The sequence below is a fragment of the Enterococcus sp. LJL128 genome, from assembly GCF_056924295.1.
In genome coordinates, this window is sequence record NZ_JBXPBP010000001.1 from 228,185 (window position 1) to 285,166 (window position 56,982).

General features: G+C 38.5%; 60 protein-coding genes and 1 tRNA gene (2 of these 61 only partly in view). 13 read left to right on the forward strand and 48 right to left on the reverse strand.

The window, feature by feature from the left end; translation table 11 throughout:
- From AC1Z3K_RS01195 to upp, 8 genes are all read right to left on the reverse strand, one after another.
- A protein-coding gene (locus AC1Z3K_RS01195) for an arsenate reductase family protein (protein WP_461731588.1) crosses the window boundary here: on the reverse strand, positions 1-322 show its 5' portion. Its footprint begins 38 nt before the window's first position; only the first 322 of its 360 coding nucleotides appear in the window; it begins with the start codon at positions 320-322; its stop codon lies beyond the left edge, outside the window.
- 26 nt (positions 323-348) lie between these two features.
- Positions 349-1,527, reverse strand: a complete 1,179-nt coding sequence (locus AC1Z3K_RS01200; protein ID WP_426082899.1) for an FtsW/RodA/SpoVE family cell cycle protein — start codon at positions 1,525-1,527, stop codon at positions 349-351.
- 292 nt (positions 1,528-1,819) lie between these two features.
- Positions 1,820-2,164: a hypothetical protein gene (locus tag AC1Z3K_RS01205; RefSeq protein WP_461731589.1), complete on the reverse strand. Its 345-nt coding sequence runs from the start codon at positions 2,162-2,164 to the stop codon at positions 1,820-1,822.
- Between the two features lie 513 nt (positions 2,165-2,677).
- A complete protein-coding gene (locus AC1Z3K_RS01210) occupies positions 2,678-3,262 on the reverse strand; it encodes a hypothetical protein (protein ID WP_461731590.1) in 585 nt (194 codons plus the stop codon).
- 280 nt (positions 3,263-3,542) lie between these two features.
- Positions 3,543-3,779 carry a hypothetical protein gene (locus AC1Z3K_RS01215; protein ID WP_461731591.1) on the reverse strand — a complete coding sequence of 79 codons (237 nt, stop codon included), beginning with the start codon at positions 3,777-3,779 and terminating at the stop codon, positions 3,543-3,545.
- Between the two features lie 54 nt (positions 3,780-3,833).
- A complete protein-coding gene (locus AC1Z3K_RS01220; RefSeq protein ID WP_426082876.1) occupies positions 3,834-4,034 on the reverse strand; it encodes a cold-shock protein in 201 nt (66 codons plus the stop codon).
- A 324-nt stretch (positions 4,035-4,358) separates the two neighbouring features.
- Positions 4,359-4,431, reverse strand: a tRNA-Thr gene (locus AC1Z3K_RS01225).
- 282 nt (positions 4,432-4,713) lie between these two features.
- Positions 4,714-5,343 carry a uracil phosphoribosyltransferase gene (gene upp / locus AC1Z3K_RS01230; protein WP_426082866.1) on the reverse strand — a complete coding sequence of 210 codons (630 nt, stop codon included), beginning with the start codon at positions 5,341-5,343 and terminating at the stop codon, positions 4,714-4,716.
- Positions 5,344-6,372: 1,029 nt separating this feature from the next.
- On the opposite strand from upp, the gene AC1Z3K_RS01235 reads away from it, so the two are divergent.
- Positions 6,373-7,155: a sulfite exporter TauE/SafE family protein gene (locus tag AC1Z3K_RS01235; protein ID WP_461731592.1), complete on the forward strand. Its 783-nt coding sequence runs from the start codon at positions 6,373-6,375 to the stop codon at positions 7,153-7,155.
- Positions 7,156-8,000: 845 nt separating this feature from the next.
- On the opposite strand, the gene glyA is transcribed toward AC1Z3K_RS01235, so the two are convergent.
- The 5 genes from glyA to AC1Z3K_RS01260 all read right to left on the reverse strand — a co-directional run bounded on the left by glyA (position 8,001) and on the right by AC1Z3K_RS01260 (position 13,054).
- Positions 8,001-9,242, reverse strand: a complete 1,242-nt coding sequence (gene glyA / locus AC1Z3K_RS01240) for a serine hydroxymethyltransferase (RefSeq protein ID WP_426082862.1) — start codon at positions 9,240-9,242, stop codon at positions 8,001-8,003.
- 72 nt (positions 9,243-9,314) lie between these two features.
- Positions 9,315-10,337, reverse strand: a complete 1,023-nt coding sequence (locus AC1Z3K_RS01245; RefSeq protein WP_426082861.1) for an L-threonylcarbamoyladenylate synthase — start codon at positions 10,335-10,337, stop codon at positions 9,315-9,317.
- 30 nt (positions 10,338-10,367) lie between these two features.
- Positions 10,368-11,201 (reverse strand): peptide chain release factor N(5)-glutamine methyltransferase, encoded by an 834-nt coding sequence (gene prmC / locus AC1Z3K_RS01250; RefSeq protein ID WP_461731593.1) that lies wholly within the window; start codon positions 11,199-11,201, stop codon positions 10,368-10,370.
- Positions 11,194-12,267: a peptide chain release factor 1 gene (gene prfA / locus AC1Z3K_RS01255; RefSeq protein ID WP_426082858.1), complete on the reverse strand. Its 1,074-nt coding sequence runs from the start codon at positions 12,265-12,267 to the stop codon at positions 11,194-11,196. The genes prmC and prfA overlap by 8 nt, the downstream gene beginning before the upstream one ends.
- Before the next feature lie 205 nt (positions 12,268-12,472).
- Positions 12,473-13,054, reverse strand: a complete 582-nt coding sequence (locus AC1Z3K_RS01260) for a thymidine kinase (RefSeq protein WP_426082856.1) — start codon at positions 13,052-13,054, stop codon at positions 12,473-12,475.
- A gap of 259 nt (positions 13,055-13,313) precedes the next feature.
- On the opposite strand from AC1Z3K_RS01260, the gene AC1Z3K_RS01265 reads away from it, so the two are divergent.
- The 3 genes from AC1Z3K_RS01265 (at position 13,314) to AC1Z3K_RS01275 (ending at position 16,973) form a co-directional block, all read left to right on the forward strand.
- Positions 13,314-14,714 (forward strand): TrkH family potassium uptake protein, encoded by a 1,401-nt coding sequence (locus AC1Z3K_RS01265; RefSeq protein WP_461731594.1) that lies wholly within the window; start codon positions 13,314-13,316, stop codon positions 14,712-14,714.
- A gap of 233 nt (positions 14,715-14,947) precedes the next feature.
- Positions 14,948-16,300, forward strand: coding sequence for a DUF1727 domain-containing protein (locus AC1Z3K_RS01270; RefSeq protein ID WP_426082852.1), 1,353 nt, complete (start codon positions 14,948-14,950; stop codon positions 16,298-16,300).
- Entirely contained in the window at positions 16,293-16,973 is a 681-nt protein-coding gene (locus AC1Z3K_RS01275; RefSeq protein WP_461731595.1) for a type 1 glutamine amidotransferase, read from the forward strand. Before AC1Z3K_RS01270 ends, AC1Z3K_RS01275 begins: the two co-directional genes overlap by 8 nt.
- 493 nt (positions 16,974-17,466) lie before the next feature.
- Here AC1Z3K_RS01275 and manA read toward each other — a convergent pair whose 3' ends face one another.
- The 4 genes from manA to AC1Z3K_RS01295 all read right to left on the reverse strand — a co-directional run bounded on the left by manA (position 17,467) and on the right by AC1Z3K_RS01295 (position 21,255).
- Complete coding sequence (gene manA, locus AC1Z3K_RS01280; protein ID WP_426082849.1) at positions 17,467-18,435, reverse strand: mannose-6-phosphate isomerase, class I; 969 nt, start codon at positions 18,433-18,435, stop codon at positions 17,467-17,469.
- A 59-nt stretch (positions 18,436-18,494) separates the two neighbouring features.
- The gene (locus AC1Z3K_RS01285; protein WP_426082847.1) at positions 18,495-19,514 is read right to left on the reverse strand and encodes a serine hydrolase domain-containing protein; all 1,020 of its coding nucleotides are present in this window, start codon (positions 19,512-19,514) and stop codon (positions 18,495-18,497) included.
- Positions 19,515-19,536: 22 nt separating this feature from the next.
- Positions 19,537-20,286: a CppA N-terminal domain-containing protein gene (locus AC1Z3K_RS01290; protein WP_426082845.1), complete on the reverse strand. Its 750-nt coding sequence runs from the start codon at positions 20,284-20,286 to the stop codon at positions 19,537-19,539.
- A gap of 405 nt (positions 20,287-20,691) precedes the next feature.
- Positions 20,692-21,255 carry a guanylate kinase gene (locus AC1Z3K_RS01295; protein ID WP_426082843.1) on the reverse strand — a complete coding sequence of 188 codons (564 nt, stop codon included), beginning with the start codon at positions 21,253-21,255 and terminating at the stop codon, positions 20,692-20,694.
- Positions 21,256-21,595: 340 nt separating this feature from the next.
- Between AC1Z3K_RS01295 and AC1Z3K_RS01300 the strand changes: the two genes are divergently transcribed.
- A complete protein-coding gene (locus AC1Z3K_RS01300; RefSeq protein WP_426082842.1) occupies positions 21,596-22,216 on the forward strand; it encodes an FMN-dependent NADH-azoreductase in 621 nt (206 codons plus the stop codon).
- 55 nt (positions 22,217-22,271) lie between these two features.
- Here AC1Z3K_RS01300 and AC1Z3K_RS01305 read toward each other — a convergent pair whose 3' ends face one another.
- The 24 genes from AC1Z3K_RS01305 to AC1Z3K_RS01420 form a co-directional block, all read right to left on the reverse strand.
- Positions 22,272-23,450, reverse strand: coding sequence for an AI-2E family transporter (locus AC1Z3K_RS01305; protein ID WP_426082837.1), 1,179 nt, complete (start codon positions 23,448-23,450; stop codon positions 22,272-22,274).
- Between the two features lie 13 nt (positions 23,451-23,463).
- Complete coding sequence (locus AC1Z3K_RS01310) at positions 23,464-23,817, reverse strand: PTS glucitol/sorbitol transporter subunit IIA (protein WP_426082835.1); 354 nt, start codon at positions 23,815-23,817, stop codon at positions 23,464-23,466.
- A 359-nt stretch (positions 23,818-24,176) separates the two neighbouring features.
- Entirely contained in the window at positions 24,177-24,353 is a 177-nt protein-coding gene (locus AC1Z3K_RS01315) for a DNA-directed RNA polymerase subunit beta (RefSeq protein WP_426082833.1), read from the reverse strand.
- A 16-nt stretch (positions 24,354-24,369) separates the two neighbouring features.
- A complete protein-coding gene (gene murA / locus AC1Z3K_RS01320; RefSeq protein WP_426082832.1) occupies positions 24,370-25,668 on the reverse strand; it encodes a UDP-N-acetylglucosamine 1-carboxyvinyltransferase in 1,299 nt (432 codons plus the stop codon).
- 103 nt (positions 25,669-25,771) lie between these two features.
- Positions 25,772-26,008: a DUF1146 family protein gene (locus tag AC1Z3K_RS01325; protein ID WP_426082830.1), complete on the reverse strand. Its 237-nt coding sequence runs from the start codon at positions 26,006-26,008 to the stop codon at positions 25,772-25,774.
- Positions 26,009-26,427: 419 nt separating this feature from the next.
- Positions 26,428-26,850, reverse strand: coding sequence for a F0F1 ATP synthase subunit epsilon (locus AC1Z3K_RS01330; protein WP_426082828.1), 423 nt, complete (start codon positions 26,848-26,850; stop codon positions 26,428-26,430).
- A 12-nt stretch (positions 26,851-26,862) separates the two neighbouring features.
- Positions 26,863-28,269 (reverse strand): F0F1 ATP synthase subunit beta, encoded by a 1,407-nt coding sequence (gene atpD, locus AC1Z3K_RS01335; protein ID WP_461731596.1) that lies wholly within the window; start codon positions 28,267-28,269, stop codon positions 26,863-26,865.
- Positions 28,270-28,333: 64 nt separating this feature from the next.
- A complete protein-coding gene (locus AC1Z3K_RS01340) occupies positions 28,334-29,248 on the reverse strand; it encodes a F0F1 ATP synthase subunit gamma (protein WP_426082824.1) in 915 nt (304 codons plus the stop codon).
- A 14-nt stretch (positions 29,249-29,262) separates the two neighbouring features.
- Entirely contained in the window at positions 29,263-30,822 is a 1,560-nt protein-coding gene (gene atpA, locus AC1Z3K_RS01345; RefSeq protein ID WP_461731597.1) for a F0F1 ATP synthase subunit alpha, read from the reverse strand.
- A gap of 28 nt (positions 30,823-30,850) precedes the next feature.
- Positions 30,851-31,393: an ATP synthase F1 subunit delta gene (gene atpH, locus AC1Z3K_RS01350; protein ID WP_426082840.1), complete on the reverse strand. Its 543-nt coding sequence runs from the start codon at positions 31,391-31,393 to the stop codon at positions 30,851-30,853.
- Positions 31,380-31,907: a F0F1 ATP synthase subunit B gene (gene atpF / locus AC1Z3K_RS01355; RefSeq protein WP_461731598.1), complete on the reverse strand. Its 528-nt coding sequence runs from the start codon at positions 31,905-31,907 to the stop codon at positions 31,380-31,382. The genes atpH and atpF overlap by 14 nt, the downstream gene beginning before the upstream one ends.
- 220 nt (positions 31,908-32,127) lie before the next feature.
- Complete coding sequence (atpE, locus tag AC1Z3K_RS01360) at positions 32,128-32,340, reverse strand: F0F1 ATP synthase subunit C (protein ID WP_426082839.1); 213 nt, start codon at positions 32,338-32,340, stop codon at positions 32,128-32,130.
- 54 nt (positions 32,341-32,394) lie between these two features.
- On the reverse strand, positions 32,395-33,111 hold the full coding sequence (atpB, locus tag AC1Z3K_RS01365; protein WP_426082820.1) for a F0F1 ATP synthase subunit A: 717 nt from the start codon (positions 33,109-33,111) through the stop codon (positions 32,395-32,397).
- Between the two features lie 449 nt (positions 33,112-33,560).
- Complete coding sequence (smpB, locus tag AC1Z3K_RS01370; protein ID WP_426082819.1) at positions 33,561-34,025, reverse strand: SsrA-binding protein SmpB; 465 nt, start codon at positions 34,023-34,025, stop codon at positions 33,561-33,563.
- A gap of 17 nt (positions 34,026-34,042) precedes the next feature.
- The gene (gene rnr / locus AC1Z3K_RS01375; protein WP_461731599.1) at positions 34,043-36,433 is read right to left on the reverse strand and encodes a ribonuclease R; all 2,391 of its coding nucleotides are present in this window, start codon (positions 36,431-36,433) and stop codon (positions 34,043-34,045) included.
- The gene (locus AC1Z3K_RS01380) at positions 36,430-37,197 is read right to left on the reverse strand and encodes an alpha/beta hydrolase (RefSeq protein WP_461731600.1); all 768 of its coding nucleotides are present in this window, start codon (positions 37,195-37,197) and stop codon (positions 36,430-36,432) included. The genes rnr and AC1Z3K_RS01380 overlap by 4 nt, the downstream gene beginning before the upstream one ends.
- Positions 37,198-37,530: 333 nt before the next feature.
- Positions 37,531-37,767, reverse strand: a complete 237-nt coding sequence (secG, locus tag AC1Z3K_RS01385; RefSeq protein ID WP_426082814.1) for a preprotein translocase subunit SecG — start codon at positions 37,765-37,767, stop codon at positions 37,531-37,533.
- A gap of 331 nt (positions 37,768-38,098) precedes the next feature.
- On the reverse strand, positions 38,099-38,374 hold the full coding sequence (locus AC1Z3K_RS01390) for a GNAT family N-acetyltransferase (RefSeq protein ID WP_426082812.1): 276 nt from the start codon (positions 38,372-38,374) through the stop codon (positions 38,099-38,101).
- A gap of 3 nt (positions 38,375-38,377) precedes the next feature.
- On the reverse strand, positions 38,378-38,650 hold the full coding sequence (locus AC1Z3K_RS01395) for a (4Fe-4S)-binding protein (protein ID WP_461731601.1): 273 nt from the start codon (positions 38,648-38,650) through the stop codon (positions 38,378-38,380).
- Positions 38,651-39,245: 595 nt separating this feature from the next.
- The gene (gene nadE, locus AC1Z3K_RS01400) at positions 39,246-40,073 is read right to left on the reverse strand and encodes an ammonia-dependent NAD(+) synthetase (protein WP_426082808.1); all 828 of its coding nucleotides are present in this window, start codon (positions 40,071-40,073) and stop codon (positions 39,246-39,248) included.
- Positions 40,074-40,200: 127 nt separating this feature from the next.
- Positions 40,201-41,679 carry a nicotinate phosphoribosyltransferase gene (locus AC1Z3K_RS01405; RefSeq protein WP_426082806.1) on the reverse strand — a complete coding sequence of 493 codons (1,479 nt, stop codon included), beginning with the start codon at positions 41,677-41,679 and terminating at the stop codon, positions 40,201-40,203.
- Positions 41,680-41,723: 44 nt separating this feature from the next.
- Positions 41,724-42,134: a GtrA family protein gene (locus tag AC1Z3K_RS01410; protein WP_426082804.1), complete on the reverse strand. Its 411-nt coding sequence runs from the start codon at positions 42,132-42,134 to the stop codon at positions 41,724-41,726.
- A 107-nt stretch (positions 42,135-42,241) separates the two neighbouring features.
- On the reverse strand, positions 42,242-42,868 hold the full coding sequence (locus AC1Z3K_RS01415; RefSeq protein WP_461731602.1) for a response regulator: 627 nt from the start codon (positions 42,866-42,868) through the stop codon (positions 42,242-42,244).
- Positions 42,865-43,974 carry a sensor histidine kinase gene (locus AC1Z3K_RS01420; RefSeq protein WP_426082800.1) on the reverse strand — a complete coding sequence of 370 codons (1,110 nt, stop codon included), beginning with the start codon at positions 43,972-43,974 and terminating at the stop codon, positions 42,865-42,867. The genes AC1Z3K_RS01415 and AC1Z3K_RS01420 overlap by 4 nt, the downstream gene beginning before the upstream one ends.
- A 144-nt stretch (positions 43,975-44,118) precedes the next feature.
- On the opposite strand from AC1Z3K_RS01420, the gene AC1Z3K_RS01425 reads away from it, so the two are divergent.
- The 3 genes from AC1Z3K_RS01425 to AC1Z3K_RS01435 are packed head-to-tail and all read left to right on the forward strand — an operon-like array spanning position 44,119 to position 47,394.
- The gene (locus tag AC1Z3K_RS01425; protein ID WP_426082798.1) at positions 44,119-45,054 is read left to right on the forward strand and encodes an ABC transporter ATP-binding protein; all 936 of its coding nucleotides are present in this window, start codon (positions 44,119-44,121) and stop codon (positions 45,052-45,054) included.
- Between the two features lie 14 nt (positions 45,055-45,068).
- Complete coding sequence (locus AC1Z3K_RS01430; RefSeq protein ID WP_461731603.1) at positions 45,069-46,217, forward strand: ABC transporter permease; 1,149 nt, start codon at positions 45,069-45,071, stop codon at positions 46,215-46,217.
- Positions 46,204-47,394 (forward strand): ABC transporter permease, encoded by a 1,191-nt coding sequence (locus AC1Z3K_RS01435; protein ID WP_461731604.1) that lies wholly within the window; start codon positions 46,204-46,206, stop codon positions 47,392-47,394. Before AC1Z3K_RS01430 ends, AC1Z3K_RS01435 begins: the two co-directional genes overlap by 14 nt.
- 376 nt (positions 47,395-47,770) lie before the next feature.
- Here AC1Z3K_RS01435 and AC1Z3K_RS01440 read toward each other — a convergent pair whose 3' ends face one another.
- A complete protein-coding gene (locus tag AC1Z3K_RS01440) occupies positions 47,771-48,124 on the reverse strand; it encodes a DUF1827 family protein (RefSeq protein WP_426082792.1) in 354 nt (117 codons plus the stop codon).
- Positions 48,125-48,370: 246 nt separating this feature from the next.
- Between AC1Z3K_RS01440 and AC1Z3K_RS01445 the strand changes: the two genes are divergently transcribed.
- Positions 48,371-49,129, forward strand: coding sequence for a MerR family transcriptional regulator (locus AC1Z3K_RS01445; protein ID WP_461731605.1), 759 nt, complete (start codon positions 48,371-48,373; stop codon positions 49,127-49,129).
- Positions 49,130-49,163: 34 nt separating this feature from the next.
- Positions 49,164-49,670 carry a ClbS/DfsB family four-helix bundle protein gene (locus tag AC1Z3K_RS01450; protein ID WP_461731606.1) on the forward strand — a complete coding sequence of 169 codons (507 nt, stop codon included), beginning with the start codon at positions 49,164-49,166 and terminating at the stop codon, positions 49,668-49,670.
- A gap of 64 nt (positions 49,671-49,734) precedes the next feature.
- Here the strand turns inward: AC1Z3K_RS01450 and AC1Z3K_RS01455 are convergent, their stop codons facing one another.
- Complete coding sequence (locus AC1Z3K_RS01455; RefSeq protein ID WP_426082787.1) at positions 49,735-50,613, reverse strand: HAD-IIB family hydrolase; 879 nt, start codon at positions 50,611-50,613, stop codon at positions 49,735-49,737.
- Positions 50,614-50,881: 268 nt separating this feature from the next.
- On the opposite strand from AC1Z3K_RS01455, the gene AC1Z3K_RS01460 reads away from it, so the two are divergent.
- Complete coding sequence (locus AC1Z3K_RS01460; protein ID WP_461731607.1) at positions 50,882-51,640, forward strand: TraX family protein; 759 nt, start codon at positions 50,882-50,884, stop codon at positions 51,638-51,640.
- A 132-nt stretch (positions 51,641-51,772) separates the two neighbouring features.
- Here AC1Z3K_RS01460 and AC1Z3K_RS01465 read toward each other — a convergent pair whose 3' ends face one another.
- Positions 51,773-52,594: a VanW family protein gene (locus AC1Z3K_RS01465; protein ID WP_461731608.1), complete on the reverse strand. Its 822-nt coding sequence runs from the start codon at positions 52,592-52,594 to the stop codon at positions 51,773-51,775.
- 222 nt (positions 52,595-52,816) lie between these two features.
- Positions 52,817-53,359, reverse strand: coding sequence for a DUF1697 domain-containing protein (locus AC1Z3K_RS01470; RefSeq protein ID WP_461731609.1), 543 nt, complete (start codon positions 53,357-53,359; stop codon positions 52,817-52,819).
- Positions 53,360-53,572: 213 nt separating this feature from the next.
- On the opposite strand from AC1Z3K_RS01470, the gene AC1Z3K_RS01475 reads away from it, so the two are divergent.
- On the forward strand, positions 53,573-53,767 hold the full coding sequence (locus AC1Z3K_RS01475; protein WP_426082779.1) for a helix-hairpin-helix domain-containing protein: 195 nt from the start codon (positions 53,573-53,575) through the stop codon (positions 53,765-53,767).
- Between the two features lie 103 nt (positions 53,768-53,870).
- Here the strand turns inward: AC1Z3K_RS01475 and AC1Z3K_RS01480 are convergent, their stop codons facing one another.
- Both AC1Z3K_RS01480 and AC1Z3K_RS01485 read right to left on the reverse strand, forming a co-directional pair.
- Positions 53,871-54,335, reverse strand: coding sequence for a GNAT family N-acetyltransferase (locus AC1Z3K_RS01480; protein WP_461731610.1), 465 nt, complete (start codon positions 54,333-54,335; stop codon positions 53,871-53,873).
- Between the two features lie 110 nt (positions 54,336-54,445).
- Complete coding sequence (locus AC1Z3K_RS01485; protein WP_426082777.1) at positions 54,446-54,967, reverse strand: serine O-acetyltransferase; 522 nt, start codon at positions 54,965-54,967, stop codon at positions 54,446-54,448.
- Between the two features lie 333 nt (positions 54,968-55,300).
- On the opposite strand from AC1Z3K_RS01485, the gene AC1Z3K_RS01490 reads away from it, so the two are divergent.
- On the forward strand, positions 55,301-55,645 hold the full coding sequence (locus tag AC1Z3K_RS01490) for a hypothetical protein (protein WP_461731611.1): 345 nt from the start codon (positions 55,301-55,303) through the stop codon (positions 55,643-55,645).
- A gap of 117 nt (positions 55,646-55,762) precedes the next feature.
- Here AC1Z3K_RS01490 and groL read toward each other — a convergent pair whose 3' ends face one another.
- Positions 55,763-56,982, reverse strand: the 3' portion of a protein-coding gene (gene groL, locus AC1Z3K_RS01495) for a chaperonin GroEL (protein WP_426082774.1). The gene runs 409 nt beyond the window's last position; only the last 1,220 of its 1,629 coding nucleotides appear in the window; the start codon falls outside the window, past its right edge; it ends in the stop codon at positions 55,763-55,765.

The window sequence follows — 56,982 nt, forward strand, 5'->3', positions numbered from 1 at the left end:
AGCCGTTTGCAATAAAATGACCATCTTTAACAAAGATTGGACGCTTATTCAGCATGCCGTCTTTAGACAAACGCTCAGCCGCTTCCTCGTTTGAAAAGTCATTAACGATTTCCTTCAGCCCTTGTTCTCTATAATGACCACCGCTTGTATTAAAAAATCTGCGAACCGGCAGCGGACTTTCCTCCATCCAGCCAAGCAGCTGTTCTTTGGTCGGCGGTGTTTCTATCATATCAACGATTTCATAATCCACACCTGACGCATCAAGCCAAGCTTTTGCCTTTTTACAAGTTGAACATTTCGGATACCAGAAAAACGTGTACATACTTTATTCCCCTTCTTTCTAAATAATCATTCACTGACTACTACTTCTTTTTGATACTTCATTGAAAGAATCAGCCCTACACCAATCATATTTCCCAGAATAGAAGAACCTCCCTGACTAATAAACGGCAGCGGAATCCCTGTTAACGGAAGCAGACCAATGTTAGCACCAATATTCTCAAATACGTGGAAAAGCAGCATCATAATAATTCCTGTTGCAATATACGCATAAAATTCATTATTTGTTTCAAAGCAAACACGAATCATTCGATAAATCAATATAAAGTATAACAAAATGATAAAGCATCCGCCAATAAAACCAAAATTCTCACCGATAATCGCAAAAATCATATCCGATTCCCGTACAGGTACATAGACATCACTCACGTTAAATCCTTTTCCCAGCAGACCACCAGAGCCAATTGCCGTGATTGCCTGCGCTGGCTGGTTGGAACGGCTTGGATCATTATGAAATGGATTCAGCCATAAGTCAATCCGTTCAAACTGATACGCCTTGACGCCAAACTTATTTAAAAAATCCCGGCCAGAGTCTGTCGTAATTAGATACAATACCCCAGCGCCAATCAGAATGGCTCCTAAAAAGACGGGAACCACAATTTTCCAGGAAATTCCTGACATTAGAAAGACACCGGCAAAAATAGCCAGGAAGACCAGCATGGTTCCGAAGTCCTTCTGCAGCAAGATCAAAGCAACAACCGGAAGTGTAACCATCGATAATTTGGCAATCAACCAGCCATCCGTTTTTAAGGTTCGTTCCTTAAAACGAGCATTATGCATTGTCACAACGTAGGCCAGCATCAAAACAAAGGCAATTTTCATTAACTCAGAAGGCTGGAAAGTGGTTCCACCGATACTTATCCAGTTTTTTGATCCAGTTTGAACCTCCAAATAAGGATCATAAAACTTAAGCAGCAGCCCCATCATAATCAACCCGATCCCATAAAAGACTGGGGTCAGCTTCCACAGCAGCTTCGAACTAAAATGCATGATAACCACCACGCTAATGATTCCGATTAAATACCAAAGTCCCTGCCGCATCAGCATTGGGAAAATATCCGGTCGGTTTGGGTCATTGTATAACGCTGAATACAATGAAAGCATTCCTATTAATGATAGGAGAAAAACTGGTAAAATTACGCCGTAGTCTATACGATTATCTATATTTAACTGTTTATTTTTGTTCATCTGTCATCCCTTTTCCTTGAATCATACGCTCTTTATTATATCTTCCCTGCCGCATAAAAGAAAGTACGGACTGAAGGATTTGGAAAAAACTTTAATTCCATAATTCTGAGCTTTAGTTTCAATATACTTGCTTGGATTCTTTTAAAGAAAAAAGGTATCTAAACTTAGGCAATAAAAGTACTTTTTTTCTTTAACCTACGAATAGCTTTGCGGATTCTCATGGATTTTCTTTATCTCTAATCAGTAAAACTAATGGTTATTAACAACATTTAAAATATAAATCTTATATTTTTTAAATAATCGTTTTAGCCAGCTCTTGAACTCTTCTTACAATCTGCTCATCATTCATCCAGTCTTCGGTGCGCGTTAAATCATAAATGGCTGTCATTTTCTTTGGCGTCTCGGGATTCTTTTTAAACTGCTCTTCAATCTCCGGCTGATTTTCCGAAGGCAGATTGAATAAATTGACTTCCAGCTTTTCCTGCATTTGAAAGATACGCGTTAATGTAGGATTGAATCTTTTTTCGGCCGCCAGAGATGCATTGCCGCCAACCAATTCCCTCCAGTTCAGTTCACGTTCTATCCTTAACTCGTTTACTCTATCCCAAAAATCCTCAATTGTAGTGATTGTGCTCATTGCATTCCACCTCTCTTTCCATTCTTTTTTCGCTGTTCATTTGTCTTAAAATATAGACAATCAACAGCCTCTCAATGTAAAGCTGATTAGAAAGTGTCTTTCAGCTTGTTTTTTCATATCTGCTATGGTTCTCTATTCCAATCTGCCTAGCCTCATAGTAGCTGATTATTTTCATTCTTAACTTTCATTTCTCTGTTAAAAGTCTCCCATTAATTTCCCAGCTCCTATTTATCATGCGTTTTTCCAATATAAAAAAAACAGAAATCAACAAGAATCCCTGGTTTTATATTTATTAGGTTCTTTCTTATAGGATTTGACAGAAAACCTATACAGCCATCCTAATCATTCAAGCTTTTTCCATTCGCAAAAAAAAGAGCTTGAAACAAAACCAGCAATTTCTTGCCTTTTTGCTCCAAGCTCTACGATTTCATTCAATTCTTTTTTCCTACTGGCACTATTAACGGAAAACTACTTATTGTCGTTATCAAAAAAATCCTTCAAAAATGAAGTCCGCTACTTAACAAAGGTTAGTGACTCCATCAACTGAGTCAGATTCTTTTTATTCTTTTCCTTTTTACTGTTAATCGTCCAGCCAATATTTTGGATATAGTAGGTTTCCCCTTCCAAAACATCATAGATCCAGGCAGTCTTTATTCCATCTGAAGTTAACCCAAACGTATATCTGGTCCCTTTAAAACCATTATACTCAATGTCGCTTTCTTCCACATCATAAGTGTCTTCAAGCATATCTGGTACAATTAAATCCTTATATTCTTCAAAGCCTTCAAAATCATCCTTATGCTCACTTAAAACCATATAATAAATATCTGCGTCGTAGTTTTCAAAACTCAAATCGGCATCATCTGAAAGTTCATCAGGCTCCAATGCTTCCCAGCCATCGCTCAATTTCAACGTAAAGGTTCCATTTTCTGTTCGATAAACAGTCTCTTCCTCTGTTCCTTCAGCTTTGCTTCTTTTTTCTCTTTTTTCGCGCTGGCTCGTCCCTACGCCTGTAGAACTTTTTTCATCATTGTTTCTTGTACAGCCTGTCATTAAGATGCTTAATAGGATAAATCCGCCCACTACAAGTTTTTTCATCAATACTCCCCCTAAATCACATATATCATTGATTATATAGTATCTAAAAACCAACATCAATGGGATTAGTCATTAGGAATTGGGAAAAGTGCAGAAATCTATCATAGAATCTGAGAAACAAGCAAAAAAAAAGAGTTTTGAACATAAAAATAACTGTCCAAACTCTTTCTTTTTAATTATTCTGAACAAACGGCATTCTAGTCTTTGCATACTTTTAAGATTACAACGCAGGGAGAATCCTAGACAAGCTTATAAGAATCCTAACGTTCTGGTTTCAACCTCATCGCTGATACATATCATTGTAATTAACAACCGTTCGATCTTCCGTAGCAGAAGAACCGGATACAGCATCGATTTCTACCACAGCGGCATATTCTAATTTCTTTGCAATAACACCTATACGAATCTCACTTTTGTAAATAAATGATACAGACTGTCCTATATCAAAAAGCTTCTTGATTTCAGAATCCTCTTTTTGCTTTTTTCCATAGGCTTTTTTTTGAGTCGGCTCTGCCATGATTGCCCTCCTTATAAAAAAAGACAGTCTTTTGAAGACTGTCTTTTTGATAGACTAATTTTTTACGATATTTACAGCTTGAGGGCCACGTTGACCATCTTCAATATCAAAAGTAACTGCTTGACCTTCGTCAAGAGATTTGAAACCTTCTCCTTGGATAGCTGAGAAGTGAGCGAAAACGTCTGTTCCGTCTTCTGCTGTAATAAATCCAAAACCTTTGTCTGCGTTAAACCATTTAACTGTTCCTGTATTCATAAATAAAATCCTCCTAGTGCTGTAGCACAATATATTTGCAATATTTTCACGATAAAAATAAGAGGAATTATTCTAAGAATAGATAAGGATAAAGCCTTTTAGTTTAACCAGAAGCATACTACAAGAATCATCTTACCATATCCATTCTTAAAAGTATACCAATTTACCTTGAAATAAGTAAGAATCTTAATTATTTTCCAGTTTTATACTAAAATCGGATATTTCGTTTCATATATTCCAAAATGGTTTTTGTACTTTGTAGAAAATCTGTAAGGCTTCACTTAGACAAGCCAAAACCCTCTGCTAAATAAAGGGGTTCAACTATGCCAGCTGCAGGGATCGAACCTGTGACCTGCGCGTTACGAGTGCGCTGCTCTACCAACTGAGCTAAGCTGGCGTTCAATGACGAAACTATTATAAATCTCTTTTTTTGAATTGTAAAGAGATACTGCCAAGCAAACCATTAATAGTCATCTACTGACATCATTTTCTGTTCCCCACTTAAGCTATGGATTTATACGAACTGTTCCTTCACTTTTTACTGGTCTTGCAAAATCATTCACTGATTCTTTCCCAATAAAAAAGCCTGAGCTATAAAAACTACAGCCCAAACTTTTTTGTACTAAAGTCAAATATAGAAGCCTCACGCTTTTTCTCGTCTTATTTAAGACAGTTCTACTTATTTTGTACCAAACAAACGGTCGCCCGCATCACCTAGTCCTGGAACGATATAGCCATCTTCATTCAGCTTCTCGTCCAATGCAGCAGTATAGATATCAATATCTGGATGTGCGTCCTGCAATGCTTTCACACCTTCTGGCGCTGCAACCAGACAGACAAATTTAATATTACTGCCGCCGCGCTCCTTCAACGAATCAATTGCCATGATAGCTGATCCACCAGTAGCCAGCATAGGGTCTACTACGAATAATTGACGGGCATCAATATCTTCCGGCATTTTCACAAAGTATTCTACCGGCTCCAACGTTTCGTGGTCACGGTATAAGCCGACATGTCCAACCTTAGCTGCTGGAATTAGTTCAAGAATCCCATCAACCATGCCAATCCCTGCTCTTAAAATCGGAACAATCGCTACCTTCTTACCTGATAATGTCTTTTGTGTTGTTTCACCCATTGGTGTTTCAATCACAACATCCTCTAAAGGCATATCTCTGGAAACCTCATAAGCCATCAGCATTGCAATTTCATTAACTACCTCACGAAAAACTTTAGTTCCGCAGTCTTTGTCTCTGATGATTGTTAATTTGTGCTGAATTAATGGATGATCAATTACTTGAAATTTTCCCATGTTCTGTCTCCTAACTATTCATTTTCTTCTACTATTGTAAAACAAAAAAGAGCGGTTGACTAGTCAATCACTCAAGAATTATTTCTTAGCTTTATCTTCTTCTTATTTAGAAAGCTCAATTGACTCTATTCTGTTATTTTAGTAGACACCAGCTAAAATAAACCCTTACTCAACGCCTTTATAAGCGGCATAATTGTTTCAAATTCTTCTGCTGAAATCAAGTTAAAAATCATCTACATATTTCTTCGGATTTTCCCAGCTAAGTGCATAACACAACATGCTTTAAAATCTGTAATTACTAGCGCAGACTCATTATTTTTATCAAATGAACCATCATTCTTTTCAGGCTCAATCTTCTGTCATAAACTGCCATTAATCCGCGCTTTCTAGATTAGTAAAAAAGCAACAAGACTAGTTTACTGAACGAGTTATCTTACAAGTTATGTTGTTATTTATCAAAATGAGGACGTGTCTGAAAAGTAATGTGATATCCGAATGCTCAAGGATAATTGTCACAATCAAGAAAAAAACACTGATTTAGCTCATAAAGGTTTTTTCTGCCGACAAGTCCAGCACACCCTCGAAGCTCTATTCCCCGCTAGTGTTTTTGGACACGCTCTAGTCCTAGTTTGAGCCTTCACTACTTCTTTTAAACAATTCATGTTAAATTTTCATTCACTTAGTGATACATCTGATTGATTTGAATTAGATAAAATTTACTTCCAATCAACACAACGCCCATTTCCACCTCAACTTTGTCCTCATCAACCTTCTAATAAATACTGGGAAGTTTTCATGATATACTGGATAAGTAACTACAAATTTTATTTCCTGTACCTCTAGCATTCTAAGTTGCCTAAAACTAAACTAAATGGATTAGATATGGATTTATTAATCCAGTCAACAGCAGCTAAAGCAATATCTGTTTTCCATGAATAGAAAGTAGTGTTTGATAAGATTTATTAACTTTTTGATTTTAGCTCGTGTTTCTTTGAAAAAGTTCTTATAAAAAAATGAAAGGCTAATTATATGAAAACTTTACTTATCTACTTTATTACGATTGTTCTATCTAATACAGTTGGTGCTATTTCTGGTATGGGCGGCGGTGTAATCATCAAGCCCGTGCTGGATTTTATTGGACTCCATTCGTTAAGCGCGATTGCTTTTTACTCCAGTACCGCTGTTTTTACCATGTCCATTTCTTCAACCTATAAACAGCTTAAGGATGGAATTCAAATTGATTTTAGCCGAGCGCTGGCAATCTCTATGGGTTCCTTATTGGGAGGTGTTCTCGGTGACAGTCTGTTAAATCGGCTGCTCGAGTTTTTCAAATCAGACAATCAAGTTCAAATCATTCAGAATGTCTTAATGATTCTTACATTACTCATTGTTCTTTTTTATAATCAATGGGGGCAAAAAAAACTAGCGCTTTCCAGTAAGTGGCTTTATTTAATCATCGGACTTTTTCTGGGGATTCTTTCTACTTTTTTGGGAATCGGCGGCGGACCAATCAATGTAGCTGCTCTTATTTTCTTTTTTGGCATGGATATCAAAATGGCAACTGTGTATTCCATCGTTACAATTTTCTTTTCTCAAATTGCAAAGCTTTCCAGTGTTGGACTAAGTGTCGGCTTCTATTCCTACGACCTGTCAATTTTATGGGCTGTAATTCCAGCAGCCTTGTTGGGAGGCTGGCTGGGTGGTTTGCTAAGCAGTCGAATGACAGAGGTTCAAGTGAAAAAGCTTTACAGCCTCGTCGTTCTACTAGTCTTGCTCATTAATATTTATAATTTATACGCAGCAATAGGATAACTGCTTTAAAGTTATGAATACACAAGCTCTTTTAACAAACCAAAAACAGCGTTCAAACTTTTGAGCGCTGTTGTTTTCTCTAATGTGCTAATTAGAAATATGTGCTTGTTAAATATTTATTTACATATAAAATCTCAGTGGTGTTGCAAAGAAAAATAAATGGCTCAGCATGATTCAGACCAATAGAATAGGTAGTGAGCCGGAAGCAACTCGGCGAAAAGCCCGGCCGAGTTCCTTCCTAAATGAAGTCAAACAAGCTGTAACTTACTTGAAAAGCAGCTTGTAATTCCTCAGTTGCTTTTGACACTGCCCGTTCTTGGTTCTGAAGCATAACTATCCATAAACAAAAAAGTCCTTTATACTACTCTTGGATGACTTATCCAAGACCAATAAAAAGGATTACCACATGGAAGAGTATAACGCAAAAACATGTTTTCAGAAATGGTTTTCTGCAATAACGTTTGATTCTTTATCTGAGAAAACCAAACGAACCAGCAAAAACTTTGATTAGTATAGTAAAAAGCTTGATTTTAGAGCCATTCTAAAAATTCTCCTTTTCCATTTTCAGCAGGTTAGTGTTTTCAGATTATTCTGACTATATTTCTGCAACACCAGTGATAAAATCTTATTTAAACTGTTTTTTTTACAATGCTAAAAGGAAGCTTTTTACCAATATCCCATGGCTTCACAGGATAGCCTTTGAAGTTCCTTTCTCAAAAAAAACTTGAAACAAAGTCAGATATTTTCTGCTTTTGTTTCAAGTTCTAAGATTTCATTCAATTTTCAGTCCTGACAACATATTTTGATACAGAACTATAACATTTCAAATCAAATAAATCGTTCGTTTATTTTTTATATAACGGATATTTTTCTGTCAGCTCTTTCACAGCGTCCTTGACTTCAGTCATGGCAGCTTCATCTGTATGATTCTTCAAAGCTTTGATAATCAGTTTTGCTACCTCGATAGAATCTTCTTCTTTGAAGCCTCTAGTAGTAATCGCAGGTGTCCCTACTCGGATTCCACTTGTCTTAAACGGGCTAAGCTGTTCAAAAGGAATGGAATTCTTATTCACTGTAATATTCACTGTATCCAAAATTTTCTCTGCTTCTTTACCATTTAGTCCAAAACCAGTGACATCAATCAGCAGCAGATGATTATCCGTCGCACCGCTAATCAAGCGGGCTTCAGGTGACTGGTTGAAAACTTTAGTCATTGCTTTAGCATTTTCAATTACTTGTTCACTATAATATTTAAAATCAGGATCAAGTGCTTCTTTAAATGCCACTGCTTTACCAGCGATTACATGTTCTAACGGACCACCCTGAATACCAGGAAAAATATTGCTGTTGATTTTTTTAGCTAATTCCTCGTCATTTGTCAAAATTAGACCGCCTCTAGGTCCCCGCAGTGTTTTATGGGTTGTAGAGGTTGTAATATCGGCAAAAGGAACTGGATTAGGATGCAGTCCAGCTGCAACCAGTCCGGCAATATGTGCCATATCCACCATTAATTTTGCGCCGATTTCATCAGCGATTTCACGGAATTTTTCAAAATCGATTGTTCTGGAATACGCACTAGCTCCAGCAACAATTAGCTTTGGCTGATGTTCACGTGCCAGAATACGTACAACATTATAATCAATGACTTCCGTCACCGGATCAACACCGTAGCTGACAAAATTATACGTTTTTCCGCTAAAGTTAACCGGTGAGCCATGGGTTAAATGTCCCCCTGCTGATAAATCCATCCCCATGATTGTATCTCCCGGTTCAACCAAAGATAGATAAGCCGCTGTATTTGCCTGTGACCCAGAATGTGCCTGCACATTGGCAAAGGCAGAGCCGAACAGTTTTTTTGCTCGTTCAATCGCCAGCGTTTCAACTACATCAACAAATTCACAGCCGCCATAATAACGTTTTCCCGGATAGCCTTCTGCATATTTGTTGGTTAAAATACTTCCCTGTGCAGCCATAACGCCTTCAGAAACCACATTTTCCGATGCAATTAGCTCCAAATTATTCTCTTGACGTTCTTTCTCTTTTCCAATAGCTTCCCAAACCTCTGGATCATACTCTTGATAATTCATTTTAGACAACACCTCATTCGATTTCTTGTTTCGATTGTATCATACTTAATTCCCCTCTACCTAAAAAAGCCATCAGATTTTGAAAAAATTTTGATCCGCTGCTTTTTTCAGACGATTCATATATGCAGTCCCCAGTCCTATTTCTGGAAAAGCAGGCACAAAAATCAAATCCAGCTCTTTTTCATCTAAGGAACGTAGTCCTGAAAACAAGTATTTCGTTGCCGGCTCTACACCCTCTTCACCAAAAGAATAACCGACTATCTTTTTATCGTTTAGCAATTCAAGTATTTTTTTACTGGCAAAGATACCTAGCTTTTTCTGATTTTTTTCCGCCCAATCTGCGGCTGCCCGCCAGCTTTGCTCATCATTTTGAACAATCCAAACCGGGGTACTAGGAGAGTAATGCTTATACTTCATTCCTGGGGCTTTAGGTGCTTCGTTCTCGGTGAGCAAATGCTTATCCACTGATACCTGCCCCACAACTTGTTCCAGCGCTTCTTTCGTCACAGCACCTGGCCGTAAAATAAGTGGGGTTCCTGAGCTATCCGTTAAGTCTAAAACCGTTGATTCTACACCAATCTGAGTAGGTCCGCCATCCAAAATAGCAGAAATTTTTCCGTTCAAATCGTGATATACGTGTGCAGCTGTTGTCGGACTTGGTTTTCCTGAAGTGTTTGCACTTGGACCAACAATTGGTATGCCTGCAGCTTCAATCAGCTTTAGGGTCAGCGAATGATTAGGCATCCGAAATGCGACGGTGTCTAAGCCTCCTGTGACAGAGGAAGAAAAGCTGCCGGTCTTTAACGGCAAAATCAATGTCAGCGGTCCCGGCCAGAAATGGTGTATCAGCTTTTCAGCTGTTTCCGGCAGCTGATCAATATAGCACAGCAGCATTTCCAATCCGCTTACATGAACAATCAGCGGATTGTCGCTGGGACGTCCTTTCACCTGATACACCTGCTTTACTGAAGCTTCAGAGAGTGCGTTTGCGCCCAAGCCATAAACCGTTTCCGTGGGAAAAGCTACCAGTTCGCCCTGCTTCAGATACACTGCAGCTTCGTCTATATCATTTTTTGTAAAACATCTGGTTTCCATTTTCCATCTTCCTTACTTTTTCAATTGTTTCTATTCAGCAATCACCATCCGGTCATTTCCTGAAAGATCCTTCTCGACACGAACCTGTTTATTTGGAAATTTTTCCTGAATAAGAGCCTTCACTGCCGCCCCTTGCTGAAAACCAATTTCGAAATAAATCTTGCCTGCTGGTTTAAGGCAGTTCGCTGCCTCCTTCACAAGCTGCTTGTATATTGCCAATCCATCATCTTCTGCAAACAAGGCCTGCTTCGGCTCATACTTTTTCACACTTTGATCCATCAGCTGCCATTCTGTTAAACTAATATACGGCGGATTGGAAATAAGAATATCTATCTCCCTATTTAGAACTGGAGCAAGTCCATCCCCTAAAACCAGCTCTATCGAAGCTGCCAGTGCTTCACTATTTTGTGCCGCAACTGCCAGCGCTTCTTTCGAAAGGTCCACCGCAGTAATCTGCCAATCAGGACGTGCCAGCTTCAGGCTGATTGCAATTGCTCCTGTCCCCGTCCCTACATCCACAACGGTTAGCTTATTCTGCAAATTCTCATTGAGACAATATTCCACCAGCTCTTCTGTTTCAGGACGCGGGATAAGCGTATCTTCACTGACCACAAAACGATGCCCATAAAATTCACTATAGCCTAGCAAATACTGGGGCGGATAATCCTGCTGCAGGCTATTCAAATCTGCATGAATCTGTGCTTCTTCCACATCAGGAATCTCATCCTTCATATGAAGCAGCCAATCCGTTTTATTCCAACCTTTTCGTTCAAATAGAAGATAGTATGGAGCATAATCGTCCTTTCCCAGCTCTTTTAAAAAAGAAGAAGCCCGTTTCAGGACTTCAAAATAAGTTTTAGCCATTTTGCATCTCTTCTAATTTAGAAGTTTGATCGTACAAGACCAGCGCATCTACAATCTCATCCAGCTTCCCAGCCAAAATCTGATCCAGCTTCTGAATTGTCAAACCTATCCGGTGATCTGTTACCCGATTCTGCGGGAAATTATAGGTACGAATCCGTTCCGAACGATCCCCTGTTCCCACTGCAGATTTTCTAGTTGCATCATATTCGCTTTGTGCTTCCTGCTGGATGATGTCATAAACTCTGGCACGCAGAACCTTCATTGCCTTATCCCGGTTTTTCAGCTGCGACCGTTCATCCTGCATCGCAACTACTACTCCTGTTGGAATGTGTGTTAAACGAACAGCGGATGCTGTCTTATTGACGTGCTGACCGCCGGCACCGCTGGCATGATAAATATCTGTTCGAATATCTTTATCTGCAATGTCGATCTCTACTTCTTCCGCTTCCGGCATTACGACAACTGTAGCTGTTGAGGTATGGATACGGCCTTGAGATTCTGTTGAAGGCACACGCTGTACACGATGAGCACCACTCTCATATTTCAGTTTTGAAAATACATTTTCGCCGGTAATCATCATAATCACTTCTTTGTAACCGCCGATACCAGTAACATTTGCTTCTAAGACTTCAGCCTTCCAACCCTGACTTTCTGCGTATTTCTGATACATATTGAACAAATCACCAGCAAAAAGCGCTGCTTCATCACCACCGGCAGCTCCTCTAATTTCCATAATAATATTTTTATCATCATTCGGATCTTTAGGTAATAATAAAATTTTGATTCGCTCTTCAAGAACCTCTTTTTCCTTCTTCAGCTCAGAAAGCTCTTCCTTCGCCATTTCAGCCATTTCAGCATCAAGATTTTCGCCAAGCAGTTCTTCGGCTTCCTTAATTCCTTCAACAACTTTTTTATAGCGGCGATAGTTTTCTACTGTTTCCCTGCTTCCTGCTTCTTCCTTTGAAAGCTGCATAAAACGTTTCGTATCCGTAACTACTTCCGGATCGCTCAAGAGCTCCCCTAATTCTTCATAACGATCCTCGATCGCCTGTAACTGATCGTACATGTGCATTTCTCCTTCTCTAGATAATCAGTGCAGCTCAGCTTTTTGCCGCGTTTACTTACACTGAAATAATCATTTTTTCAATTGTTTTTCCACGTTTTCCGATTTTTAACGCTATCGGTCTATTTCATTTGTTTAGATTTGGCTCTTAACTTGCCTATCACTCTGTTTACTAACCTATGAAGCTGCAAATCCATTATATGCTTCGCTATAGATCTTTTCTTTTTTCAGGGTGGAAATAGTGTTTCCGACAAACTGGATAATAGGCTTCATTTCCGCCAATCTGCACCTGATCACCTTCATACACTGGTTTCCCATCTATATAATGTAAGTTCATGATTGCTTTTTTATGACAGAACCAGCAGATTGTTTTTAGCTCCTCGATTTTATCCGCATAAAGAAGCAGATATTTTGAGCCTTCAAACAGCTCATTACGAAAATCATTTTTTAACCCAAACGCCATCACTGGTATTTCCAAATCATCCACGACTTTAGCAAATTCAATCACGTGATGTTTGCTTAAAAATTGAGATTCATCTACCAATACACAGTAAGGTCGAGCATCCAGACTTTTAACCAAATCATAGACATTTGTCTCTTCAAAAATAGGCAGGGCTTTGCGCTTCAACCCAATTCTACTGGAGACATTTCCCACACCATCTCGTGTATCCAAACCACTGGTCATGATAACAACCGGTTTGTCTTGTTCTTCATAATTATGTGCTACTTTTAAAATTTCAATTGTTTTTCCGCTATTCATTGCGCCGTATTTAAAAAATAATTGTGCCATTACTCACTGTCACCTTTCATTTCATTCCTTTCGTATTTTACTATATTTTGAACAAAAAAGCAGTATTTTCGCAAAATTGCCTGTCTTTTTCCAAATAAAATAAGTTTTCCTTTGCCTCCGTTTTCAGACAGCACTTGGCAATGCGCTTTTCTTTTTCCTGCAGATGACAATATAATGTTATGTTCGATTCCGTAATTTTTATGTTCCTTAACCTGCTTTTTCTGCTATACTTTACTTAATTACTTGCAGGAGGCGTATTATGTTCAACAGTCGCTTTCTTTGGCGTTCCCAAAGAAAATTTCGTCATTTCATCAGTGACCATTTCTCATCTATTCAAATTATTGTCAGCTATTACATTTTGATGACAGCTATCTCACTGATTTTATTTTATCTACCATTTTTTAGAATCCCAGGTTCTTCTGCTTCCTTTCTGGATATGCTTTTCATGGCTGTCAGTACAGTGAGTGTTACAGGATTAACCACCTTTGATATTCATACCATTTTTAATGATCGAGGTATTATCTTACTGGAAATTCTTTTTCAGGTAGGTGGTCTTGGTATTATGATGATCTCCACTGCCTTCATTATTTTGTCTAAACGAAGAATTACCTTAAAGCAGCGTCAGCTCATTATGACCGACATGAATCAGCCTAAGCTAAGCGGTATTGTCCGGCTGATTCGGATTACTTTTTCCATATTATTATGGTTCCAGCTGCTGTTTGGTGTGTTCTTTTCCATTTATTTCTATATTTCCGGCTACTACACAAACTGGAAGGATGCAATTTTCTATGGCTTTTATCAGTCAATCTCGGCAGTTACTAACTCTGGCTTTGATATTACTGGTAATTCGATTGTTCCTTTTTCCAATGATTATCTATTTCTGATCATCATTATGTTCTTAATCTTTATCGGGGGAATTGGCTTTCCTGTTTTAATGGAATTTCGCGAGTGGCTGCTCTTTAAGAAAACCAAACGCTGCTTGCCTTTTCGTTTTTCCCTTTTCAGTAAGATAGCTATGCTAGCCTTCATTATCCTGTTCATTGGCGGGACTATTTTGATTTATCTGCTTGAAAGAAATCATTTATTTACAGATATGAGTGAGACTAACCGCTGGATTACGTCTATGTTTTATTCCATGACAACCAGAAATGCCGGACTTCAGATTAATCCGCTTCAGGATTTTCAAATAACTACACTGATTGTCTTTTCTATGCTAATGTTTATTGGCTGCAGCCCAAGTTCTGTCGGCGGCGGTATAAGGACTACAACCGTTGCTATCATTGGTCTGTATCTATACTCATTTATTAAAAGTGAAGACAATGTTAACATCTTCGGTCGGCGAATTGATGATGATGATGTAAAGAAATCAGTTGTTGTTTTTATGCTTTCTCTTCTGATGTGCTTCTTTTCTGTGGTTATTCTTTCTGCAACGGAGGAGCATTCCTTGATTGCGATTATTGTAGAAGTTGCCTCTGCCTTTGGGACAACAGGTTTATCTTTAGGCATTACAGATGATTTAAGCATTACCGGAAAAATCATGATTTCACTCTTAATGTTTATCGGCAGAATTGGCATGCTGTACACATTAATGATTTTCATTCCCAAAGAAACACGAGATCTTGGCTACGAATACCCTTCAGAAAAAATCATTATTGGTTAATCAATTTTGAATTTTAACCATCTTAGTAAAGAAATCCCAAAAAACAGCAGATAGTTGTTTTTTGGGATTTCTTGCGATTCAATGAAGATTGAGAAAAATCAATTAATATTTTTTTTTAATTATGGTATTATAGGTGGAGTTTCAATATATAAATTCCAGTAGTATACATAACGGGTTTTGAACAGGGTTTATATAGCGTGAAAAAATGGAAAAAAGCTATTGGAGGGTACTTTATGGGATTAAGAAGTCAAGTGGCGATTGCTGCCGGCAAAACATCGCAATGGGTATTAAAAACTTTTTTTAAAGGCGGAAGCAGCTATCCGGGACAACTGGCATTAAAAATAGATCCTAATATTTTAGATACATTGGCAAAAGACTACGAAATTGTCGTGGTAACTGGAACCAACGGAAAAACTCTAACAACCGCCTTAACCGTTAATATTTTAAAACAGGAGTTTGATCATGTTTTGACAAACCCTACCGGAGCAAATATGGCTCAGGGAATTGTTTCTACGTTTCTTTCTGCCAATGCTAAAAAAGGACAGAAAAAATTTGCAGTTCTGGAAATTGATGAAGCCAGTCTAAGTAAAGTGACGAAATACATTAAACCAAAATTGTTTTTGTTTACCAACATTTTCCGTGATCAGATGGATCGCTATGGAGAAATCTATACAACTTACCGAATGATTGTTGAAGGAGCAGCAACTTCACCGGAAGCGACGATTCTCTGCAATGGTGATTCACCAATCTTCAATTCAGTGGATACCGTAAATCCAAGAAAATACTACGGCTTTAACCATCTGCCTGATAAAGAACAGCTGGCACATTACAATACCGATGGCGTATTATGTCCTAATTGTCATCACATTTTACACTATAAAATGATTACTTACGCGAATTTAGGCAATTATTACTGTCCAAACTGTGACTTCCATAGACCAGAGTTGGACGTTCAGCTAACCGATATGATACATATGGACAATGTCTCAGCTGAATTTGTTATTGACGGCGGAACCTATGACATAGCTGTCGGCGGCATGTATAACGTGTACAACGCTTTAGCCGCTGCTGCAGTGGCTGAACATTATGGTGTGGATAAAGAAAAAATCAAAGCAGGATTAAGCTACGATGAAAAAGTGTTTGGACGTCAGGAAGTGATTCAAATTGGTGATAAACGCTGTACACTGGTACTTGTTAAAAATCCGGTGGGCTTGAATCAGGTTGTTGATATGATTGGCTTAGCTCCCTATCCCTTCTCCTTGGTTTCTTTGTTAAATGCAAATTACGCAGACGGAATAGATGTCAGCTGGATTTGGGACGGAAATCACGAAGCCTTTGCAGAGATGGATATTCCAGCAGTGATTGCCGGCGGTGACCGTCATACAGATATGGCGCTGCGCTTAAAGGTAGCTGGCATTCCTGAGGAAAAGCTTACTGAGATTCCTGATTTGGAAAAAGTCATTACTGCTATTAAAGAACTGCCGACTGAAAATGTGTATATTTTAGCCACTTACACAGCTGTGCTGCAGCTTAGAAAAGCACTTGCTGTCCAAGGCTATATTCAAGGAGGAATGAACAGTGTCTAAAGAACTTCATGTCTGTCACCTTTACGGTAACCTGCTGAATACGTATGGCGACAATGGCAATATGCTGATGTTGAAATATCTTGCTGAGAAAAACGGCATTGCCTTTACTTCTGAGATAGTCAGTATTTATGAACCGTTTGATCCTGAAAAATATGATTTAGTCTTTTTTGGCGGCGGGCAGGATTTTGAGCAGGTTATTGTTTCGCAGGATATTCAAACAAAAAAAGACACGCTAACCAGCTATATTGAAGATGATGGCGTTATGTTGGCTATCTGCGGCGGCTATCAGCTGCTGGGACATTATTACATTGGCGCAGATGGTGAAAAAATCAAAGGCATCAGTGCTTTGAATCACTACACGCTTAGTCAGGATAACAACCGATATATCGGTGATATCACTATTCATAACGAGGAGTTTAACGAAACTTACTATGGATTTGAAAATCATAATGGGCGGACATTCTTAGGGGAAGGGGAACGCCCTTTAGGAAAGGTTGTTGAAGGCAAAGGAAACAATGCCGAAGATGGTTCCGAAGGAGTTATCTACAAAAATGTCTACGGTTCATATTTTCACGGACCTATCCTTTCCAGAAATGAGAATCTTGGTTTACGTCTCATTAATACTGCCCTTGAAAGAAAGTATGGAAAAGATGCGGGAATACAAACCGCTTAACGAGCAACCGACTTGGCATCGTAGGGATTTACTTTACTCATGAGGCTACTAGTAATCGTAAAAAATAAACGAAACAGCGAGAGGACATAACTATATCCCCTTCGCTGTTTTTATCAATACTTTAATAAACGAATGGAGAATTAACAGCTCTTTGCCGATTCACAGGTTGAACCAATGGTGTAAAAATCTCCATCAAGACTTCCGGGCTGAGCTCGGTTATTTTGCGGGAAAGAGAGCTATAACAAAGGGAGTCACTGCCTATTTTATTGGTCTGAAGCATGATGAACTAGCTTATTTTCGTTGTAACACGAGTGACATAATCTAAAACAAATCGAAGCTGGCGCACTACTTTCTCTCACTTGTCATTTCAGCCTTCCTCTCTACGCTTCTTCCGGCTTACTTATCTTTGTATAATGTGCGATTCTGTCTATTTAAAAAGAGTCCCGCAGTTTTTACTAACTACGGGAACTCTTTATTTTTTTCTAATCAGATTTTATACGCCTGGCTCAGAAGCAATGATTGTCAGCTCGCCTTCAACACGCCATCTTTCGACACCGTCAGGAAGAATGAAGCTGTCTCCCATCTTCAACTCATACGTTGTATTCTGCTCAGGATTAGCCTGTTCAATAACTAATCTGCCCTCACCGTTAATGACAGTTGCCAAAGTATAAGGTGCACCCTTTTTCAGCTTTAGCGATCCTTTAACCAGCCATTCGTAGACGTTAAAGAACTCGGTTTTCAAGTAAGTCACTAAACTTGACTGCCCTTGGTTTTGCTGTTGAATCTGCAGTGCAGGCTCTTTCGCCGGTACAGTGGTCACATCTATTGACTGTTCCAAGTGAAGCTCTCTGGGCTGTCCCTTATCATCTTTTCTGTCATAATCATATACTCTATAAGTTGTATCGCTGCTCTGCTGTGTTTCCAGAATCATAATCCCTTTACCAATTGCATGAATCGTACCGCTTGGTACATAGAAAAAATCACCTTTTTTAACAGGAACCTTCTTTAAGAGGTCATCCCATTTTCCTTCATGAATCATCTCAGCTAATTCTTCTCTGGTCTTTGCATGATGTCCATAAATAATTGAAGCTCCCGGCTCGGCATCAATGATATACCAGCATTCAGTTTTTCCTAGTTCTCCTTCATGTTTTAAACCATACGCATCATCTGGATGAACCTGAACAGATAAATCATCTTCTGCATCCAAAATCTTAATTAGTAGAGGAAAAACATCTCCAGAAGCATTTCCAAAGAGTTCACGATGTTCCTGCCATAGTTCATCCAGTTTTTTACCGGCGAACTCGCCATTGATAACCGTGCCAACGCCATGAGGATGTGCACTGATTGCCCAGTCTTCACCAATTTTGTCGTTAGGTAAATCAAAGCCAAACACTGTATGAAGACGATTGCCGCCCCAAATCTTCTCTTGAAAAACAGGTTTTAGAAATAAAGGTTGATTCATGATCACTTACTCCTCCGCAACTTTTCTAATAGTTAATGTATAGTCATTATCTGCTAATTTTAACTCATTCTCGCTTTTTCTTCCAGATAAATCTGCAGTAGCTCATCTCTTTTTTCAATATAAGCCTGACGGTTGTCTGCAGGATGAACCCGGTTAGATAAAAAAAGAAAAGCCTCTTTGTGCAAAATATCTAATAATAAAAATGTTCCAGTGTAACCTGTATGAAAAAGAAAACGCTCGCCGTTCAATCCTTCTTTCAAATCCCAGCCCAAAGAACGCTCACCTGTAGCTGCAAGTGTATAGTCTTTTAACAATCCTTGAATCGTTTCTTTTTTCAAAAACGTTTTTCCGTTATAGCTACCATCATTTAAGTACATTTCAGCAAAACTCAGCAAATCTGATAAATTTGTAAACAAGCCGGCATTTCCCGCATGCTCTGACAATACAAAGGCTTTGGGATCATGCGTCGCTCCTTGAATTATTCCTCTGACAGGATGATCTTCTGTAGCTACGGTTTTTACAGAAGCCGCAGGAAGAAAACAGCTGCTTGTCATTTGCAGTGGTCTAAGTACTCGCTCCTCAAATAACTCCACGGCAGTTTTTTTTAGTAAATGTTCCAGCATCAAGCCTAGCAGAATAGTTCCTACATCTGTATACTTTACTTCTTTCCCAAGCTTACTCCCAGATTCCACGTTATTGTAGGCCTCGATTAGCTCTTTTTGCGATAATGAATCCCGATTTTTTATGTACGTATGAATATCACTAGTATGTGTAAGCAAGTGTCGAATCGTTATCTTGTCATCCGTAAATACCGGGTAATACATTTTAAGCGGCTGATCCAGTGCAATAAGCTTTTCCTCTAGCAACTGCAAAATAACAGTTGTGGTACAAATCACCTTTGTTAAGGAGGCAACATCAAACAGATGATCTGTTGTTAGCTTTTCTTTTTCAGGAAGGAGCCGTGCAAATCCAAGTGTTTGAGACTCTATACTGCCATTGCGTATAAAGCTGTAGGAAACACCTGGAAATACGCCCTCTTTCAGGAAACTGTTAATACAGTTTTTTGTCTGTTCATACATCATCTTATTCTCCATATCCAGCTTATTCGCGGACAAACCACCATTCGATACCATTTACGTCAAAAACAGTCAGAATCGACCGTTTATTATCCACAAAAAAGTCCTGTTTCATTGTTTTCAAGTGTTCACTAAGCCGCTCAATTTCTTCCGAAGTTTTCAAATCAACGACAAAAAAACTCCAGCCTAAATTGTCATAATCCTTTTCTTCTACCAGCTGAAAAACAACCTTCTGATTGTTAAACGTCAGCAAGTCTTCAGCAAGCTTTTTCATACCGAAGATATTCTCATAAAAGGTTTGACTCTGCTCTTTATTTGCAGTATTCAACGAAATTTTTACAAGTCCACTACCAACAGTTTCACCATTCTGGCCATCGTGCGCTTTGTTTGGATAAAGAAATTCAATTTCATTTTTTTCTGGATCAACCAAACGAACGCCGTTTAACTTTTTATTTTTTGAGAGTTCTTCTGTGGAAATATCCTGGCTGGAAAAATGTTGGAGGGCTGCGGTAAACTCTGATTCAGAACCCATCTGAACAGAATAGTGCACGAGTGAAGCTTCAGCTTTTTCTGAAAGATCCATTGCATCTGTTTCCTCTAAAATCAGTTGCTGTTTTTTATCTTTATTGATATCAAATATTGACAGTCCATTTTCTTCATTTTTCAGGGTAAACCCTAATACATCTTTATAGAAGCTGACCATTTCATGATTACTATTGATTTTGAATGCAATTGTATTCAAAGAGGCGTCCTCTGCTAATTGAAAAGTCCCCATACATTTTCCTCCCTATCACACTAACAATTCACTACTATTGTATCACTTGTCCTGAATTGAGCAACTAATTAAGCCCGACGATTCAGACTTTCCAAGCAACTAGACCAATTATTTGTTTTATGTATTAAATACATGATTTTTTCATAAAAAATATTTTATTTTAAAATAACAAATGATATTTAATGTAAATTATACAAAATAAAACAAAACAAGTATAGTAAGATTTTCCTCACTTGTTTTGCTTTATTTCCTCAGTTTTATTGATTTTATGAAGGAATCAAATTGAAACAGAAGAGGTATACTTTGAGAATCAAACAAGTACTGATAAATATCCGTTCGTCCCTTGTAATGTATAAGCAGAAATTTCTTAATTTGTCCCACACCATAGTCATTCCTTAAAACCCATTATTCAATGATCCGCTTCAGCTCTTCAACCACTTTTTCCAGCGGCTGATTTCCATCAATTACGTGGAGATTTTTATACTGCTGCAGCTGCTCTTTAATCTGCTGATCCTGCTCAAATATTGCCAGTCGTTTCTCTTGAGAAAGCTTGTCGTCTTTACGCAGTTTTAGGCGTTTTTGACTATTTTCCCTGCTGACATCTAAAAAAATTGGAACTACCTGATTGCCAAAACGGGCAGCCAGAGTCCGAAAGCCTTTGATGGTCAAGGCATTGTAGGCACTACGACTACGAGTTTTCCTAACAATCTCTTCTACCCCAATTCCATAATAATGTCCGTCATACTCATCATATTCAATCAGCTTACCTGTATTTATTAGTTCTTCAAACTGCTCCCTATCGACAAAATAATAATCCAGTCCCTCCTGCTCTCCTTTACGCTTTTTTCTAGTGGTATAGGAAACAATTTTACTTTCTTTGGGAAAGGCCAGCTCAGTTATTTTTGTTTTTCCTGATCCGCTTGGACCCATAATGATATACAGAGGATGATTTATTTTTTCCACTTCCATACAGGTCTCTCCTTTCTAATATATAGTTCAGCTAATTCTAGGATTGTCGTTATTCATGCAGCATACTCTTTCTTTTTACTATCATAGCTTGATTTTTCAGCAATATCAAACCTTTCACTTCTTCCAACTGTTTAGAAATCATTACCAAAAATTTTCTTATAAGCAAATATATTGCTTCCCTTACTTTTTATTAGTAAAATGATAATGTTTAATAATGGATTTTGTCTGAATAAATTGAATTTTATTTAAGTTTTCGGATGCATCCTAAAATAATCATAAAACTATTTCTGCTGCACCAAATTATCAGTAGTGGAATCACAATGAAAAGGAGAAAACACACATGTCAAAATTATTAGTTGTTAAGGCACACCCACTTACTAAGGAAGAATCACGCTCAGTGCGGGCTTTGGACTCATTTTTAGAAAGTTATAAATCAGTTAACGCTGATGATCAAATCGAAATTCTGGATGTCTATGCAGACACTGTTCCAGAAATTGATGAAGAGCTATTATCTGGATGGAATGCCTTAAGAGCCGGTTCTGAATTTACTAGCTTGAATGCTTCACAACAGGAGAAAATTTCTCGCTTTAACGATTTAACAGAACAGTTTATCAATTCAGATAAAGTTGTTATTGCTAATGCACTTTGGAACTTGAATGTACCAACCCGTCTAAAAGCATGGATTGATACAATTAACGTTGCAGGCAAAACATTCAAATATACAGAAGAAGGTCCTAAAGGCCTTGCTGAAGGAAAAAGCGTACTTCATATCCAGTCTAACGGCGGTGTATACGGCGGAAACGATTTCTCTTCACAATACGTAAAAGGTATTCTTAACTTTATCGGTATTGAAGATGTTCAACAGCTGTTTATCGAAGGAATCGATTATGCACCAGAACGTTCCGAAGAACTAATGAATGAAGCCTTGAAAAAAGCAGAAGACTTAGGTAAAAGCTTCTAAAAAAGCAATTAAGTGCTGCAGCGGCTGTCGAAATGACAGTCGCTGCAGCACTTTTTTATGTTTCATTATCAACTTTTTCGTCATCTTCATCGTAATATAAAGTAGAAACCTCTTTATACCATTCAAAAATATTTGTAATCACTACTTTTGCAGCGGCGTAGATAGGAATCCCCAGTATTACACCAGCGATTCCAAATAATTTTCCGGAAGTTAACAACACCAGCAAAATCGTCACCGGATGAACATCCAGCTGACTTCCCAGTACTAGAGGTGATACGACACGTCCTTCAATGGTTTGCTCAATAATAAAGACAATCAATACCTGAATTAAGAGGACCGGTCCGCCGACAATTCCTAGAAAAACAGCAGGAACCATTGCCAGAAATGACCCTAGATAAGGAATCAAATTCAAGAAACCGGCGATAATGCCTAAAGTAACAGAATAATCTAGTCCGATAATAGAAAAACCAATAATGAACATTACAGCTACTGCAAAGGCTACAGTCAGCTGTCCTCTGATATAAGAAGACACCTGTGCATTCATTTCAGATAAAACCTGCAATGTTGGCTGACGCATTTTATTCGGTAAAAACTTGATATAGAACGGTGCTAGTCTTTTTCCATCTTTTAACAAGTAGAACAGGATAAACGGCATCGTTATCACAGCTACAACAATCGATGCTACTGCCCCAAAGAAGCTGCCCAGACCTTGAACAGTGGATGTGGATAAGTTCTTAATAATTTCTCCCAAAGAGCTAGTCAAACGCTCGCCCATATCTTCCAGAGGTTCCCGCAGCTGCCCAAACAACGGATCACTGAGAATTTCCTGTGTTTTACTATCTATTGTTTCAACATACTTAGGAAAATTATTGCCAAAGCTAAGTATCTGACTGCGAATCTCAGGCACAATCACAACGATTCCCCAAACGATTAATGCAACTACAATTACAAATAAGCCAATAATACTCCAAGCTCTCGGAACTTTTTTCTTTTCAAGAAAATCTACAATAGGATTCAACAAATAATAGAAGATTCCCGCCATAATAATCGGCAGCCCCACTACACCAATAAACTGCCAGACTGGCGTAAATAAATGAGATACCTTGGTGAAAACAAAAATAATTAATAGAACTAGTAGTACAATCAGTAATGCCGTAACAACCTGATTATTTAAAAACCAGCGCCAAAACCAAGATAAGCGGCTTTCTGATTTTTCTTTTTGATCATTTGACATTCAACCACTCCCTTCAGCTCATGTATTCAATGATGGAACCTACATTGATTTCCGGAAATTTATTTGGCGATAGATAGATGCCGTTTACCACTGCATCTTCCGCAGGAACGCTGTCAAAAATTAGTGTTACGTGTGATATGCTGTTGAGGTTTGCATTGGCAAAAGAGCCCACATGCTCAACAGTATAAACAAGCTCATCAATTTTCAGTTGATTTCCTTTTTTTATTGCCAGCTCCTGCTGTTCTTCAAATTTCTGGATTACAGAATACTCTCTAAGATTCTCTGTAGCTCCTTCTCCGAAAAGAATGATCATTGGTTCCTTCCCATCAAGTGCGTGATCGCCTATCGCAGTTACAATCGATTTCATCAATACTCTCTCCCTTTAGTGTTTATATGTGTAGTTTAATTCTAATGCCTTCTATCATATTCTTCTTCGATTTTCAGAAGATTTAGAAAAAAATTTAGAATCAAATGCTGTGTTATAGGATTTCTTTATAAAAAATAAGGTATTTTTCTATAAGCAATACTCCGAGCATCCTATTACTCACAGCTTAAACTTTAATACTTTATAAGTCGCAGACTATTCTTTAATAGACTCCTTTAATTATAACATAGAAACCATTTTTTCTTTGTGTATTTCCCTTTAAAAAGGGCATCCGTTTCTAAAGCTTCAAACAAATAAAAACTAAAAAGCCGGGAAAGAGTTGCCTCTTTCCCGGCTTTGAATTATTTCAGAAAATCAAAGATATGAGTCCATACTTCCTTATTAAAAACATCTTTCGGATCGCCGCCGCCCACAATACCGTAACCAATCATCGTGCCGGTAACAAATAGAATGACGACAAGTGAAATCACCACTAGTATTTTCAATAAAGTGACTATGATATAACGTGTCGAACTCATAAATAACTACTCCTTTTTAACGAACTACTGATGCTTCTTTGACTTCAGCAGTCTCTCCATTCACTCGTTCCACTTTTGCACCAAGCTTTTGAAGCTTTTTGTGGAATTCATAATATCCTCTGTCTAAATACTCCAGATGAGAAACGCGGGTAATTCCGTCAGCACGTAATCCCAAAAGAATTAACGCTGCCGCCGCTCTCAAATCGGTTGCATTGACGGCAGCTCCTTGAAGCTTTCTACCGCCATTGATGATTGCCACGTTGCCGTCAATCTGTACATCTGCATTCATATGCATCATTTCTTCCAAATGCTGGAAGCGATTTTCAAAGACAGTCTCAGTCACTACGCTCGATCCTTTTGCCAACACCTGCATAGCAGTTACTTGTGCCTGCATATCTGTCGGGAAGCCTGGATGAGGCAATGTTTTGATGTCTGTCGGTTTTATTTCTTTCGGACCGATAACTCGGATGCCGTCTTCTTCTTCACGAACAATTGCACCCATTTCAGTCAATTTAGAAATCAACGGACGATTATGCTCAATAATTGCTTCTTCAATCATAACATTACCTTCAGTCATTGCTGCTGCAACCATGAAAGTACCTGCTTCGATACGGTCCTGAACAACAGAGTGTTCTACGCCGTGCAGCTTGTCTACACCTTCAATACGCATCATTTCAGTTCCGGCGCCATAAACATGTGCGCCCATTTTATTCAATACGTTAGCTAAATCAACGATTTCAGGTTCTCTTGCCACATTTTCAATAACTGTTGTGCCTTTTGCACGGACAGCAGCCATCATAATGTTTTGTGTAGCACCTACACTAGGAAAATCAAGATAAATTGTATTTCCTTTTAATTCATCAGCAAAAGCTTCGATATAGCCATTTTTCTGAACAATCTTAGCACCTAATGCCTGAAATCCTTTTAGATGAAGGTCTATCGGCCGCTTGCCGATTGCACATCCGCCCGGCATAGCTACTTTAGCATGACCATTGCGGGCTAATAATGGCCCCATCACAACAATAGAAGCTCTCATTTGTCCAACAAATTCATAGTCTGCTTCAATTCCCAGCGGTTTTGTCGCATCAATATATACTTCGTTTTGTTCTTGGTTAAAGTTTATGTCTACGTTTAAGTGTTCAATTACCTTATTCATTGTAAAAACATCTGAAAGAATCGGCACATTTTTAATTTTAGTGGTTCCTTCTTCTGCTAAGAGTGTTGCTGCAAGAATAGGCAAAACTGCATTTTTTGCCCCTTCGATTTTTACATTACCTTTTAATTGGTTACCGCCATGAACAACGATCTGTTCCATTTCGTTCCCTCCAAAAATAAGAATAGGTTCTTCCTACCCAAAATCTTCCTCATTATAACACTATTCTTTGCAAATTTGTACATTTTCTTCTTATTTTACTTATTCAAGATAAGAATGACATAAAAATATTACGGCATAACGCGATGAATTCCAGAAAAAAAGAGCTCGCAGTATAGCCTATTACAACTGAAAATAAGATTAATAACACCCTTATCTGCCGGACATGCTGCTGCTTGAAAAACTGATCGATTCTGACCGCCTGCACTGTCCAAAAACTCAGATAGATAAATAGTACATGGGAAATAATTCGAATCAATGCATCTACTCCGTAAAACTCCATGTTTAACTCCTTTTATTATTCCTTCTAAAAATAAACATTCAGAGAGAATAAAAACTTACTTAAAATTCAAATCCTACAAAAATAAAAGCTGTTTAATCTCACTCGCTTATGCTGCATAAATAGTTTGGCAATAAAGCAATTCGCAGGATTTATCTAATAGTTTATCACAAAACAAACAAAATTTATAAAAATAGTGTTTATTTTATAGTTTCGCGTATTTTATTTTAAATCAAAAAACACTCGATTCAGCAATTCTTAAGATTTTTACTATCAATTTTTGCTGAAAACTTAATTTTTCTATGTACAAATAAAAACCGGGTGACTGCCCTCCTTTTCAACAACTTATTAAGCTGTTGAAAAGAGAAGTACATGCAGAGTCTAAATCACTCTTTATCACCCGGTTTACCGCATTTTACTAATTAGTGATGTTTCGACACATTGATGCGGTTGATTGCTCGGTGAAGCGCTACATTCGCACGTTTCAGTTCATCAATGTTGTCTTTTTCTTTTGCTTCCTGAATCATTTTCTCTGCGCGCAGTTTTGCACGTTCGGCTCTGGATACGTCAATGTCCCGTTCTCTTTCTGCACTATCGGCAATAATCGAAACTACGTTATCACGTACCTCCATAATTCCGCCGTTCACCGCAATCCAATCCACATGGGTGTCTGCATCTGTCCGCTTCACCCGAACCTCGTCAATCGCCAGAGGGACGATAATCGGTGCATGCTTCGGCAAGATTCCGATTTCACCGTCTGTTGTTCTGGCAACAACAATCGTTGCACGGTGATCGTAAACCAGACCGTCCGGGGTCATTACATTAACAGTTAATGCCTCTTCCATTATGCAGACCTCCTAGTAGTTCAATGTTTTCGATTTTTCGATGACCTCTTCGATTCGTCCAACACTTCTAAACGCTTCTTCAGGTAAATCATCATATTTTCCTTCAAGAATATCTTTAAAACCTTTTACAGTTTCAGAAACAGGCACATAGGAACCAGGCTGACCAGTAAACTGTTCTGCCACGTGGAAGTTCTGAGAAAGGAAGAACTGAATCCGGCGTGCTCTGCCGACCAGAACCTTCTCTTTGTCGGAAAGCTCATCCATACCGAGTATAGCAATGATGTCCTGCAGTTCACGGTAACGCTGTAGTACGTGCTGTACCTCAGTAGCAACTTCGTAATGCTCTTCTCCAACAATCTCAGGAGCCAAAGCACTTGACGAAGAAGCCAGCGGATCAACCGCGGGATAAATTCCCTGTTCAGTCAAACGACGTTCCAAATTGGTTGTTGCATCCAAATGGGCGAAAGCAGTTGCCGGTGCCGGGTCAGTGTAGTCATCGGCTGGTACATAGATTGCCTGAATAGATGTAATAGACCCTTTCTTAGTGGATGTAATCCGTTCCTGCAGCTGACCCATTTCTGTTGCTAAGGTCGGCTGATAGCCCACGGCAGAAGGCATACGTCCAAGCAAAGCGGATACTTCCGAACCTGCTTGAGTAAAGCGGAAAATATTATCAATAAATAACAGAACGTCCTGTCCTTCAACATCACGGAAATGCTCTGCAATTGTCAATCCTGTTAATGCAACGCGCATACGGGCGCCTGGCGGCTCATTCATCTGACCAAACACCATAGCTGTTTTTTCAATAACACCAGAGTCCTTCATTTCATAATAAAGGTCGTTCCCTTCACGGGTACGTTCTCCAACACCAGTAAATACGGAAATTCCGCCATGCTCCTGAGCGATATTATGAATAAGTTCTTGAATTAAAACCGTTTTACCAACACCAGCACCCCCAAATAGGCCAACTTTTCCGCCTTTTAAGTAAGGAGCAAGTAAATCGATAACCTTAATTCCTGTTTCAAGAATTTCAGTGCTCGTGCTTAACTCATCAAAGGTTGGTGCTTTTTTATGGATACCGCTGCGGGCAGCGTCCTCTGGAAACGGTGCTTCCAAATCAATCGTATCTCCTAAAACGTTGAAAACCCGTCCTAAGGTTTCTTTCCCAACCGGTACGGAAATGGGTTTTCCTGTATCGATAACTTCCATTCCTCTTTGGAGACCATCTGTTGATTCCATTGCGATAGAGCGAATAACTCCATCCCCAAGCTCCAAGGCTACTTCAAGCACAACTTTCTGTTTGTTTTCGCCATTTTTATACACGACTAATGCATTATTTATATCAGGCAGCGGCTGATCTAAAGAAAACTCAACATCAACAACTGGGCCGATTACTTCAATAATTTTACCTGAACTCATGTTTCTTCCTCCAGTCTTACTAAGTTTCACAGTCTATCTTCAATCATTGAATACAAAACTGGATTTATTCTAACGCAGCAGCTCCAGCTACAATCTCTGTGATTTCCTGCGTAATCGCTCCTTGACGGGCACGGTTATAAGAAATCGTTAAATCTCCAATAATGGTCTGAGCGTTGTCGGTCGCAGTCTTCATTGCTGTCATCCCTGCTGCATGTTCAGCAGTTTTCGCATCAATAATCGCTCCGTAAATCAGACTATCCGCATATTGAGGCAGTAAATGATCCAAGATGGCTTCTTTTGAAGGCTCTAAAATATACTCCTGTTCATAAGAAGCATCTTCATCCGGATCCAAATCAGAAATCGGCAGCATTTTTTCTACTCGAAACTGGCTTGTCAATGAATTGATATGGTGGTTGTAACAAACATATAATTCGTCAAAGACTTCACTGTCATACATTGATGTTGCTGCAGAAACGATTTTCCGTACTTCGTCAAAAGAAGGCTGATCAGTCAGACCTCTTAACTCGTAGGCAATATTAAAGCCTCTCGTTTTAAAAAAGTCTGCTCCTACTCCTCCGATTGCAATTAACACATACTCGTCTTGATTGTCATGATCATCCTGCAGCATAGTCATCGTTTGCTTCAAAATGGAGCTGTTGTAGCCGCCAACCAAGCCTTTATCTGAAGTTATCACAATGTATCCTGTTCGCTTCACAGGTCTGCTGGCCAGCATCGCATGAAATTCATTCAACTCAGGATAGCTGGGATCATCACTTAGTTCTTCCAGATCATTCAGCTGAGAGGCAACAAGGTGAGTTACAATCGAACGGATTTTCGCCGCGTATTCCTGAAAATTCTTTGAAGCAGCTTCTGACTTTGTCAGTTTCGCTGCAGATACCATCTGCATTGCTTTCGTAATCTGACTCGTCTTTTTAGTTGAAGCAATCCGCTGCTTTATTTCATTCAATGAAGCACCCATTTCCATTCACCTCTCTAAGCTTTAGACATTTTTTCCTTCAAGTCATCAACAGCAGATTTCTCTGAATTAGCCGATGCATTAAATACTTCTTTAAATTCATCAATTACTGTTTTCAACATTTCTTCATCCGGCAAATCCTTCGTAGTCCGAATCGTTTCAAAAATATCAGCATGCTTGCCTTCAATATAGTCAAACAGTTCTTCTTCAAAATCGAGAATGCGGTCAACACTGATGCTATCCAGCAGTCCTCGAGTCAGTGCAAATAAAATGACTACTTGTTTTTCTACCGGCAGCGGCATGTGCAGTTTTTGTTTTAGTATTTCAACTGTACGTCGTCCGCGGTTTAGTTTTGCCTGTGTGGCTGCATCCAAATCAGAGCCAAACTGAGTAAATGCTTCCAGTTCCCGATAACTTGCCAAGTCCAGACGAAGTGTTCCGGCAACCTTCTTCATAGCTTTAATTTGGGCAGAGCCCCCAACACGTGATACTGACAACCCAGCGTCTACCGCCGGACGGATTCCTGAGTAGAATAAATCATTTTCAAGGAAAATTTGACCATCTGTGATGGAAATCACGTTTGTTGGAATATAAGCAGAAATATCACCAGCTTGTGTTTCAACAAACGGCAAAGCTGTCATTGAACCGCCGCCCATTTCATCACTTAGCTTAGCTGCTCTTTCCAACAGACGAGAATGCAGATAGAAAACATCGCCGGGATATGCTTCCCGACCTGGCGGTCTACGTAAAAGCAATGAAAGTTCCCGGTAAGCTACCGCTTGTTTGGACAAGTCATCGTAAATGATCAGTACATGTTTTCCGTTGTACATAAATTCTTCACCCATTGCCGCTCCAGCATAAGGAGCAATGTAAAGCATTGGCGCTGGTTGAGAAGCACTTGCAGTTACAACGATTGTATAATCCAATGCACCAAATTTACGTAGTGTTTCTACCTGTGTCCGAACAGTTGATTCTTTTTGCCCGATAGCAACATAGATACAGATAACATCTTGACCCTTTTGGTTGATAATTGTGTCGATTGCGATTGATGTTTTACCCGTTTTACGGTCACCAATAATCAATTCACGCTGTCCTCTTCCAATTGGTACTAATGCATCAATCGCTTTCAGACCTGTCTGCATCGGCTCATTTACTGATTTACGCTGCATAACGCCTGGCGCAGCAGCCTCAACGGGACGTTTTTTATCTGTTTTAATTTCACCAAGACCGTCAACGGGTTGTCCCAGCGGGTTTACAACACGGCCGATCAAAGCTTCTCCTACAGGCACTTCCATTATTTTTCCTGTACGCTTGATTTTGTCCCCTTCACGGATGGATTCAAAATCACCTAAAATAATAATACCAACATCGTTTGATTCCAAATTCTGCGCCATTCCGTAAGCGCCGTTGGAGAATTCCAACAGCTCTCCGCTCATTGCATTTTCCAGACCATGGGCGCGGGCGATCCCATCCCCTACATAGGTTACAGTTCCCACTTCCTCAACAGCTAGTTCCTGCTGATAATGCTCGATTTGTTCTTTAATTAAAGCACTGATTTCTTCTGCTTTGATGGACATTTGCGTCACCTCTTTATTCTACTAAAGTCTATCTCAACAATCGTTCTTCTATATTCTTCAACTGTTTTTTGATACTTCCGTCAATCACCTTGTGATTTGCTTCAATTACTGCCCCGCCTAAAATTTTAGGTTCAATCAGGTTAATAAAATTGGCTTTTTCGTATCCCAACAATCCTGCTGCTTTTGCTTCAATCTGCTGATGCTGCTCTTTCGTCAGCGGCACAGCGGTCACAACCGTGCCCAAGACCAAACTTTGCAGATCGTCATATCTTCTTTCATATTCATCAATCATTAACAGCATTTCACTCATCCGGCTGTAGCTATGTACTACATGGAGAAAATTTTCCACCGTACCTGAAAAGCCTTTAATCAATTGATCCATAATTTCATCTTTTTCATATGGCTCCAATCGAGCATCGCTTAGAATATCGCCAATCCCCGGAACCAGATGATAGACCTCCCGCAGCTTTAACAGCTGTTGATAAACATCAGCGGCTTCCTGCTTCTCCAGCGCCAGCTCAAACAAAGCTTTGCCGTAGCGTTTACCAACCATATATTTATCTAGTTTCATCAATTTTACCTAATCCATCAATATAAGAATCAATCAGCGACTCATGCGCCTCTGTTGTTAATTCCTTATTAAGGATTTTCCCTGCAATCTGGATGGACAAGGCTGCCACATCCTCTTTCACTGCTGCCATTGCTTTATCATGTTCCTGAGCGATATCACTGACTGCTTTTTCCTTCAGCCGGGTTACCTCTTCAGTCGTTTCAGCTAAAGCTTTCTTGCGGTTTTCTTCTCCGCTATCTTTGGCATTCTTTATGATTTCCGCTGCTTCTGATTTTGAAGCAAGCAGTTTTTGCTGGCGTTCTTTTTCCATTTGCGCCGCTGATAGACGTGACTGCTCAGCGGAATCTAAATCATTTGCGATTTTATCTTCACGTTGTTTCAGTACATCTGTGATGGCACCCCACGCAAATTTTTTGATTAAGAGCATCAAAATCAAAAAGGCGCCGGTCACTACGATGATTGTTCCCAGTGTTGTACTGGGTGCTGCCTCCCCTAAAACCAGGTTCTTAAGCATGAAGTTTCGCCGTCCTTTCCTGCATTCTCTCTAAAGACAGACACAAAAGCATTCTTTCATTCTTATTTAAGTCGACCTGAGTGAATAACATCCCTCTCAGATACTTTAAAAGTTCATCCAAATCTTATCTGTGTTGTCTTAACTTCGGCTATTTACATAACTATACAGAAGAAAGCAGTGACGATCGGTTTGCCCAACAACGTCCTGCTTCCAAAGTAAATTATCTCAGCACCAACAATAATGCAATAACTACACCTAGAATAGGAACCGCTTCAATCAAGGCTACCCCGATAAACATCGTTGTTCTTAATTGACCAGACATTTCAGGCTGGCGTGTCATTGATTCAATCGTTTTAGAAATAACCTTTCCGTTACCATAAGCTGCTCCAATTGCTGCTCCAAATACTGCGATCGCTGCTGCGATATAATTCAATCCGTCCATTTTTTATTCCTCCTAAGAACTTTGATAATAGATTATTGTTAATTATTATTCTTCCACTTCAACTTTATGAGCCATGTAAACCATAGATAAAGTCACAAAAATGAAAGCTTGAATCCCACCGATAAATAATGAGAAGGCCACCCAGATCATTTCCAGCGGAATCGCCAGTGGAATAACCCATAAACCTACTCCTGAGACAAGACTTGCAATTAGTCCCAACAGAACTTCACCAGCGTAGATATTTCCGTATAAACGCAAAGCCAGTGTAAGCAGATTCGTAAACTCTTCCATAAACTTGATTGGCATCAAAAAGGCCACGGGCTTCAGGAAACTGTTTTTAAAGTACCCTTTAAATCCAAAACGGCTGATACTGAATACATGGGTCAGAACAATCATAATTAATGCCAGCGTCAATGTCACCATTGGATCAGCGGTTGGACTCTTCCAGTAGGAATGTTCGCCAACTGCAATCTTCGTGACTAAGCCAATAGTATTTGCAACTAATATGAATAAGAACAGAGTGAAAGATAATAAATGAAAATTCGTAACTTCTTTACTAGGCATATTGTCAGTAATAATTCCGCGAACAAAATCAATAATCCACTCAATTACATTCTGTTTTCCTTTCGGTTTCATCTGCAAATTTCTTGTGCAAAAATAAACAACGGCAAAAACGATCACACTAGTCAGCAAAACCATCGTACAGATAGTCGCATCAAACCATATCGGACCGATATTGAAGAGCGGTGTTTTCTCTTCCATTTTTTTCACCTCTTTTCTGCTCAACTGCTTGATATTTTCTTAAAGTTATTTTCAACCACAACGTATAATACCACCATCGATACCGAATTTCAAAAGTTTTTCATGAAAATTCGACATTTTTTCTAATGTGACTAAAAAAACATGTCATTTTCCTTTCATAATTCTGCTTAAACAGTGGAAAAAAGCTGCAATTGTTTTTTATCAAAAACGATGGAAGCCATCAGTTTTCTTTCACTCTAACAAATTTTACGCGGAAGATAAAGAAAAGAACTTAAATATGCGAAAAAGAATATATAACAAATTAAAAACCATTTTCAGCATTTCACTTTTCTTTATCCTTATGAAAATTCTATGAAAAACCTATTGGTTGTCCTGATAATTTTTCCAAGCAAAATAATTGCTGCTTGGCTAATTAACAACAAAATTTACAGCTCGTTCTCTTCAGTTGGTTAACGAGACAGATTTTTTAATGTCCGGTTGATTTGACGGTCGACTTCTTTTCGTTTCAAGTCTTCCCGCTTATCATATTGTTTCTTCCCTTTAGCAAGTCCAATCAAAACTTTGGCGAACCCATCCTTAATGTAGACCTTCAACGGAACAAGCGTTACTCCCGTATTCTTCGTCTCACCGACCAGCTTTTTGATTTGTCTTTTGTGCATCAACAGTTTTCTTGTACGCAGCGGATCATGATTAAAAATATTTCCCTGCTCATAAGGACTGATATGAACATTGTACAAAAATATTTCTCCGTTACGAATTCGGGCAAAACCGTCCTTCAAATTGATTCTAGCATTGCGGATTGCTTTGATTTCAGTTCCCTGAAGTACAATCCCTGCTTCAATCGTATCAATAATCGTATAATCATGCCTTGCCTTTTTATTTTGGGCAATTAATTGTCCTTCCCCTTTTGGCATCACAAACTCCTCCGATTTTATTTTTTCTTTTTATGTTTATTTTTTGTCTTTTTCTTTTTAGCAACTTCCTTATAAAAAGGTTTTTTACCGCCTTTTTTCTTAGCTTGCTTTTCCTTATTAGTAGGCTTTGAAGAATTAGACTCTTTCTTTTGTTTATTATTCAGCTTTTGTCGGCCGCTGTCTTTTCTTCTTCGGCTTTTACGGTTGCCGCCTTTCGAACCTTTAATCTCCAAACGTTCAATTTCTTCTGAATCAATTAACTCAAAATCAATTTCTCTCGTTTCAGGGTCGGATTTTTCTACTCGGATACGGACTTTCTGACCGATTTTAAGGGTTAAGCCTGTCCGTTCTCCAACCAGCGCTAAATGATTTTCGATGAAATGAAAATAATCCTGCTTCAAATTGTTAATGTGTACTAAGCCTTCAATTGTATTTGCTAGTTCAACAAAAATACCGAACTTAGTCACTGAGCTGATAACCCCATCATACTCTTCGCCAATCTTATCCGCCATGAATTCAGCTTTCTTCATACTATCAACTTCACGCTCTGCTTCCACTGCCCGTCGTTCCATTTTTGAGCTGTGGTCTGCGATATCCGGCAGCTGTTCACTCCATCTCCCTTGATTTGCTTCAGACAAATCCTCACTGTAGCTTCGTATCAAACGATGTACAATTAAATCGGGATAACGCCGAATCGGGGAAGTGAAATGCGTATAGTATTCTGCCGCCAAACCATAGTGTCCAAAATTATCTTCAGAATAGCGAGCCTGCTGCATGCTTCTAAGCAACATAGTATTAATTACGATTTCCTCTGGTTTTCCTTCTATTTGTTCAAGTACCCGCTGGAGATCCTTTGGTGTAATGTCAGCTTTCGTTCCTTTTACCAAAATACCTAGCATGGCAGCAAAATCAAAGAACCGCTGCATTTTTTCTTCTTTAGGCTGTTCATGGATTCGATAAATAAACGGCAGCTTCTTTTCTGTGTAATGACGGGCTACGGTTTCATTAGCAGCCAGCATAAAGGATTCAATTAGCCGTTCCCCCAAACCACGTTGGCGTAAAATAATATCCTGCGGCTGTCCATCTTCGTTGACCAGCACCTTCGCTTCATGGTCTTCAAATGAAATAGCCCCCCGGCGTTCTCTCATCTTTTCTAAAATGCTATGCAGTTCGGCCATCTCATTAAACATCGGCACTAACGGCTCATAGCGGCGGATGGTTTCTTCATTTTGTTCTTCAAGAATCTCATTAACCGCTGTATAGGTCATTCGCTCCGCCGTCTGAATCACACTCGGAAAAATCTCATGAGAAACAACGAGTCCATCAGAAGATATTTCCATCTGACAGCTTAATGTCAGCCGAGGTACCTTGGGGTTCAGTGAACAGATACCGTTGGATAAGCGCTGCGGCAGCATCGGAATTACCCGGTCTGTCAAATATACGCTGGTTCCCCGCTCATAGGCTTCACTATCCATTGGACTGCCTTCAGTTACATAGTGAGAAACATCCGCAATATGAACCCCTAAAAAATAGTTCCCATTTTTTAGTTTTTGAACAGTAACTGCATCATCCAAATCCTTTGCATCTTCCCCGTCAATTGTCACGATTACCTGATCCCGTAAATCCCTGCGGCCGGTTAAATCCTGTTCGTTTATTGTATCCGGAACCTGATCAGCCTGGGTGATAACATCATCAGAAAATGAAGTCGGTATGCCATGTGCAACAATAATTGACATAATATCCATTCCCGGGTCGTTCTTATGACCAACTACCTTTTTGACAATTCCTTCCAAGCTTTTTGCGTATTCTTTTTCAGGATAGTGCGTTACTTCTGCAATTACAATACTTCCAGCTACTGGACGAATGCCTTCAGCAGCTATGTATACAGTTAATCCAGATATTTTTTTATCCTTCGGTAGAACATAGCCGTACAAATCACTTTCCGCTGTTTCTTCTTCGCTATAAGCAAAAAATTCACCAACAATTTGACTAACTGCCCGTTCTTTAATTTCCAGGACTGCTCCTTCTGCTCCACGTTCTGAAAATGGGTCAGCCGGCTGAATAATATCAATTAGCACTGTGTCACCATCCATCGCATAGTTGGTATGCTCTTTAGCAATATAAATATCCGGCTCCTCTGGATCGATTGTCACAAAGCCAAATCCCCGCTCGTTCCCTCGAAATACACCTTCTACAGAAATCCCTTTTTCAACCAGCTTAATTTTTCCTTTTTTAGTAAATTCAATCAAATTTTCCCGTTCTAAAGCTGCTGCTGTTTGAATCAAGAGCTTAAAATCAGCACTTTTCTGCAGCTGCAATCCTTCAGCCAGTTCCTCCATTGAAAAGCTCTTTTTCTTTTGATCCTTCAAATAAGCAAGAATCGTTTCCTTAATTGTTTGTTTTGTCATTCTTTCTCCTCATCCCAAGATAGGGTCTCTAAATAGTTTGCCACATCCTGTTCTAGTTCTTTATGTTCCGGTCCTACAGTCAAAACATGTCCGCTGTTTGGATACCAGTTAAATGTAATTTTTGTGTCAGTCAAAGCCGCTGCCGTTTGAAATGCACCTTTTGGATCAATCATTTCGTCTTGACCAGCTTGAGCAATAAAAACTGGCGTATCTATTTTATCTAATGCTTTTGCTGTTTTTTCAGCATAATTTTCTATCTGCCGTAGCTGTTCAACGGACTGAGACCGTATATCAGTCATTCTTTTTTCGACGGCTTCTTCTGATTCTCCAGATAGCTTTATCACGTTTTCGGCATAGAGAATAAAGTTTTCTGGTACACGCGTCTTAACAGGAAATATAGGGGAACAAAAACAACCGCCGCCGATGACAGCTTCCTCTTCCTGCATTAAAAGGTTGACCGCAAATAAGCCGCCCATCGATAAGCCCAACACTGCTATCTGACCATACCCTTGATCTTTCAAAAAAGCAACTGCCTGAAGAGCATCCTGCTGCCATTTTTCTATAGATTGATCCAGTATGTCTTCCGGATTTAAAGTTCCATGACCTGAAAACATCGGACTGTATACGGTATAATTTTTATTTTCTAAATAACGGCACAACATCCGAACATCATTGCTGCTGCCGGAATAGGCATGAAATAAAAGAACTGCTTTTGCTCCTTTTTTAATAAAAAGAGGTTTAGGCAGATTTATTTTTTTCTCCATTTGTTTCACCTCAATCTCATTTTATCATATTCTTATCAGAAAGCCTCTTAGAAGCAAAGCGGTTATTTATATAAATTGTAAAAACACAATTTTGCTGACTATAAAAGACCTATACCTACCACTTCATCAAAAGCAGAGAAACTGTAGGTAGCAGTTCGTTTATTCAACAGAATTTGTATATTTGGGCATCAAAAAAAGTCTGAACGAATACTCATGATGAATACGTCCAGACTAAAAAAATCAACTAGCATAATTTACCGATAGTACACAGGTAAAACAAAACCAATAGCTTTTGCTTATATCCTATTATACAAATCAACTATTTCTTTCTGATTACTTAGATGAAAGAAACGATAATACAAATAGTAAAATCATCCATGTAGCACCAATAACAGTTGTTGCACGCTGCATCACAGCTTCAAAGCCACGAGCTTTCTGCTTACCAAAAAGCTTATCCGCTCCGCCGGTAAAAGCACTTGCTGCACTATTTTGTTTGCTTGGCTGCATCAAAATTGAGATTACCATAATCACTGAAAGAACAATGACAACAGTCAAAATAAAATTATACATCTATTCATACTCCTTATTCACAAATTACATCTATTACACTTTAGCATATTTTGAAAATAATTACTAGCTGTAAATTTCTTTTTATCTTTGAAATCAATTCGATTTTTCAACTTTTTTATCCTGCTTTTCTAAAATAAGAAGTTGTGCTTTACATATACTACTTATCACTCGCGGTATTAAATTTAAGAAACTTCGGGGAGATATGAAGAAAGGCCTGGAATAAAAGAAAAAACAAGTCTGATTTCGATAGTTGCATCAAAATCAAGCTTGCTTTCTTTTTTTAGAAGGATTATTACCCCAAAGACTAATTTTAGTTCATTTTCTATAATTTTTATTTTCTTAATACATCTCCGTACTCAGGCTTTGTATCAAATTCTTTTTTAGCAAACGGGCATAGAGGAATAATCTTTTTCCCTTCCCGCCGAGCTTTTTCTACGCCATTCAGTACCAATTTTTCTGCCAAATGCTGTCCTCTATATTCTGGTTCAACAAAGGTATGATCAATAATCATCATTTCAGCTCCAGCGTCAGACCAGGTCATCTCTCCAATTTCCTGATTTTCATCATTATAAAGAGCAAAACGTCCGCTTTCTTCTTTAATTTCCATGATTTATTTTCCGTCCTTTCTGATATACTTTAAGGCACCGCTTGGGCAGGTATTAATTACTTGAATATCATTTTCAACCGAGCCGTTATCGGCAATAATCCAAGGACGTCTACCTACTTCAAACACTTCGGGATTCCCCCGTACACAGTTTCCTATATGAGCACAAATATCTTTACTATAATAAATATCAATGCCTTCGCCCACATATTTTCTGTAGCCGCTTGCTAGGAGCATTTCTTCCGTCACAGGTTTTCCATCAATTTTACTACCGTCCATCTGCTATACCTCCTGATTTGACTGTCGAAGTTCAAGTCTCTAGACAATTCTCCTAAAGTATTTCTACCAAACATACAGCTTGATTTTATCAGTCCTGCTACATCGATAAAAAAGAAGAAACACTTCGACATCTATACTCCGATTCTAACAATTTATTTTAAATAACACAAATAATTGTTCCGGGGAACTATTAGATTCTCATACTAGCTTTTATTCTATCTTAGAGGAGTTTCTACAATAACTGCAGGGCTTAAAGTTCATCAGTTAAACTGTTTCGCTTAAGCAACTATTGAATTTTTTCTATAATAAAAAAAGAGTTTGGGACATAAGTAAATGCCCGAACTCTTCTTTCTCTAAAATCCGAATAAACGGCGTTCCAAAAGTAGCTCTCTCGGAAATAAGCCGAACTATCTCAAAAATATGAAAAGCTCCAGGTAGGTATCAATCAACATCTACTCGGTTCCCTTGTAGTGTTTCTTGACAATTTTCGGATAATTCGTCTTATTGCTGTGAAACACAGCGAGGGATGAGCTGATGTTGAACAGTACCTACTTGGTTCTCGGAGCTAAACACTTTTGTCTCGACCTCTTTCACTCTATTTCCAAAAATCATCAAATACGGTAATCGGCAAATGACGTTTATGCTGTGTTTTTAGATACCAGCCCTCTATTTTTTCAACTGCCTGTTCAGATATTTCTTTTCCTTCCAGATAGTCATCTATCGCATCATAGCTGACCCCTAATGCAGCTTCATCAGCAATCAGCGGTTTATCATCCTCCAAATCAGCAGTAGGAACTTTCAAATAAAGGGTCTCGTCTGCTCCCAATGCTTGAAGCAGTTGTTTGCCTTGACGTTTATTTAAGCGGTATAGAGGTAGTATATCTGCACCTCCATCTCCAAATTTGGTAAAGAAGCCTGTGATGCTTTCTGCTGCATGGTCCGTTCCAATCACCGCACCCTGACGTTCTCCTGCAACTGCATACTGAACAATCATTCGCTGCCGAGCCTTCATGTTGCCTTTATTGAAGTCACTGATTTTTTCTCCTGATGCTTCAAGTGCTGCCACACAAGCGTCAACCGCAGGACGAACATCCACTCTTAACGAAACATCCGGCTGAATAAAGGTTAATGCTTTCTGTGCATCGGCTTCATCTACTTGTGTACCATAAGGCAAACGAACCGCGACAAATTGATAGCGTTCATCCTTAGTCTCACTGCGCATCTCTTCCATAGTCAGTTGAGCCAGTCGTCCTGCCAAGCTTGAATCCTGACCGCCGCTGATGCCCAAAACCAGTGTTTTTAAAAAGGGATGCTTATAAAGATAAGCCTTCATGAAATCAATGCTTCTACGAATTTCTTCCTGCGGGTCAATTCTTGATTTAACACCTAATTCTTTAATAATTTCCTGCTGCAGTGCCTTCATAAAAAATCCCTCCATCATATACTAAATGTAGACAATTTTGCGGTGAACTCCAATTTTTTCAACGATTTTTAGAAATCTCTATCGTTTCTATGAATCCGTTTAATTCCATTTCTCTAACATCACTTGATTACAAACTACTGCCGTCATTAAACTTGCTGACATCTTTTCTGACTTTTTCTAAAAGACGCATTTTATGATTCCAACACTCTGTTGATAAATCAACCGGATATTTTTGCGGATTTAAATCACGCTTATATTCTTCCCATAAAGAATCAAGATTTTCTTTGGCGTAATTTTTGATTTCCTCAAGGGTTGGAAGCTCATAGACCCGTTTACCCTCCACAAAAATTTCTTGTAGGACAGGACGAGCATCAAAATTACGAACCGTTTTATTGATGAAGGTATGAACAGGATGGAACATGAAGATTTCTTCTTCTTTCCTCGGATCTTCCTCCCAAAGTGTCACATAGTCACCTTCTGATTTCTTGTCGGATTTTCTAGTAATCCGCCAAACCTGTTTCTTCCCAGGAGTTGTAACCTTTTCTGCATTACTGGACAGTTTAATTGTATCTTGCATAACGCCGTTTTCATCTTCAATTGAAACTAGTTTAAATACTGCGCCTAATGCCGGCTGATTATAGGCTGTAATCAGTTTTGTACCAACACCCCAAACATCAATTTTGGCTTTCTGCATTTTTAAGCTGAGAATTGTATTTTCATCCAAATCATTGGAAGCATAGACTTTTGCATCAGTATACCCTGCTTCATCCAGCTGTTCTCTAACCTTTTTAGATATATACGCCATATCGCCGCTGTCGATTCTAACACCGAGAAAATTGATTTTATCTCCCATCTCATTTGCTACGCGAATCGCATTCGGTACTCCCGATTTCAATGTATCATACGTATCAACCAGGAATACACAGTCTTTATGCGTCTGCGCGTAAGCCTTAAATGCAGCATAATCATTGCCATAAGACTGAACCAATGAATGCGCATGAGTGCCGCTAACTGGAATACCAAAAATCTTTCCGGCGCGAACGTTGCTTGTCGCTCCTGCTCCGCCAATATAAGCTGCTCTAGTACCCCAAATGGCTGCATCCAGCTCTTGCGCCCGACGTGTACCGAACTCCATCAGCGGATCATCGCCAATCACTGATTTAATTTTGGCTGCTTTAGTAGCAATCAATGTTTGAAAATTCACCATATTTAAAAGTGCCGTTTCAACTAACTGGCATTGTGCCAACGGCCCTTCAATCTGAATTAGCGGCTCGTTATTAAAAACAATTTCCCCTTCAAGAGCAGAACGAACAGTACAGCTGAATTTAAATGTCTTAAGATAGTCCAAAAACGCTTCCGGATAGTGTTCTACATCTCTTAGATAAGTAATATCGGTTTCAGAGAAAGTCAGATTCTCCAAATAATTAACCAGCCTTTCCAAACCAGCAAAAATCGCATAGCCATTACTGAAAGGCATATCTCTGAAATAACATTCAAACACAGCATGCAAATCTGCTCTACCTAGCTCCCAGTAGGTTTTCATCATATTAATTTGATAAAGATCCGTGTGAAGTGTCAAACTGTCGTCTTGATAAATTTTTTCCATTGTGCAACCTCGATCCTTTTGTTTTTATCTCCGCAGACTTTCTGCTACGAAGACTTTTTCTTGAAGATAAAAAATTTGCTGAAAAAATAATTTAAAACTACAACGATTACTTGTGTCACTAGCTTTGCGAATAAATCCGGCGCCTTCAATACCTCCACCAGCAGAATCATAACTGCCATGTCAATAGCAAATGACAGGATTCGGTACCAGTAGAAAAGCAGCATTTCCTTCCAAAAAGACTTCTGTCCTTCTCCTTTGCTCTGAAAAACAAAATACTTATTTGTGTAAAAAGCAAACAAGACAGACAAAAACCAGCTGATGCCGTTACTCACTCTATAGTCCAGCGATAAAACATCTGTACAGATGAAGTATACGCCAATATTTACTAAAGTCGTTGCCACGCCAAAAAACAGATAGGCAATGACTTCTTTATATTTCAGAAAGAGTTCTTTCAATTTTCATCTTTCCTTTCATTTCTCTATTTTATCAAAAAAACAGCAGAAAACCCAACGATTTTGAATGAACTACTGTCAAATCTACTTATTTCCCTATTTTTTATACTTCATTTTAGGTGTTTATAATAAAAAATTGCCAATTGCGTCCGATCCCTCAGCTCCAGCTTCTCCAACAGTGAACTGATGTAGTTCCGCACAGTACCCTCGCTAAGAAACAGTTCCTGAGCAATTTCTTTATTGTTCATGCCTTCAGCAATCAATGCTACTGTCGTCAATTCCCTTTCTGTCAGTTCAAACGGACATACTTTTTCACTTTTCTCAGTTTGAAGCAGATTTGGCAGCTTTCCAATGATTGTGTGACCAAAAACCGACTGACCATTATTCACTGCTTTTATTGAAGGAACAATGGCTTCCATGTCTTGTTTCAGCAAATAGCCTTTCACGCCAATTTTCAATGCTTCAACTATATATTCATCATCCGAAAAAGTTGTCAAAAGTAAAATTTTTGCCTCCGGAGTCTCTGATAAAATCGCCTTTGCTGCATCCAGTCCCGTACTCTCGCCCATCCGAATATCTGTCAGTAAAATATCCGGACTAAATTCTTGGTACAGCTGAACTGCTTCCGACGCCGAATGACCGATGCCGACCACCTCAATCTCCTGACCTACCTCGATAATTGTTTTCAACGAAGTTGTTACTAAGTAATCATCATCTACCACTACCAATCGTATCATATGTTCTCTCCTTTGTTTTTGGGAAATACAGCAATCAAACTAAAGCCTTCATTGGTCTGATGATGATTCAAACGACCGCCAAGCTTCGCCAGCCGTTCCTCCATACTGATTAATCCAATGCCTCGATCTAAGCTTTTCCCTCTTGTCACTTTAGAACCATTATCTGAAATCATTAGTTTGTAAAAACCAGGATGCTGTTTAAATACTATTGTTACTTTATCTGCATTACTATGCTTCATTACGTTAGAAAGTGCTTCCTTAACAATCATAATACATGCAAGCTTGCATTCCTTATCCAAGTATTCTGGAAATTCTCCAGTCAATTCAACCTTACAGAACTGAAAATTATTGATGATTTTCTGCATGGCTATAGATAAACTTAATGATTCATCATGAAGGTTATGGACACTTGACCGAATATTATCCATACCTTCGGCTATTGTTTCTTTTAACTGCTCCAAGGGCTTTTCTAAGCTTTCTGATTGATTGATGGTCTGGACCGCACCAAGCTGCAGTAGACTGCTGGATAGCAAATGCCCCACATTATCATGAATATCTCTGGCAATACGATTTCTTTCATTAGATACTTCTAAAGAAATCACAGCCTCCTGCCGTTCCTGCTGTTTCTCATTCTGCTGCTGTAAGGTATATTGATGTGCAAATAGTTCGTCCTCAATTGAGCGGCTGTGCTCTTTCAGACGCTCAGTTCCCACATAACGATAAGCTAGATAAAATGCCAAGCTGCATAATAGGATGACATAAAACTTTATCGGCAGTTCATACTGCTCATTATATAGTAGAAACACAAATAGCAGACCACTGTTGATTATGAGAACTGAATGATTTTCATCAAAGCCTCCATCATAGAAAAAAAAAGGAACAAAAAAAACATATTCTTTCCACCAGTATGAAACCAGCAGCATAACTAGAACAAAAAGTATCGATAATTTGGGCTCCTGAACCACCCAGATGAATATACTGAAAAGCATCGTCAGCAAAATAAAGATAATCCACTCCGTTTGATATGCCTCATTGAAGAGAAGCAGTGCACTAAGCAAAAGAAGAAGACTCTTTTCCATAAAGTTATTTATTGTAAATCTTTCCATAATTTTCTCCTGTCTCTTTAACCTGATAGTCAGTCTTCACAAGATTGTGACAAATGTCACATCAACTTATGAAGATAGTCACTAACTAATCAATAATCATTCCTGTATAGTTACATTATAAATTGAAAAAGGGAGAATGAGAACATGATTATTGAAATTAACGATTTAATTAAACGATACGGAAAACTGGTAGCATTGAATCACTTTAACCTTCAGGTAAAGGAAGGAGAAATCCTAGGCTTGCTGGGTCCCAACGGAAGCGGTAAATCAACGGCAATCAACTGCATGCTTTCCCTGCTCACCTATGATAAGGGTGAGATAAAAATATTCGGAAAAGAAATGGCACCGGATCAATACGACATCAAAAAAAGAATTGGCGTTGTTCCTCAAGAGGTTGCAGTATTCGAAGAACTTACTGTAGCTGAAAATATTGATTATTACTGCGGCTTATATATTACGAATAAACAGGAACGGAAAAAAAATGTAGAGGATGTTATTCAACTAGTCGGCTTGGAAGATTTTACGAAATTCTTTCCCAAAAAACTAAGCGGCGGCTTAAAACGCCGGTTGAATATTGCCTGCGGAATTGCTCATAAGCCTGAATTGATTTTCCTGGATGAACCTACAGTTGCCGTGGATCCGCAAAGCCGGAATAAGATTCTGGACAGTATCAAAGAATTGAATCGCCAAGGTGCAACTATTATTTACACAACACATTATATGGAGGAAGTAGAACAGCTTTGCGACAATATCGTCATTATTGAAAAAGGACAGGTGATTGCCCAGGGAACAAAAGAACAGCTGAAAGCTATGATTCATATGAACGAAAAAATTATCATTGAAATTCCTGATTTCCCGGAAGCAGTCCAGCAAAGAATCTTGAATTTGCCTAAAGTAACCGACATAAAATACAATGACATGTTCGCAACCATTAATACGGAAGAAATCAAAGCTGTTTTAACGAATATCCTTGCCATCCTTGATGAGGAACAAGTTGCCTTTGGGAACTTCCACACGCAGCAACCAACCTTGAATGATGTCTTTTTGGAAATAACCGGCCGTGAGCTGCGGGATAAATAAAAGGAGGAAAAGCGATGTTTTGGCATTTATATATTTATCGATTAAAAGTAGTTTTAAAAAATAAACCTTTGATGTTTTGGACCTTCGGTTTTCCCATCTGTATGGGTATCTTCTTTACAGCGGCCTTCAGCAATCTTGATGCCAATGTGAACTTTGAGAAAGTACCAGTTGGGATTGTTCAGAAAACAGTTAACGATGAGCATCAGAGTGAGCTATTTCTTCAAACACTGAAAGAAATTGAAAACGATGGAACAAAAATGTTTAAGCCGGTTAACCTCTCTGAGGAAAAGGCTGAGAAACAAATGAATAAAGGGGATATCTATGGCTATTATATTCTGACAGATAAGGACATCACTCTGACATTAAATCAGAAAGGCATTCGACAAAGCTTGCTAAGTGTTTTCCTTGACCAATTTAATCAGGCTAAGAAAACCTTATTGGATATTCAGCAGGAAAATCCCGCTCTTTTAGCAACTAGCTTAGCTAACGATATCGGCAAGCAGCAAAATTACATTGAGTTGTCTAAAAAGTCCACTGGCAACAATAGTACTAAAAGCTTTTTCTTCTTTACACTAGTAGGAATGAGCTGCATGTTCGGCTTTTTCTGGGGAATAGAAAATACTAATGATGAACAAGCCAATCAATCAGCTAACGGGATTCGTCTAAGTATGGCACCTCAAAATAAAATGATTATTGTGCTGGCTAATCTAGCAGCAGCATTCACGGTCTTCATTATTGAACTGTATTTGATTCTTGCTATCTATCATTTTGGCTTTGCCGTAGATTTCGGCACCCGCTGGCAATTAATACTTCTAACCTGTACACTAGCGGCTGTTACGGCAATATCAATGGGGATGTTTCTGGGGAATGTTATCAAACTGCCGCTGGAGCAAAAAACATCGCTGGGTGTTTCTTTCCAGATTATCTGCAGCTTTTTAGCTGGAATGATGGTTCCCGATGTTAAATACCTTATTAGTCGATATGTTCCTTTACTAGGGCGGATTAACCCCGTGAATTTGGTCAGCGAAGGACTCTACAAGCTTTACTACTATGAAAATATCGACAGCTTCTACATCAATCTGATTTGTCTGGGCATTATCACCGTGATTTTTGTTTTACTGAGCTTCATCTATGAAAGGAGAGCACAATATGTCAGTGTTTAAAACATTTTATTATATATTAAGGGAAAATAAAGTCTCCATTCTCTTAGGCTTTATCATTAGTATCGGCATCTCCTTCATGTATGCCGGCAATCTAAAAACTACTGATTCCGCCTTTGAAGCAACTGAATCAAAAATTGCTATTTTCAATAATGATGATTCACAAGAATCTAAAGATTTGATCGCTTACCTAAAAGCTACCATGGAGGTTGTTAATTTCAAAGGAACTCAAGAAGAAATCGACGATGCCCTCTACTTTGAAGAACTAAATTATGTCCTGACTATCCCTAAAGACTTTGGACTCTCTCTTCAAGCAGATGAAACAGCAGACAATATGCTGGAAGTTCAGGTTAAACCAGGCAGCTTCAATCAAATGTATGTAGACAATATCATTAATCATTATCTGTCTACTTATCGCTTTTATTCAACTGCTTTTCCAGAAAAGGATACTGTTGAAATCAATCGATTAACGAAAGAAAATATAGCAGAAAAAGGAACGATTGAATTTGATAAGAGCTATGACCGGCTGGAAAAAAATAAAGCAACTGGTGGTGTATTCAGTGTATTAGCTTACGGCTTGTTTATGACTGTCTTTAGCGGGATTTCGATTGTTAATCTTGCCTTCAACAGAGATGAAATTCGCCGCCGCAACAGCTGTTCACCACTCTCGCTAAAGAAGCTTTCCCGTCAGCTTTTAACAAGCAGCCTATTGTTTGCCGTCATCTGCTGGGCATTATTCATCGCCTATGCAATGGTTTATACAGGTGTTGGCTTCACAGCCTATACTACTTATTTTATTATCAACTCGCTAGTCTTTTTACTGGCAATCATTGCATTTAGTATTTTTATCACTGGATTGATAAAAAGCTCTGAGCTTGTAGGTGCAGTAAATAACATCTTTATTCTAGGCAGCTCTTTTATTGGCGGAGTGTTCGTTCCATCCGAAATACTACCTGACATTGTCAATAAAGTTGCCTCATTTACACCAACCTATTGGTTTGTCCGCACTAATGAACTTATCGGAAGCAGTACTTCCCTTGATAGCAGTTTCTTGAAGGAATTTCAATTTAACATTTTTGTTTTAGCCGTCTTTGCTTCAGTCTTTTTCCTTCTAGCAATGATGACGAAAAAGGAACGCGGTGGATTGAAATTCTCCTTTTCAAAAAAAGCTACTGCTTAATTAGAAAGGCTTGACAAAATCGTTTAGCGCTAAAAAAGGCGAGTCAGACACATGATGCTGTTCATCATGAAACTGACTCGCCTTTTTATTGAAACGGGCTTTCTTGTGAAGCTAGACAATATTTAAATCTCTCATCCGCTACCTTTTTTATATTACTGAATTTACAACCATAAAATTTTATAATCTTTTCAATAACTAAAAAAGGGTTGGCGCACAGCAAAACATCTAAACCCTTCTTGCTCTAAAAATCAAATAAATGAGGCTCCGCTCATTATGTTAGCCTGCCGCTATCTACCCCACATTCCTGTATATTCAGATATCACTGGTAATGATAGAAAAAGCAAGCAGTAGTTTTTTAGTGCCTTTCCAATCACTCTTACTCTTCTATTTTCTTTTGAACGACAATAATATCTTTTCTCGGTTCTGAAAAAAGAATCCCCTTTTTCTTCATCTCATTTTGAATTCCAAGATGAACAGTTACTTCTTCCCGGGTACTTTGAAGCAGACGCTTGATGACAAAATCAATTTCCCGTTTATTTATCTTCTTCTTTGGGTTAACCATAACCACATTGATTTTATCAAATACATCTGCATAAATAATCTGCGTATAATCTAAAGAATACAATTTAAAATGCTTTACTGCTTTCTTTCCAAACAGATATCCTGTGATATTCGGATACAGACTGTTCAGATCCAGATTACTGTTAATCGGCGTCTCAACTAGTTTCATCACACACATCTCCCTTACTTATAAATCCTATCAAAAATTTATTTACTTTCCTACACTTTAGCTAAAAATTATTATTCGTGTATAGATTCTTTGAAGGATATATAGAAATAATTTTTCTTTACCTTTAAGTTTACTCCTTTTCTTATAAAAATGACAAGTTTTCCTATTTTTCGTCTTTTCTTACAATAAAGACTTGACCTTCACGTAGCGTAAAGGTTTATGATAAGAGTGTCAGGAGGGATAACAATGGAATACACGATAAAAAAGCTGGCTCAGCTATCTGGCGTCAGTACACGTACACTACGATATTATGATGAAATCAAGCTATTAAAACCTGCGCGGGTTAATTCATCGGGTTATCGAATCTATGGCCGTCAGGAAGTCGACCGGCTGCAGCAGATACTTTTTTACCGTTCGCTGAACATGAAGCTGGAGGATATTAGAAAAAGCTTAGATCAGACAGATTTTAACTTCAAAGCCGCTTTAGAACAGCATTACCATGAGCTCGTCAAGAAAAGAGAACAGATTGACTTGCTGCTTCTGACAGTAGAAAAAACACTGCGTTATCATAAAGGAGAGATTCATATGCAGGATACAGAAAAATTCAACGCATTTAAACAACAAAAATTAGCTGAAAATGAACAGCTATACGGTCAAGAAATCAGAGAAAAATATGGCGAAAAAAAAGTTGAAGCTTCCAATAAAAAATGGGAAAATATGAGTGAGAGCACTTTCAAAGAAATGACTCAAATTGAAGAAAACATGCTGACTGCGTTAAAAGAACTGCAGCAGACTCAGGACTTGGAATCTGAAACTGCCAAAACTATTTATGACAGTCATAAAAAATGGCTAAGCTTCAGCTGGCCAAATTATTCACCAGAAGCCCATAAAGGTTTGGCAGATATGTACCTGGCAGATGAACGTTTTGCCGCTTACTACGACGAAAAAGGCGGTAAGAACACAACAGAACTACTATGTCAGGTAATTAAGAAATACGCAAAATAACACTTGAATCATCAAACAGAAAGGGGTATCCATCATGGCAAGACCAACAACAAAGGACAGTTTACTTACACAAAGCAAAGAAGAGTATCAGAAGCTGCGCAGCCTAGTTGACACGATGACTCCTGAACAGCAGGAACAATCTTTTAGCTTTGAAGACCGGGACAAGAACATCCGAGATGTTCTGATTCATCTTCACGAATGGCACAACATGATGGAACGCTGGTATACTGAAGGAATGGATGGTGAAAAACCTGCTATTCCAGCACCTGGATATACATTTAAAACAACTCCAGAGCTAAATCAGAAGATTTGGGAAGCCTATCAGCAAACGCCTCTTTCTGAAGCAAAAGCGCTACTTGATAAGAGCTCGGATAGAATGCTGGAAATCATAGAGCATCATACCAATGAAGAGCTCTTTACTAAAAAATATTATAAATGGACAAACACCACGTCATTAGGTGCATATCTAATCTCCTCTACAAGCAGCCATTATGACTGGGCAATCAAGAAAATCCGCAAGCATAAAAAGACATTAGCCTAAAAAAGAGAAAGCACTCTGGTAATAAAAATTCCAGGTGCTTTCTCTTTTTTTTAGATTTTTACGCTCAATAGCCCCACTTGCTTGCCTTATCAGAAGGTATTAGGTGTTGAAAAATAAATTGTCCCACACCGCCTTCTGAGCAGTCAGCAGCAATTACCTGAGCCTGCTTTTTAACAAGCTCCTTTGCATTCGCCACAGCAACTGGCACATCAACTACTTCAAGCATCGCTAAATCATTTTCGCCATCGCCAATACCATAACTGACCGCATCAGGAAAATTGGTCATAAAATGCTGGATCGCGTGCCCTTTACTGCTTATCGGATTGACGATTTCCAGACATTGAACATAAGAAGAAAAGACATAGGTCTCATCATCATTCAGCGTGTCACGCAGGTAATCCATCTCCCCGTCGCTCGCTTCCATTATTTCGATTTTCAAAGCCTTTAGTTCAGGGTGCTGCGTCAAATGCTCTATGGGATTTTCCACAAATTCACATTGTGTCGCAAAGAAATTTTCTTTAAAATCCATAATCTTATCGCCAACTTCGCCCATCGGCTTCAATTTTTCTCTCAATGCTTTAAAGTGTTCTAAATATTGTTCATAGGGTTTCATAATAATCCCTTTATCTGTATGAATAAAATAGAAAACATCCCGCTTTTCAAGTAAAGCAGCAGATTTTCGACAATTCTCAAGAGAGAGCCATGCCCGATAGACCGGTTGCTCACCCTTCAAACGATAACCAGCACCATTACTAAAAATCACATCACAGTCATTTGTTATCTTTTCCAATATCTCCTGCAGCTGTTCATAGCCTCGTCCGCTTATAAAGACGAAGTAATCTCCCTGCTCCTGCAGCGCATCAATACTATCAAAATTTATTTTAGGTACATCTCCGCCAATATCTTGAAAAGTACCATCGATATCACAAAATACAATCTTCATTTTTTCCCCCGCTTTCAAGTAGAGCGGCATTCGAATTTTTCAGAAATGATTATGGCAATCAAGAACGAAAACTCGCTGTTTCGCTAGCTATTCCTGAAGAAAAACTAGCTTCACTTATCTTTTAACAATAGTCTATATAACCATTCGCCGCTTACTTTTTCAAATACACTCCAAAATAGTATAACATAATCCTTAGTCCGAAATTTCAAATTCTTTAGAATAATTATGGTAGAATAAAAGAAGCATTTTTAGCTAAAGGAGTTTATTTATGGAAAACAAAGGGTACTTTTCAGGCAGTACGTTAAAGTGGATTGCTATTCTAACGATGTTGATGGACCATACTGCAAAGCTTTTATACCTTTCACCTGCGCTCATTCAACAGCTTCCCAGTGAGCAGCAGAGTTTTTTCACCTTTATAAATCAGCTTTTTGACATCTTTCTATTTTTAGGAAGACTCTCGTTTCCTTTGTTCTGCTTTTTGTTAGTAGAAGGTTTTGTACATACCTCTAATGTGAAAAAATATTTTTCCCGTTTACTACTATTTGCTATTTTATCAGAAATTCCTTATGATATGGCCTTTCGCCAATCCTATTTTACACTGGAAAAACAAAACGTTTTTTTTACATTGCTTATCGGCTTAGTCGTCTTGATTGGCTTGAAAAAATTTGAAGAACGAACACCTCTAAATGTATTCATTTCCGCTGGTGTTCTGTTTAGCGGAATTTTTGCTGCTGAGTTTCTCCGAACAGATTACGGCGGATGGATTGGTGTGCTTTTAATTGCTTCATTGTATATATTACGCAATTATCCACTGATTAAATGTTTGGCAGGCAGTGCTGTTATCCTGCAAAACAGCTATTCAGGGCTGTTATCTTTCATTTTCATTTATTTCTATAACGGTCAAAGGGGACGGCAATGGAAGTATCTTTTTTATGTATTTTATCCTGTACATCTGTTACTGTTGCTCCTAATCCAGCAGCAGCTGCTAATTCCCTACATTCGTTCATTATTTCCCGTAATTCCTTGATGAGAGGCTCCCCAAATAAAAAATAAGACCCTGGTGGTCTTATTTTTTAACTCCTTATTACAACAACCATAGTCATTTCAACTAGCTCAATTATTTGGTGATTAGAAGAAAAAATTACTATAGTCTAATCTGCTATTCTTCTACTATTGTTAGATGAGTGGTATCATACAGGACCTTCGCACGGTTCTTCTTTATCAGTTCCCTTTTCACCTGATTCCCGTTTCTTCTATCAATTACAGTTCGGATGATTTCTCCATTCCTGTAAACGACCCCTTGTGATTTGCTAAAATACTCATTTTCGCCTTTAATATGATAACTGTAGGCTTGTTCATTTTCCGCATATAATTCACCGTTAAGATATATATCATCTGTGTAGACGATTAATTGATATATTTGATCAGTCGTATTTCTAAACCGATAGTCAAAATAGTTATAAACAATAGATGTCCCGGTTCCAAAAGGTATCACACGGCCATAATCTGGAAATAAATCAATGTTGTCATGATGATGATGCTCAACAATTTCAAAGGGCGTATGGAGAATAATCCAGTGAATCAGATTAGTAAATTGACACATTCCCCCGCCAATGCCGCTCACAGTGGTATTTTTTCCAATCATTAGTCCTTCTAAATAACCTTCTTTTTCTGTACACATCCCAACTAGATGCCAAAAAGAAAAAGTCTCACCTGGCTTTATTAGAATACCAGAGACCTTTTGCGTGGAAATTGCCAGATTCACTGCCTTGTTATTTTGAAGCTCTAAATCAACATTGCCAAGCTTTCTTCGAATCAAAGAGCGATGCCTATACACGCATACAGGTAATTTTTCCTCTCTTTTTTCAGAAGAAAAGCGTTCTTTTTTCCAGTAGTCTTGAACATGCCGTTTGACTATATTTTTATAGACTGAAATTTTATAGGTCAGAGGTGAAATTTCACAAAACAGCTTTCTTTCCATTTTCCACTCCTCCATGTTCTTTATATCCTTCCAATCAATTATTACATAACATTACTTTTGTGTCAAACACATTACAAAAATATTTCTAAAAACTTTAATTACTTATTTTTTTGTATTTCATTTGATAGCAACCATGATAGAACAAGACAGAGTATTTATATTCTTGCAACTAATTAAAACTAGAATAAAAAAAAGACAGCAGCCGCTGTCTCATAATAACTCTCACTTACTAGTTAATTGAAGTAGTTTATTTACTGTATTGGCGTTTCTAATTGTGACGCTATTATTTACAGACGAGCTGGCAATTTTGGACCAGCGTGCTTTGTTAAAGGTTTTTCGTGGAGCTGACCAGAAGATAACATTGCCATGATGACTAATTTGTTCATACTCCGGTTTTACCTCTCCAACCTCAGCAAACACTTCTTCCACAGTAACTGGAGAAATAACGAAAATCGCGTAATGAATTGATTCTTTTTCTATATTCCACCATTCTGGCGCATTACTTAGCGTTGTCGCTAAATCCTTTGCCGATACTACGGTAACAGGAATATTTAGTGCGAATTCATCCACTATTGTAGCCTCACATTTTCTTATCAGGTCACTTTTATCTTGAATATCACTAGAAAAAACAATGTTCCCGCTGTTGATGTAGGTTACCACATCTAAAAAACCGATTTTTTCAAAGGCTGCTTTCAATAACGGCATGGATATCTTATTCTTACCACCTACATTTATTCCACGTAAAAGCGCAATATATCTCTCCATAAATTTTGCCTCTCTTTCTGCTTAAAATAGTATGCCGTCTATCATTTCATCATTTATAGGATAAAGCTACTTAATGGTTATAATTTTAGGCTAGTGGATAATTGAAGTCAATGACTTACTGTTCAGTACTCCTTTTTTAAGCTGGTAAACTTTACCGTCGTGATTAATCTCTTAAATATGTTATATTAGCTATAGAAAATGGAGGTGTTTCCAGTGACTTATCAGGAATTCTTAGAAAAATTATCAAAACCAGCCCGGCGAGCTTTACTTCACAAAAAAATTGATTCATTCCCAAAGCTGGCAGCTCTAACTAAAAAAGAACTGTTAAGCTTCCATGGCATAGGTCCGGCATCCTTGCCGATTGTTAATCAAGCCCTTCACTCAGTCAATATGTCCCTTAAACAATAAACTTTCTGTAGAATAAAAAAGAAACTATTATCAAGCAAACCAACCAAAGAGATTGGAATGAGTTCATAATAGTTCCTTATTTGTATTGGCGTAAATTATTTGACTATACTTCTTGAGTGCTTGCACTTAATAAAACAGAGGCTGCTAAAGCATTGAAGCCATTCTTCAAATAGAATCCTTCTGCAGGATATCCTCGTTCTGTATCTAGAATAATATCAGGTACATTTTCTTCCGCAAGGGACTGCTTTATTTTAGTCATAAAACAGCTCCCTATGCCTTTTCTTTGAAGCTCATTGGAAATGTAAAATGCATCCATATGATATTCCAATCCTTGATACCAAGGTCTCACAAAGCCTAAAGCTACTCCTGTCAATTTGCCGGTTGCTTCATTTCGTAAAATAAAGCCTTTAAAAGTATTCATCCCCTGTAAGCTTTTAATATAATCCGCAATCTGCTGAAACGTAAGCTGATCGTTCCAAGGTTCAGCTGAAAAAACTTCGATATACAGTTCAATCGCTTCTTTTATGTCCGCCGAATCAATACTCCTATACAGCCATTCTTTTTCCATAGTAACTCTTTCCCCCTTTTCTTGATAGTATATCAGCTGTTACGTGTTGAGGAAACCCGTTGCTGAACTGTCTCTGGAGCTAATGACCGTATCCAAACTTCTGAAGTTTCTTAATTGTTCTTTTCAAAAGCTGAGATTAGCCGATGTTTTTCCTCAATGATTATTTCTGGATCAATCATATCCCGATTGAACAGCAAATCATAATTAGGATCTTTGGGCTTATGCTGATTAACACCAAATGCAACACTGTCTGCAGGAATATTTTTTGTAATAATCGCTCCAGCTCCTATAGCTGAATTTTCACCAATTACTACTGGTCCCAGAATCTTGGCACCGTCTGCTATAATTACATTTTTAGCAATGATTGGGTTTCCCACGTTCTCCCACTTCTTTACAGCTTTACTGTATTTCATATTCGAACCAATTGTAACATTTTGATAAATGACCACATTTTCACAGATTTTTGCTGCGACAATTGTACAGCCTCGTGCATGGTGTGCAAAGGGCACACTCTCATCTATCTCAGTACAGTTAATTTCACAGCCGTACAACCTTTCCAGTAATTCCGCTGCTTCTTTAGCAAGTTTTTTATTTACTGAAAAGCAATTCATATTTATTAGTTGTTCAAACATTTGAACTTCCCCCTTCTTAAATATTGTTCATGAAGAGTTTAAGCTCACATTGTTTCTCCGCCAACAATATAAAATCTTACCTAAAACTATGGAAGATATTTTTCAAAAGAAATTGTTCTTTGCGAGTAGTGATTTTTGGGTCCCGCTCTACTAATCTATACATCATTATTGCTAATTTTATTCGTTGAAAAATTTATTTCTATATCATATATCCGTATGTGAAAGTAAAAAAGTCGTTCTGCAAGCTTCCTACGTCATTCAGCCTTTCTGATTTTTGTTGCTGTTCTGCTTTTATCCTTGTAGAATATAATCAAAAAAAGAGAGATACTTATTATGAATCTAAGTGATTTACCGCTTGCCCTAGATATAGCCTTTGCAGGTGTTACAATTTCTGGAATTTTATTATTGATTGGATATTTTCTAAAATTATCCAATGGAAAATTCTGGTCTTTCCCTTTTTGTTTGCTGTTTAATGATGCTGATGAACGAGCTATAGGAAACAAGATGAGAAGATTCATATTTTCATATGTCCCTGTATTTTTTGATTTTATTTCTATTTTTAATGCTGCGATAAATCTGTGTCGTCCTTCTATCCAAATTGAATTACTTTACTTTTCCTATGAGGAATACTTTGTATTTGGAGAAGACTCGTTGTTAAAATATGGGATTCATTTATGATTATTAAACAACCTATATTTTTTTTAGAAAAGTTTTGCCCTTTTTAGCCCTATAAGCAGTAAAAAACAATAGAAAACAAAAAAAGAACCCTGATTTCTCAAGGTTCTTAGAGGTTACTTACATCATGCCGCCCATACCCATTGATGGATCCATTGGGGGAACAGCTGCGCCAGCTGGTTCTGGTTTATCTGCAACTACTGCTTCTGTTGTCAGCAACAATGCTGCTACAGAGGCTGCATTCTGCAAGGCTGAACGAGTTACTTTTGTTGGGTCAACAATTCCTGCATCAAGCATGTTTACCCACTCACCATTGGCTGCATTAAAACCAATACCTAAATCAACATTTTTTAGTTTATCAACGATGACTGAACCTTCATAACCGGCATTTTCAGCAATTTGGCGAATTGGTTCTTCTAATGCACGAACCACGATTTTCACACCTGTTGCTACATCGCCTTCTGCGTCTACTTCTGTTACTTTACCAATAACATTTACCAACGCTGTACCACCGCCGGAAACCATTCCTTCTTCAACAGCCGCACGAGTTGCGTTTAAGGCATCTTCGATACGAAGCTTCAATTCTTTAAGTTCTGTTTCTGTAGCTGCACCGACTTTAACTACCGCAACACCGCCAGCTAATTTTGCCAGACGTTCCTGTAGTTTTTCACGGTCGAAGTCAGAAGTTGTATCAACAATTTGATTTTTGATTAGTTGAACACGAGCATCAATAGCTTCTTTGCCGCCGGCTCCCTCAACGATTGTTGTATTGTCTTTATCAACAACTACTTTACTTGCATTACCAAGGTTTTCAATAGTTGTATCTTTTAACTCTAAACCAAGATCTTCAGTAATCACTGTTCCACCTGTTAAAACAGCAATATCTTCAAGCATTGCTTTGCGGCGGTCACCGAAGCCTGGCGCTTTCACTGCAACCACATTGAAGGTTCCGCGGATTTTATTTAATACTAGTGTAGGTAACGCTTCACCATCTACATCATCAGCAATAATCAGCAGCGGACGAGATTGTTGTAGAATTTGCTCTAATAAAGGCAGAATATCTTGGATATTTGAAATTTTCTTGTCAGTAATCAAAATATACGGATTTTCTAAAACAGCTTCCATTTTATCATTGTCTGTCACCATGTATTGAGACAAATAGCCGCGGTCAAACTGCATGCCTTCTACAACATCCAGCTCTGTTTCGATTCCTTTCGACTCTTCAATAGTGATAACACCATCATTACCAACTTTTTCCATTGCATCTGCAATTAGCTGACCAACTTTTTCTGAACCAGAAGAAACAGCTGCTACTTGTGCAATTGCTTCTTTTGAGTCTA

Excerpts from the sequence above, each read along its gene's own strand:
- AC1Z3K_RS01200 (WP_426082899.1), bottom strand. The coding sequence starts at position 1,527 with ATGAACAAAAATAAACAGTTAAATATAGATAATCGTATAGACTACGGC.
- AC1Z3K_RS01205 (WP_461731589.1), bottom strand. The coding sequence starts at position 2,164 with ATGAGCACAATCACTACAATTGAGGATTTTTGGGATAGAGTAAACGAG.
- AC1Z3K_RS01210 (WP_461731590.1), bottom strand. The coding sequence starts at position 3,262 with ATGAAAAAACTTGTAGTGGGCGGATTTATCCTATTAAGCATCTTAATG.
- AC1Z3K_RS01215 (WP_461731591.1), bottom strand. The coding sequence starts at position 3,779 with ATGGCAGAGCCGACTCAAAAAAAAGCCTATGGAAAAAAGCAAAAAGAG.
- AC1Z3K_RS01220 (WP_426082876.1), bottom strand. The coding sequence starts at position 4,034 with ATGAATACAGGAACAGTTAAATGGTTTAACGCAGACAAAGGTTTTGGA.
- upp (WP_426082866.1), bottom strand. The coding sequence starts at position 5,343 with ATGGGAAAATTTCAAGTAATTGATCATCCATTAATTCAGCACAAATTA.
- AC1Z3K_RS01235 (WP_461731592.1), top strand. The coding sequence starts at position 6,373 with ATGAAAACTTTACTTATCTACTTTATTACGATTGTTCTATCTAATACA.
- glyA (WP_426082862.1), bottom strand. The coding sequence starts at position 9,242 with ATGAATTATCAAGAGTATGATCCAGAGGTTTGGGAAGCTATTGGAAAA.
- AC1Z3K_RS01245 (WP_426082861.1), bottom strand. The coding sequence starts at position 10,337 with ATGGAAACCAGATGTTTTACAAAAAATGATATAGACGAAGCTGCAGTG.
- prmC (WP_461731593.1), bottom strand. The coding sequence starts at position 11,201 with ATGGCTAAAACTTATTTTGAAGTCCTGAAACGGGCTTCTTCTTTTTTA.
- prfA (WP_426082858.1), bottom strand. The coding sequence starts at position 12,267 with ATGTACGATCAGTTACAGGCGATCGAGGATCGTTATGAAGAATTAGGG.
- AC1Z3K_RS01260 (WP_426082856.1), bottom strand. The coding sequence starts at position 13,054 with ATGGCACAATTATTTTTTAAATACGGCGCAATGAATAGCGGAAAAACA.
- AC1Z3K_RS01265 (WP_461731594.1), top strand. The coding sequence starts at position 13,314 with ATGTTCAACAGTCGCTTTCTTTGGCGTTCCCAAAGAAAATTTCGTCAT.
- AC1Z3K_RS01270 (WP_426082852.1), top strand. The coding sequence starts at position 14,948 with ATGGGATTAAGAAGTCAAGTGGCGATTGCTGCCGGCAAAACATCGCAA.
- manA (WP_426082849.1), bottom strand. The coding sequence starts at position 18,435 with ATGAATCAACCTTTATTTCTAAAACCTGTTTTTCAAGAGAAGATTTGG.
- AC1Z3K_RS01285 (WP_426082847.1), bottom strand. The coding sequence starts at position 19,514 with ATGTATGAACAGACAAAAAACTGTATTAACAGTTTCCTGAAAGAGGGC.
- AC1Z3K_RS01290 (WP_426082845.1), bottom strand. The coding sequence starts at position 20,286 with ATGGGGACTTTTCAATTAGCAGAGGACGCCTCTTTGAATACAATTGCA.
- AC1Z3K_RS01295 (WP_426082843.1), bottom strand. The coding sequence starts at position 21,255 with ATGGAAGTGGAAAAAATAAATCATCCTCTGTATATCATTATGGGTCCA.
- AC1Z3K_RS01300 (WP_426082842.1), top strand. The coding sequence starts at position 21,596 with ATGTCAAAATTATTAGTTGTTAAGGCACACCCACTTACTAAGGAAGAA.
- AC1Z3K_RS01305 (WP_426082837.1), bottom strand. The coding sequence starts at position 23,450 with ATGTCAAATGATCAAAAAGAAAAATCAGAAAGCCGCTTATCTTGGTTT.
- AC1Z3K_RS01310 (WP_426082835.1), bottom strand. The coding sequence starts at position 23,817 with ATGAAATCGATTGTAACTGCGATAGGCGATCACGCACTTGATGGGAAG.
- AC1Z3K_RS01315 (WP_426082833.1), bottom strand. The coding sequence starts at position 24,353 with ATGAGTTCGACACGTTATATCATAGTCACTTTATTGAAAATACTAGTG.
- murA (WP_426082832.1), bottom strand. The coding sequence starts at position 25,668 with ATGGAACAGATCGTTGTTCATGGCGGTAACCAATTAAAAGGTAATGTA.
- AC1Z3K_RS01325 (WP_426082830.1), bottom strand. The coding sequence starts at position 26,008 with ATGGAGTTTTACGGAGTAGATGCATTGATTCGAATTATTTCCCATGTA.
- AC1Z3K_RS01330 (WP_426082828.1), bottom strand. The coding sequence starts at position 26,850 with ATGGAAGAGGCATTAACTGTTAATGTAATGACCCCGGACGGTCTGGTT.
- atpD (WP_461731596.1), bottom strand. The coding sequence starts at position 28,269 with ATGAGTTCAGGTAAAATTATTGAAGTAATCGGCCCAGTTGTTGATGTT.
- AC1Z3K_RS01340 (WP_426082824.1), bottom strand. The coding sequence starts at position 29,248 with ATGGGTGCTTCATTGAATGAAATAAAGCAGCGGATTGCTTCAACTAAA.
- atpA (WP_461731597.1), bottom strand. The coding sequence starts at position 30,822 with ATGTCCATCAAAGCAGAAGAAATCAGTGCTTTAATTAAAGAACAAATC.
- atpH (WP_426082840.1), bottom strand. The coding sequence starts at position 31,393 with ATGAAACTAGATAAATATATGGTTGGTAAACGCTACGGCAAAGCTTTG.
- atpF (WP_461731598.1), bottom strand. The coding sequence starts at position 31,907 with ATGCTTAAGAACCTGGTTTTAGGGGAGGCAGCACCCAGTACAACACTG.
- atpB (WP_426082820.1), bottom strand. The coding sequence starts at position 33,111 with ATGGAAGAGAAAACACCGCTCTTCAATATCGGTCCGATATGGTTTGAT.
- smpB (WP_426082819.1), bottom strand. The coding sequence starts at position 34,025 with ATGCCAAAAGGGGAAGGACAATTAATTGCCCAAAATAAAAAGGCAAGG.
- rnr (WP_461731599.1), bottom strand. The coding sequence starts at position 36,433 with ATGACAAAACAAACAATTAAGGAAACGATTCTTGCTTATTTGAAGGAT.
- AC1Z3K_RS01380 (WP_461731600.1), bottom strand. The coding sequence starts at position 37,197 with ATGGAGAAAAAAATAAATCTGCCTAAACCTCTTTTTATTAAAAAAGGA.
- secG (WP_426082814.1), bottom strand. The coding sequence starts at position 37,767 with ATGTATAATTTTATTTTGACTGTTGTCATTGTTCTTTCAGTGATTATG.
- AC1Z3K_RS01390 (WP_426082812.1), bottom strand. The coding sequence starts at position 38,374 with ATGGAAATTAAAGAAGAAAGCGGACGTTTTGCTCTTTATAATGATGAA.
- AC1Z3K_RS01395 (WP_461731601.1), bottom strand. The coding sequence starts at position 38,650 with ATGGACGGTAGTAAAATTGATGGAAAACCTGTGACGGAAGAAATGCTC.
- nadE (WP_426082808.1), bottom strand. The coding sequence starts at position 40,073 with ATGAAGGCACTGCAGCAGGAAATTATTAAAGAATTAGGTGTTAAATCA.
- AC1Z3K_RS01405 (WP_426082806.1), bottom strand. The coding sequence starts at position 41,679 with ATGGAAAAAATTTATCAAGACGACAGTTTGACACTTCACACGGATCTT.
- AC1Z3K_RS01415 (WP_461731602.1), bottom strand. The coding sequence starts at position 42,868 with ATGATACGATTGGTAGTGGTAGATGATGATTACTTAGTAACAACTTCG.
- AC1Z3K_RS01420 (WP_426082800.1), bottom strand. The coding sequence starts at position 43,974 with ATGGAAAGATTTACAATAAATAACTTTATGGAAAAGAGTCTTCTTCTT.
- AC1Z3K_RS01425 (WP_426082798.1), top strand. The coding sequence starts at position 44,119 with ATGATTATTGAAATTAACGATTTAATTAAACGATACGGAAAACTGGTA.
- AC1Z3K_RS01430 (WP_461731603.1), top strand. The coding sequence starts at position 45,069 with ATGTTTTGGCATTTATATATTTATCGATTAAAAGTAGTTTTAAAAAAT.
- AC1Z3K_RS01435 (WP_461731604.1), top strand. The coding sequence starts at position 46,204 with ATGTCAGTGTTTAAAACATTTTATTATATATTAAGGGAAAATAAAGTC.
- AC1Z3K_RS01440 (WP_426082792.1), bottom strand. The coding sequence starts at position 48,124 with ATGAAACTAGTTGAGACGCCGATTAACAGTAATCTGGATCTGAACAGT.
- AC1Z3K_RS01445 (WP_461731605.1), top strand. The coding sequence starts at position 48,371 with ATGGAATACACGATAAAAAAGCTGGCTCAGCTATCTGGCGTCAGTACA.
- AC1Z3K_RS01450 (WP_461731606.1), top strand. The coding sequence starts at position 49,164 with ATGGCAAGACCAACAACAAAGGACAGTTTACTTACACAAAGCAAAGAA.
- AC1Z3K_RS01455 (WP_426082787.1), bottom strand. The coding sequence starts at position 50,613 with ATGAAGATTGTATTTTGTGATATCGATGGTACTTTTCAAGATATTGGC.
- AC1Z3K_RS01460 (WP_461731607.1), top strand. The coding sequence starts at position 50,882 with ATGGAAAACAAAGGGTACTTTTCAGGCAGTACGTTAAAGTGGATTGCT.
- AC1Z3K_RS01465 (WP_461731608.1), bottom strand. The coding sequence starts at position 52,594 with ATGGAAAGAAAGCTGTTTTGTGAAATTTCACCTCTGACCTATAAAATT.
- AC1Z3K_RS01470 (WP_461731609.1), bottom strand. The coding sequence starts at position 53,359 with ATGGAGAGATATATTGCGCTTTTACGTGGAATAAATGTAGGTGGTAAG.
- AC1Z3K_RS01480 (WP_461731610.1), bottom strand. The coding sequence starts at position 54,335 with ATGGAAAAAGAATGGCTGTATAGGAGTATTGATTCGGCGGACATAAAA.
- AC1Z3K_RS01485 (WP_426082777.1), bottom strand. The coding sequence starts at position 54,967 with ATGTTTGAACAACTAATAAATATGAATTGCTTTTCAGTAAATAAAAAA.
- AC1Z3K_RS01490 (WP_461731611.1), top strand. The coding sequence starts at position 55,301 with ATGAATCTAAGTGATTTACCGCTTGCCCTAGATATAGCCTTTGCAGGT.